The sequence below is a fragment of the Roseiflexus sp. RS-1 genome, assembly GCF_000016665.1.
GTDB lineage: Bacteria > Chloroflexota > Chloroflexia > Chloroflexales > Roseiflexaceae > Roseiflexus.
The window spans coordinates 5,712,029-5,769,699 of sequence record NC_009523.1 but is presented as its reverse complement, the minus strand read 5'-3'; the positions used below and the strand labels follow the sequence as shown (position 1 = coordinate 5,769,699).

51 protein-coding genes, 1 tRNA gene and 1 riboswitch (1 of these 53 cut by a window edge) are annotated in these 57,671 nt (G+C 60.7%); of the genes, 18 read left to right on the top strand and 34 right to left on the bottom strand.

From position 1 onward, the window contains the following. Positions 1–89: 89 nt before the first annotated feature. The 7 genes from fabF (at position 90) to ROSERS_RS23625 (ending at position 7,969) form a co-directional block, all read left to right on the top strand. The gene (gene fabF, locus ROSERS_RS23655; RefSeq protein ID WP_011959271.1) at positions 90–1,337 is read left to right on the top strand and encodes a beta-ketoacyl-ACP synthase II; all 1,248 of its coding nucleotides are present in this window, start codon (positions 90–92) and stop codon (positions 1,335–1,337) included. Then, complete coding sequence (gene rnc, locus ROSERS_RS23650) at positions 1,321–2,034, top strand: ribonuclease III (protein WP_011959270.1); 714 nt, start codon at positions 1,321–1,323, stop codon at positions 2,032–2,034. The genes fabF and rnc overlap by 17 nt, the downstream gene beginning before the upstream one ends. A 48-nt stretch (positions 2,035–2,082) precedes the next feature. Beyond that, positions 2,083–2,931: an SDR family oxidoreductase gene (locus ROSERS_RS23645; RefSeq protein WP_011959269.1), complete on the top strand. Its 849-nt coding sequence runs from the start codon at positions 2,083–2,085 to the stop codon at positions 2,929–2,931. Between the two features lie 126 nt (positions 2,932–3,057). Continuing rightward, a complete protein-coding gene (locus tag ROSERS_RS23640; protein WP_011959268.1) occupies positions 3,058–3,702 on the top strand; it encodes a HEAT repeat domain-containing protein in 645 nt (214 codons plus the stop codon). A 304-nt stretch (positions 3,703–4,006) separates the two neighbouring features. After that, a complete protein-coding gene (locus tag ROSERS_RS23635; protein ID WP_011959267.1) occupies positions 4,007–5,872 on the top strand; it encodes a peptide ABC transporter substrate-binding protein in 1,866 nt (621 codons plus the stop codon). A 78-nt stretch (positions 5,873–5,950) separates the two neighbouring features. Further along, the gene (locus tag ROSERS_RS23630) at positions 5,951–6,910 is read left to right on the top strand and encodes an ABC transporter permease (protein WP_011959266.1); all 960 of its coding nucleotides are present in this window, start codon (positions 5,951–5,953) and stop codon (positions 6,908–6,910) included. 24 nt (positions 6,911–6,934) lie between these two features. Continuing rightward, entirely contained in the window at positions 6,935–7,969 is a 1,035-nt protein-coding gene (locus ROSERS_RS23625) for an ABC transporter permease (RefSeq protein WP_011959265.1), read from the top strand. Positions 7,970–7,980: 11 nt separating this feature from the next. Here ROSERS_RS23625 and ROSERS_RS23620 read toward each other — a convergent pair whose 3' ends face one another. Continuing rightward, entirely contained in the window at positions 7,981–10,368 is a 2,388-nt protein-coding gene (locus ROSERS_RS23620) for a serine/threonine protein kinase (RefSeq protein WP_011959264.1), read from the bottom strand. Between the two features lie 657 nt (positions 10,369–11,025). Between ROSERS_RS23620 and ROSERS_RS23615 the strand changes: the two genes are divergently transcribed. Continuing rightward, positions 11,026–12,198 carry a PQQ-dependent sugar dehydrogenase gene (locus ROSERS_RS23615; RefSeq protein WP_011959263.1) on the top strand — a complete coding sequence of 391 codons (1,173 nt, stop codon included), beginning with the start codon at positions 11,026–11,028 and terminating at the stop codon, positions 12,196–12,198. Here the strand turns inward: ROSERS_RS23615 and ROSERS_RS23610 are convergent. Together ROSERS_RS23610 and ROSERS_RS23605 are read right to left on the bottom strand one after the other, a co-directional pair. Beyond that, on the bottom strand, positions 12,188–13,498 hold the full coding sequence (locus ROSERS_RS23610; RefSeq protein ID WP_011959262.1) for an ABC transporter ATP-binding protein: 1,311 nt from the start codon (positions 13,496–13,498) through the stop codon (positions 12,188–12,190). The two genes, ROSERS_RS23615 and ROSERS_RS23610, sit on opposite strands and share 11 nt — an antisense overlap. A gap of 18 nt (positions 13,499–13,516) precedes the next feature. Further along, positions 13,517–15,262 (bottom strand): ABC transporter permease, encoded by a 1,746-nt coding sequence (locus ROSERS_RS23605; protein ID WP_011959261.1) that lies wholly within the window; start codon positions 15,260–15,262, stop codon positions 13,517–13,519. Positions 15,263–15,849: 587 nt separating this feature from the next. Between ROSERS_RS23605 and ROSERS_RS25495 the strand changes: the two genes are divergently transcribed. Further along, positions 15,850–17,724, top strand: coding sequence for a pseudouridine synthase (locus ROSERS_RS25495; protein WP_011959260.1), 1,875 nt, complete (start codon positions 15,850–15,852; stop codon positions 17,722–17,724). A 409-nt stretch (positions 17,725–18,133) separates the two neighbouring features. Here ROSERS_RS25495 and ROSERS_RS23585 read toward each other — a convergent pair whose 3' ends face one another. The 5 genes from ROSERS_RS23585 to ROSERS_RS23565 form a co-directional block, all read right to left on the bottom strand. Beyond that, positions 18,134–18,775 (bottom strand): CAP domain-containing protein, encoded by a 642-nt coding sequence (locus ROSERS_RS23585; protein ID WP_011959259.1) that lies wholly within the window; start codon positions 18,773–18,775, stop codon positions 18,134–18,136. Positions 18,776–18,919: 144 nt separating this feature from the next. Further along, positions 18,920–20,002, bottom strand: a complete 1,083-nt coding sequence (gene dprA / locus ROSERS_RS23580; RefSeq protein ID WP_011959258.1) for a DNA-processing protein DprA — start codon at positions 20,000–20,002, stop codon at positions 18,920–18,922. A 103-nt stretch (positions 20,003–20,105) separates the two neighbouring features. Further along, entirely contained in the window at positions 20,106–21,068 is a 963-nt protein-coding gene (locus tag ROSERS_RS23575) for an IS110-like element ISRfsp2 family transposase (RefSeq protein WP_011959257.1), read from the bottom strand. A gap of 157 nt (positions 21,069–21,225) precedes the next feature. Beyond that, the gene (locus ROSERS_RS23570; RefSeq protein WP_011959256.1) at positions 21,226–22,077 is read right to left on the bottom strand and encodes a fused MFS/spermidine synthase; all 852 of its coding nucleotides are present in this window, start codon (positions 22,075–22,077) and stop codon (positions 21,226–21,228) included. 67 nt (positions 22,078–22,144) lie between these two features. Continuing rightward, positions 22,145–23,791 carry an ABC1 kinase family protein gene (locus ROSERS_RS23565; protein ID WP_232282726.1) on the bottom strand — a complete coding sequence of 549 codons (1,647 nt, stop codon included), beginning with the start codon at positions 23,789–23,791 and terminating at the stop codon, positions 22,145–22,147. A 450-nt stretch (positions 23,792–24,241) separates the two neighbouring features. Between ROSERS_RS23565 and ROSERS_RS23560 the strand changes: the two genes are divergently transcribed. Next, a complete protein-coding gene (locus ROSERS_RS23560; RefSeq protein ID WP_041334432.1) occupies positions 24,242–24,880 on the top strand; it encodes a histidine phosphatase family protein in 639 nt (212 codons plus the stop codon). Positions 24,881–24,900: 20 nt separating this feature from the next. Here the strand turns inward: ROSERS_RS23560 and ROSERS_RS23555 are convergent, their stop codons facing one another. Further along, the gene (locus ROSERS_RS23555; RefSeq protein ID WP_011959253.1) at positions 24,901–25,233 is read right to left on the bottom strand and encodes a DMT family transporter; all 333 of its coding nucleotides are present in this window, start codon (positions 25,231–25,233) and stop codon (positions 24,901–24,903) included. A 32-nt stretch (positions 25,234–25,265) separates the two neighbouring features. On the opposite strand from ROSERS_RS23555, the gene cobS reads away from it, so the two are divergent. Then, entirely contained in the window at positions 25,266–26,072 is an 807-nt protein-coding gene (gene cobS, locus ROSERS_RS23550; protein ID WP_011959252.1) for an adenosylcobinamide-GDP ribazoletransferase, read from the top strand. A 4-nt stretch (positions 26,073–26,076) separates the two neighbouring features. Here cobS and ROSERS_RS23545 read toward each other — a convergent pair whose 3' ends face one another. Beyond that, entirely contained in the window at positions 26,077–26,565 is a 489-nt protein-coding gene (locus ROSERS_RS23545; protein WP_011959251.1) for a DinB family protein, read from the bottom strand. 88 nt (positions 26,566–26,653) lie between these two features. Between ROSERS_RS23545 and ROSERS_RS23540 the strand changes: the two genes are divergently transcribed. Then, complete coding sequence (locus ROSERS_RS23540) at positions 26,654–27,412, top strand: DUF5995 family protein (protein WP_011959250.1); 759 nt, start codon at positions 26,654–26,656, stop codon at positions 27,410–27,412. A gap of 30 nt (positions 27,413–27,442) precedes the next feature. On the opposite strand, the gene ROSERS_RS23535 is transcribed toward ROSERS_RS23540, so the two are convergent. The 4 genes from ROSERS_RS23535 to ROSERS_RS23520 all read right to left on the bottom strand — a co-directional run bounded on the left by ROSERS_RS23535 (position 27,443) and on the right by ROSERS_RS23520 (position 32,148). After that, positions 27,443–27,898 carry a TlpA family protein disulfide reductase gene (locus ROSERS_RS23535; protein ID WP_011959249.1) on the bottom strand — a complete coding sequence of 152 codons (456 nt, stop codon included), beginning with the start codon at positions 27,896–27,898 and terminating at the stop codon, positions 27,443–27,445. Between the two features lie 39 nt (positions 27,899–27,937). Next, the gene (locus ROSERS_RS23530) at positions 27,938–28,384 is read right to left on the bottom strand and encodes a DUF4395 domain-containing protein (protein WP_011959248.1); all 447 of its coding nucleotides are present in this window, start codon (positions 28,382–28,384) and stop codon (positions 27,938–27,940) included. Further along, positions 28,375–29,571: a glycosyltransferase family 4 protein gene (locus tag ROSERS_RS23525; RefSeq protein WP_011959247.1), complete on the bottom strand. Its 1,197-nt coding sequence runs from the start codon at positions 29,569–29,571 to the stop codon at positions 28,375–28,377. The genes ROSERS_RS23530 and ROSERS_RS23525 overlap by 10 nt, the downstream gene beginning before the upstream one ends. 114 nt (positions 29,572–29,685) lie before the next feature. Beyond that, positions 29,686–32,148: an SUMF1/EgtB/PvdO family nonheme iron enzyme gene (locus tag ROSERS_RS23520; protein ID WP_232282725.1), complete on the bottom strand. Its 2,463-nt coding sequence runs from the start codon at positions 32,146–32,148 to the stop codon at positions 29,686–29,688. A 448-nt stretch (positions 32,149–32,596) separates the two neighbouring features. On the opposite strand from ROSERS_RS23520, the gene ROSERS_RS23515 reads away from it, so the two are divergent. Then, on the top strand, positions 32,597–34,903 hold the full coding sequence (locus ROSERS_RS23515) for an ATP cone domain-containing protein (protein WP_011959245.1): 2,307 nt from the start codon (positions 32,597–32,599) through the stop codon (positions 34,901–34,903). Positions 34,904–35,058: 155 nt separating this feature from the next. On the opposite strand, the gene ROSERS_RS23510 is transcribed toward ROSERS_RS23515, so the two are convergent. The 8 genes from ROSERS_RS23510 to ROSERS_RS23475 all read right to left on the bottom strand — a co-directional run bounded on the left by ROSERS_RS23510 (position 35,059) and on the right by ROSERS_RS23475 (position 42,070). Then, a complete protein-coding gene (locus ROSERS_RS23510; protein WP_011959244.1) occupies positions 35,059–36,009 on the bottom strand; it encodes an NAD(P)/FAD-dependent oxidoreductase in 951 nt (316 codons plus the stop codon). Positions 36,010–36,082: 73 nt separating this feature from the next. Then, positions 36,083–36,721: a cyclodeaminase/cyclohydrolase family protein gene (locus ROSERS_RS23505; RefSeq protein WP_011959243.1), complete on the bottom strand. Its 639-nt coding sequence runs from the start codon at positions 36,719–36,721 to the stop codon at positions 36,083–36,085. Next, on the bottom strand, positions 36,702–38,075 hold the full coding sequence (gene hisS / locus ROSERS_RS23500; protein WP_011959242.1) for a histidine--tRNA ligase: 1,374 nt from the start codon (positions 38,073–38,075) through the stop codon (positions 36,702–36,704). The genes ROSERS_RS23505 and hisS overlap by 20 nt, the downstream gene beginning before the upstream one ends. Before the next feature lie 423 nt (positions 38,076–38,498). Further along, positions 38,499–38,840, bottom strand: coding sequence for a hypothetical protein (locus tag ROSERS_RS23495; protein ID WP_011959241.1), 342 nt, complete (start codon positions 38,838–38,840; stop codon positions 38,499–38,501). 90 nt (positions 38,841–38,930) lie between these two features. After that, complete coding sequence (locus ROSERS_RS23490; protein WP_011959240.1) at positions 38,931–39,548, bottom strand: GNAT family N-acetyltransferase; 618 nt, start codon at positions 39,546–39,548, stop codon at positions 38,931–38,933. Continuing rightward, a complete protein-coding gene (locus tag ROSERS_RS23485) occupies positions 39,545–40,369 on the bottom strand; it encodes a Uma2 family endonuclease (protein WP_011959239.1) in 825 nt (274 codons plus the stop codon). The genes ROSERS_RS23490 and ROSERS_RS23485 overlap by 4 nt, the downstream gene beginning before the upstream one ends. Positions 40,370–40,392: 23 nt before the next feature. Then, positions 40,393–41,736, bottom strand: coding sequence for an aspartate aminotransferase family protein (locus tag ROSERS_RS23480; RefSeq protein ID WP_011959238.1), 1,344 nt, complete (start codon positions 41,734–41,736; stop codon positions 40,393–40,395). A gap of 124 nt (positions 41,737–41,860) precedes the next feature. Next, positions 41,861–42,070: a hypothetical protein gene (locus ROSERS_RS23475; RefSeq protein ID WP_041334427.1), complete on the bottom strand. Its 210-nt coding sequence runs from the start codon at positions 42,068–42,070 to the stop codon at positions 41,861–41,863. Between the two features lie 221 nt (positions 42,071–42,291). Between ROSERS_RS23475 and ROSERS_RS23470 the strand changes: the two genes are divergently transcribed. From ROSERS_RS23470 to ROSERS_RS23455, 4 genes are all read left to right on the top strand, one after another. Then, positions 42,292–43,269: a carbohydrate ABC transporter permease gene (locus tag ROSERS_RS23470; protein ID WP_041336133.1), complete on the top strand. Its 978-nt coding sequence runs from the start codon at positions 42,292–42,294 to the stop codon at positions 43,267–43,269. A 205-nt stretch (positions 43,270–43,474) separates the two neighbouring features. Further along, on the top strand, positions 43,475–44,374 hold the full coding sequence (locus tag ROSERS_RS23465; RefSeq protein WP_011959235.1) for a carbohydrate ABC transporter permease: 900 nt from the start codon (positions 43,475–43,477) through the stop codon (positions 44,372–44,374). Positions 44,375–44,594: 220 nt separating this feature from the next. Further along, the gene (locus tag ROSERS_RS23460) at positions 44,595–45,956 is read left to right on the top strand and encodes an ABC transporter substrate-binding protein (protein WP_011959234.1); all 1,362 of its coding nucleotides are present in this window, start codon (positions 44,595–44,597) and stop codon (positions 45,954–45,956) included. Between the two features lie 292 nt (positions 45,957–46,248). Next, on the top strand, positions 46,249–47,007 hold the full coding sequence (locus ROSERS_RS23455; protein WP_011959233.1) for a PP2C family protein-serine/threonine phosphatase: 759 nt from the start codon (positions 46,249–46,251) through the stop codon (positions 47,005–47,007). A gap of 121 nt (positions 47,008–47,128) precedes the next feature. On the opposite strand, the gene ROSERS_RS23450 is transcribed toward ROSERS_RS23455, so the two are convergent. The 12 genes from ROSERS_RS23450 to ROSERS_RS23400 all read right to left on the bottom strand — a co-directional run bounded on the left by ROSERS_RS23450 (position 47,129) and on the right by ROSERS_RS23400 (position 56,753). Further along, a tRNA-Glu gene (locus ROSERS_RS23450) sits at positions 47,129–47,205 on the bottom strand. Between the two features lie 75 nt (positions 47,206–47,280). Next, entirely contained in the window at positions 47,281–48,123 is an 843-nt protein-coding gene (locus ROSERS_RS23445) for an MgtC/SapB family protein (protein ID WP_011959232.1), read from the bottom strand. A gap of 206 nt (positions 48,124–48,329) precedes the next feature. Beyond that, positions 48,330–48,830, bottom strand: coding sequence for an NUDIX hydrolase (locus ROSERS_RS24525; protein ID WP_011959231.1), 501 nt, complete (start codon positions 48,828–48,830; stop codon positions 48,330–48,332). A gap of 190 nt (positions 48,831–49,020) precedes the next feature. Then, on the bottom strand, positions 49,021–50,358 hold the full coding sequence (locus tag ROSERS_RS23435; protein ID WP_011959230.1) for an ABC transporter ATP-binding protein: 1,338 nt from the start codon (positions 50,356–50,358) through the stop codon (positions 49,021–49,023). Between the two features lie 79 nt (positions 50,359–50,437). Next, positions 50,438–50,767, bottom strand: coding sequence for a hypothetical protein (locus ROSERS_RS23430; protein ID WP_011959229.1), 330 nt, complete (start codon positions 50,765–50,767; stop codon positions 50,438–50,440). 82 nt (positions 50,768–50,849) lie between these two features. Further along, entirely contained in the window at positions 50,850–51,794 is a 945-nt protein-coding gene (locus ROSERS_RS23425; protein WP_011959228.1) for a magnesium transporter CorA family protein, read from the bottom strand. Next, positions 51,791–52,114 (bottom strand): hypothetical protein, encoded by a 324-nt coding sequence (locus ROSERS_RS25490; protein WP_011959227.1) that lies wholly within the window; start codon positions 52,112–52,114, stop codon positions 51,791–51,793. Before ROSERS_RS25490 ends, ROSERS_RS23425 begins: the two co-directional genes overlap by 4 nt. 35 nt (positions 52,115–52,149) lie before the next feature. Continuing rightward, positions 52,150–53,049, bottom strand: a complete 900-nt coding sequence (locus tag ROSERS_RS23420) for a CorA family divalent cation transporter (protein WP_011959226.1) — start codon at positions 53,047–53,049, stop codon at positions 52,150–52,152. Next, complete coding sequence (locus ROSERS_RS23415; protein WP_041334424.1) at positions 53,046–53,987, bottom strand: magnesium transporter CorA family protein; 942 nt, start codon at positions 53,985–53,987, stop codon at positions 53,046–53,048. The genes ROSERS_RS23420 and ROSERS_RS23415 overlap by 4 nt, the downstream gene beginning before the upstream one ends. A gap of 38 nt (positions 53,988–54,025) precedes the next feature. Continuing rightward, on the bottom strand, positions 54,026–56,038 hold the full coding sequence (locus ROSERS_RS23410) for an ABC transporter permease (protein ID WP_011959224.1): 2,013 nt from the start codon (positions 56,036–56,038) through the stop codon (positions 54,026–54,028). 95 nt (positions 56,039–56,133) lie between these two features. After that, entirely contained in the window at positions 56,134–56,511 is a 378-nt protein-coding gene (locus ROSERS_RS23405) for a hypothetical protein (RefSeq protein ID WP_011959223.1), read from the bottom strand. A 23-nt stretch (positions 56,512–56,534) separates the two neighbouring features. Further along, on the bottom strand, positions 56,535–56,753 hold the full coding sequence (locus tag ROSERS_RS23400) for a hypothetical protein (RefSeq protein WP_041334421.1): 219 nt from the start codon (positions 56,751–56,753) through the stop codon (positions 56,535–56,537). A 463-nt stretch (positions 56,754–57,216) separates the two neighbouring features. Next, positions 57,217–57,383: riboswitch (M-box (ykoK) riboswitch) on the bottom strand. 260 nt (positions 57,384–57,643) lie between these two features. On the opposite strand from ROSERS_RS23400, the gene ROSERS_RS23395 reads away from it, so the two are divergent. Continuing rightward, positions 57,644–57,671 carry the 5' end (the start) of a hypothetical protein gene (locus ROSERS_RS23395; RefSeq protein WP_011959222.1) on the top strand. It continues 578 nt past the right edge of the window, so the window shows 28 of its 606 coding nt (coding positions 1–28); it begins with the start codon at positions 57,644–57,646; the stop codon falls past the right edge of the window.

Here is a 57,671-nt window from a genome sequence, read left to right as displayed (position 1 = left end):
CCTGCGCCCAGAGGCTGATCGATAGCAACCGGGTCTCAAGGGCGTCGTCCTGCTCTTCGACAGACCAGCAGTCAAGGAGATGCAAGCCGATGTCACGGCGTGTCGTTGTTACCGGAATGGGCGCCGTCAGCCCGCTTGGGCTTGATGTCCCGGCGCTCTGGCAGGGGATCCGCGAAGCGCGGAGCGGGATCGGTCCAATAACGCTCTGTGATGCTTCGAATCTGGACTCGCGCATCGCAGGCGAGGTGCGCGGCTTCGATCCGTACAACTATATGGACCGTAAAGAGGTCCGTCGGAACGACCGTTTCATTCACCTGGCAATTGCTGCCGCGACCGAGGCGCTGCGCACTGCCGAGTTGTCCATCACGCGGGAGAACGCCGACGCGATCGGTGTCATCATCGGCAGCGGAATTGGCGGCATCACCACGCTGGCTGAAGGGGTCGTCACGTTGCAAGAGCGGGGTCCGTCGCGGATCAGCCCGTTTCTCGTGCCAGCGATGATCACGAATATGGCATCCGGTCAGGTGTCGATGATGTTTGGACTCAAAGGTCCAAACTATTGTCCGACGTCCGCCTGCGCCAGTGGTGCGCACGCGATTGGCGAGGCAGCGGAGATCATCCGGCGTGGTTGGGCGGTGGCAATGGTGGCGGGCGGAAGCGAGGCGCCGATCACGCCGATCGGTATTGCATCGTTTGCCAGCGCCAAAGCCATTTCGACCCGCAACGACGATCCGACTGGCGCGTCGCGCCCGTTTGACGCTGATCGTGATGGGTTTGTCCTGGCGGAGGGCGGTGCGGTGCTGGTGCTGGAAGACCTGGAGTTCGCTCGGTCGCGCGGAGCGCGCATTCTGGCAGAACTGGTCGGCTACGGTCTCTCAGCGGATGCCTACCACATTACGCAACCGCCGCCTGGCGGCGAAGGCGCGTTGCGTTCGATGCGCGCTGCGTTGCACCATGCCGGTCTCTCGCCCGATGACATCGATTACATCAATGCCCATGGCACCAGCACGCCAGCTGGCGATATAGCCGAGACTGAGGCGATCAAGCGCCTGCTCGGCGAGCGCGCCTATCGCGTGCCGGTCAGTTCGAGCAAGTCGCAGTTTGGTCACCTGCTCGGCGCTGCTGGCGCCATCGAAGCAATCGTCAGCATTCTGGCGATTCAGGAAGGTCTCCTCCCGCCGACGATCAACTACACCATGCCCGACCCGCAGTGCGACCTGGATTATGTGCCCAACACGCCGCGGCCTGCGCGCATCGATGTCGTGCTCAGCAATTCGTTCGGCTTCGGCGGTCATAATGTATCGCTCATCTTCCGACGCTATGAGGAAGTCGGTTGACGAACTCAGTGCGCGTCTCGGCGTCACGTTTTCTGATCAACGTCTGCTCGAGCAGGCGCTGACCCATAGTTCTTTCCTCAATGAGCATGTCGAAGAGCGCATGCACCTGGACAGCAACGAACGCCTGGAGTTTCTCGGTGATGCGATCATCAATTTTCTGGCAGCCAGGCTGGTATTTGAACGCTTTCCTGACGCTGGCGAGGGAGAGTTGACCGCCTGGCGCACAGCGTTGATCCGCACCGAGACGCTTGCCGGTTTTGCACAGCGCTACAATCTTGGTGCATATGTGCTGCTGGCGCGTGGCGAGGAATCAAGTGGCGCACGTCAGCGCCAGGCGCTCCTGGCAGATACGTTCGAGGCAGTTATTGCAGCTCTCTTCCTCGATCAGGGTCTCAATGCTGTGCGGACCTTTCTTCTACCACTCTTCGAGGCGGAGCTTGCGTCGTTGCCGGATCGCACACTGCCGGTCGATTACAAGAGCAGGCTTCAGGCGCGCATCCAGGCAGAGCGTCGCGTGACCCCGCGTTATCACGAGATTGATCGAAGCGGACCGGAGCATCGTCCCGAATTCACCGTCGAGGTGCGCGCAGGCGAAGAGCGCCTCGGAACCGGAAAAGGTCCCAGCAAACAGGCGGCGGAACAGGCGGCGGCGCGCGCAGCGCTCGATGCGCTTGAGGGTGGGACGGATGGGCGTTGAACGTTCAACGTTCAACGTTCAACGTTCAACTAACATTGAGGGTGGGCATTGAAGAACGAACCAGGCAGATTGCTGATCACCGGCGGCAGTGGATTTCTGGGCGCGAGACTGGTGGAACTGGCGCTCGCGCAAGGTTGGGACGTTGTTGCAACCTGTCACTCGCGCAGACCGCAAACTCCAGGTGTGCGCTGGGAGACGCTGGATCTGCGCAACGCAGCGGCAACCCGGAGATTGGTTGAGCAGGTGACGCCCGATGTTGTCATTCACACCGCCTACCGGCAGGAAGGACCGGACATGATGGCGATCATCGGTGAAGGATCAGCGGCTGTCGCGCAGGGTGCTTTCGCGGTACAGGCGCGTCTGATCCATCTGTCGAGCGATGTTGTTTTCGACGGAGAACGGATCGGCAGATACACCGAAACGGATGAACCGCAACCGGTCACGACATACGGCGCCGCCAAAGCGCTGTCCGAACGCCTGGTCGCCGCAGCCCATCCCGGAGCGCTGATTGTCCGCACATCGCTGATCTACGGTGGTCCGGATCGCCCCGGCAGGCATGAGCGATTCGTGCTCGATGTGCTCGATGGGCGCGCAGAGGCGGTCTTTTTCACCGATGAACTGCGCTGCCCGATCGAAGTCGGCGATCTGGCAGCGGCGTTGCTGGAACTCGCTACCATCGACAGGAGCGGCATTGTGCATGTCGCCGGATCGGACGTGGTCAGTCGTTACGAATTCGCCTGTCTGGTGGCGCGTGCATTTGGGCGCGATCCTTCTGGCTTGTGCGGCGGTCTTAGCCCGGCAGCGCCCCGCCGACCGCGGAACTGCGCGCTGGATAGCCAGGTCGCGCAGCGCATGTTGACAACGCGCCTGCGAGGAGTTCGGGAGGTGCTGGGATGAGCAGGACACGGGTGCGCGCATAAGGTTGGGAGGAATTTGTTGTAACGCGATGCGTTATGATCTGGTCAACGTTACGGCATGGATGCCGTGCTTCTATGTCCTGACCGATGAAAGCGAGGCGCCGATATGAAGCGAACGCCCGAATCGATCACCCGGTTGGTGGAAGAACTTCAGCACGGCGACGAATTCACCCGCGCCCAGGCGTCGTTTGCGCTGGGAATGTTGGGCGAAGCTGCCGTTGCGCCGCTGATCGACCTGCTCTACCACAACGACCGGGAGGTGCGCATGCGCGCCGCGTGGGCGTTGGGGGTTATCGGGCAGCCTGCTCTTCCTGCACTGCTGGAACTGGCGGAAGGCGATGATCCGGTCGTGCGGATCGAAGCCATCCGCATCCTGGGGGTGATTGGTGAAGGACGTTCACTCAACGCGCTGTTCCACGCGCTTACCGACCCCGACCCGCGTGTTGCGCAACGGGCTGCCATTGCTCTTGGGCGCATCGGCGACACGCGCGCTTTCCATCCGTTGCTCATCGCACTGCACCATCCTGCGCCTGATGTGCGCTTCGCCGCCTGCAACGCCCTGGCGCACATGAATGTGGCTGAAGCGATCCCTGCGCTGCGTCAACGCGCTGAAGAAGACCCGGCACGCACCTCCTGGGGGGCATCGGTCGCCGATGCAGCGCGACGCGCCATCCAGGAGATCGAAGCGTCCAACCCCAACGTCTCGACCGATCAGTTTGCGCGCGTGCGTGACATTTTACAGCGTTCATGAACCACAGTAGTGTTGCGCAATTGCGAACATCACATCTCCGTTGACGTTCCTTAACCTTCATGGTATGATACGCTAACTCTCGTTACCCGCCCTTCGCACCCGTGCGGCAATGGATGCGTGCCTGTTTTCTGCGATGCTGTGCAGAGCGCCAACGTCAGGCGCGGGCATTGCCATACAGTGCATGGCGGGTGTGACCGTATTCAGCATCATACGGGAGGTGATGCAACAGACGAACGCACGGAATGCTCTCTACGCCCGAAGTTTTGGCAGATTCCTCAATGTTAGTGAAAGGATCGATACCACTATGCGTTCGATGCGTAACGTGTGGCGGAAGAGCGGTGCGCTGGCGCTGCTCCTCATCCTGATCGTCCCGGTTCTGGCAGCGTGTGGCGGGCAGCCAGCCACAGCACCGACCACGGCGCCAGCGGCGCAACCGACGACTGCACCCACTGAGGCGCCAGCGGCGCAACCGACGACTGCGCCCACTGAGGCGCCAGCGGCGCAACCGACGACTGCGCCGACCACTCCGCCAGCGGCGCAGCGCGGCGGTCGCCTGAAGATCCTGTACTGGCAGGCGGTGACGACCCTCAACCCTCACCTGGCGACAGGTACGAAGGACTTCGATGGCGCAACGGTTATCCTCGAACCGCTGGCGCGCTACAACGAGAAGGATGAACTGGTGCCCTTCCTGGCGGCGGAGATTCCAACGATCGAGAACGGCGGCGTCGCTCCTGATGGAACCAGCGTCACGTGGAAGCTCAAACCAGGGCTGAAGTGGTCGGATGGCAGCGATTTCACGGTTGACGACATTATCTTCACCTGGCAGTACTGCGCCGATCCTGCGACTGCCTGCACCACCAAGGCGGTCTTCGACCCGATCGAGAAGGTCGAGAAGGTCGATGATACCACTGTCAAGATCATCTGGAAGGAGCCGAACGCCAACCCGTACATCTCGTTCGTCGGTCCGAACGGCATGATCCTGCAGAAGAAGCAGTTCGAGAAGTGCATCGGCGCGGCAGCCAGCACCGATGCGGCGTGCCAGGCGGCGAACCTCGCGCCGATCGGTACAAATGCCTGGAAGTTGAAGGAGTTCAAGCCGGGCGATGTGGTGATCTACGAACGCAACCCCTTCTTCCGCGATGCCGATAATGTCTTCTTCGACGAAGTGGAGATCAAGGGCGGCGGTGATGCTGCGTCAGCAGCGCGCGCCGTGTGTGAGACGGAAGAGGTCGATTTCGCCTGGAATCTCCAGATCCCGAAAGCGGTTCTCGAGCCGATCCTTGCTTCCGGTAAGTGCGACCCGATCGCCGGCGGTTCGTCCGGAGTTGAGCGCATTGTGGTCAACTTCTCGAACCCCGACCCGGCACTGGGCGACAAGCGCAGCGAGCCGGATCAACCCCACCCCTTCCTGACCGACCCTGCAGTGCGCAAGGCGATCTCGCTGGCGATTGATCGCAAGGCAATCGCCGAGCAGTTGTACGGTCCTACCGGCGAACCTACCTGCAACGTGCTGGTGGTGCCGACTGCGGTCAATTCGCCAAACCTGACATGCAACCGCGATGTCGAAGCAGCGAAGAAGTTGCTCGAAGATGCGGGCTGGAAGTTGAAAGGCTCGGTGCGGGAGAAGGAGATCGGGGGGAAAACGGTCAGACTGGTCGTCAGTTTCCAGACCTCGATCAATCCGCTGCGCCAGAGCACCCAGGCGATCATCAAGTCGAACCTGGCGGAGATCGGTATTCAGGTGAACGTCAAAGCCATTGATGCCAGCGTCTTCTTCAGTGGCGATCCAGGCAACCCGGATACCCTGAACAAGTTTTACGCCGACCTCCAGATGTACACCAACGGTCCGAACAACGCCGATCCACAGCAGTACCTCCAGGGCTGGACCTGCGAAGAGCGCGCTTCGGTCGCCAATCAGTGGAACGGCAACAATGACGGTCGCTACTGCAACCCGGAGTACGACAAGCTTTTCGAGGAGTTGAAGAAGGAACTTGACCCGAAGAAGCGCGTCGAACTGGCGATCAAGATGAACGATCTGCTGGTGACCGATGGTGCGGTGATTCCGCTGATCAACCGCCAGACGCCGAATGCGAAGGTGAAGGCACTCAAGGGACCCACCTTCAACACGTTCGACTCCGACATCTGGAATATTGCCTCCTGGAGCAAGTAAACACAGGTGTGTTGTGCAGGGGACAGGAAAACGCCTGTCCCCTGCATTGTCATACTCAATTGGTAAAAGGGACGTGGCATGGCTCAGTATATTGTGCGACGGATACTTATTGCCATTCCAACCTTGTTGATTATCAGTTTTGTGATTTTTGCCATTCTGGCGCTGGCGCCTGGCGATCCGCTGGCGCAGTTTGCGCTCAATCCGGCAATTCCTGAATCGACGCGTGAGTTGATCCGTATTCAGTTTGGTCTCGATCAGCCATGGTATGTGCGCTACGTGAAGTGGCTGACCGCGCTGGCGCGCGGTGATTGGGGGTTTTCATTCGGAACGCGTGGTCCGGTGATCGATCTGATCTGGCAGCGCCTGCCGCAGACGTTGATTGTGGTGGGGACGGCGTATCTGATTGCGGTGCTGATCGCCATTCCTATCGGCGTGATCTCGGCAGTGAAGCAGTACTCCTGGTTCGATCAGGTAGCAACGTTCATTGCGTTCATCGGCTTTTCGGTGCCGTCGTTCTTCACCGGTCTGGCATTGATGCTGGTGTTTGCGATCAACCTGAAGTGGTTCCCGATCGTCTATAATTCAACCCTTAATCTGGCAGGTTGGGACGGAATCACCGAACAGATCCGCCAGATGACATTGCCGGTGACGGTGCTGGTGGTGCAACAGACGGCGGCGTTGACTCGCTTTATGCGCTCATCGATGCTCGATAACCTTCCGCTCGATTATGTGCGCACCGCGCGCGCCAAAGGTCTGGCTGACCGGATGGTGATCATCCGCCATGTGCTGCGCAATAGCATGATTCCGGTCGTGACGCTGATTGCGCTTGGTATTCCGACCATTTTCGCCGGCGCGATTATTACCGAGAACCTCTTTCGCGTGAATGGCATCGGTCAGTTGTTGATCACGTCGATCCAGAACTCTGATACGCCGGTCGTGATGGCAATCACGTTTATTTTTGCCTGTCTCACCGTCTTTTTCAATTTGATCGCCGATATACTCTACGGCGTGCTCGATCCCCGTGTGCGTTACAGTTAGTTCGTTACGTCAAACGAGGCGCCCATGTCTGAAGCGAACCAGACCATCAATACGTCTTCCGTGTCCGATCCGGCTGCTGCGATTCGTCAGTTGCAACTTGGCGTGTCGGCGAAGCCGCGCACGCTGCTGGGAGATGCCTGGCGGCGTTTCCGTAAGCATACGCTTGCCATGATCGGCGCTGGCATTCTGATCTTTTTGACCCTGGCGGTGACGGTCGGCGCCTGGTGGTATGAACGCTACCTGGTCGATCAACTGGCGCAATCGGGCATGCCGGTGACGGCAGAGAACCCTGATATTCGCGTCCTGATCGATCATCTCGATTTTCTGGCGCTCCTTTCGCCGCCGACCCATGTGCATCCGTTCGGCACCGACGACCTGGGGCGTGATCTGCTGGCGCGCTGCATCTATGGCGGGCGCGTCTCGCTGGCAGTGGGTTTTGTGGCGATGCTGATCGCCATTTCGCTGGGGACGATCATTGGCGCTGCGGCTGGATTCTTCGGCGGTGTGGTCGATCAGACGTTGATGCGTCTGACCGATCTGTTCCTGTCGCTTCCCTCGGTGCCGCTCATCCTGCTGACGGTCTATCTGTTCCGCGAACCGGTTATCCAGGCAATGGGGTCGCCAGAGGCGGGTATCTTCGTAATTGTGGTGACGGTGATCGGCGCGCTGGCGTGGATGCAGACGGCGCGCGTCGTGCGCGCGACGTTCCTTTCGCTCAAGGAGAAAGAGTTTGTCGAAGCGGCGCGCTGTCTGGGCATCTCTCAGACGGCGATCATGTTCCGCCATATTCTGCCGAATGCCATCAGTCCGATCATCGTCGCCGCCACTCTGGAGATCGGGAGCGCGATCATTGCTGAATCGACCCTCTCGTTCCTCGGTGTCGGCTTCCCGCCTGATACCCCAACGTGGGGACGCCTGGTGACCGATGGCAGTCAGTATCTTCAGGCAGCGCCATGGCTGGCGCTCATTCCGGGCGCTCTGATCTTTCTGACCGTGCTGAGCATCAATTTTATGGGTGATGGGTTGCGTGATGCGCTTGACCCACGGTCCCGACTGTAACAGTCAACCCATCACGGTGCGCGCGCCAGGAAATTATCCACAATCATCGTTGCTGGTTGCGTCAGGCTGCTGAACGATGACGCAGCAACCCCCGCACGCCCCCCTGGTGAAACACCCGGTGACACCGTGGCAACATGTTTGCTGTTGATCCAGAGTTGAATCTCGTTGGGCGTGCGCATAACCCACAGCGTATTTGTGCCATTACCATCAACGATGATGTCTTCGGGGATGAGTTGTGTGCTGCGTTCTGGAACAAACTCACCATTCACGAACGTACTGAATTGCCAGCGTTTATCGTTGGTGATCTCAAAGAGGAGCACACTATTGGCGTCCGGTTGCACATCGAAGGCGATGCCGACCGCTGCTGGCGCGCCGACGGTCTGAAACGCAACACTCAGTTCGATATTGTAGGTATTCCCCAGATCGCGATCCCAGGTATACCAGGTGGAGAGGTCTGGTACTTTGACCGTCAGATAGTAGAGGTTGTCGCGCAACGCTGCGCGTCGTCGTTCATCATTCACCTGTGCCCAAATTGCTTTTGTGCGTTCGCCCCGGTCGAACGTTTCAAACAGGAGTCGCCGCAAACCGCGCGTCTGCGCCTGATAATCGGCCAGCGAGAGCACGCCCGGTTGCGGCTGGAGGAATTGTGGCGTGGGTGTGGCAGTTGGCACAGCGGCTGTCTGGGTCGCCGCTGCAATGGCAGCGGCGGTCTGTTGCGCCGCCGCAGCGACCGTCTGCCGCGCAATTGCGGTTGCAGTTTGCACTTCGATTGCCTGACCCGCCTGGGCTGTTGCCGTCTGCCCATTGACGCGCGCCGTCGCCGTCGCCTGCTGGGCTGCGGCGATGGCGGTTGCCGTAGCGTTCTGCCGCGCTTCGGCAGTCGCGGCGCTCCCCCCGCTTGCCGGTGTGCGTGCATCTACCGGTGACGCAGGCACTGGCGATACGCCAGAGATGGCGGTTGCTGCCGGGATCAGCCCGCTTGCCTGCAGTACGAAGTAGCCGCCGCCCAGACAGGCTGCCAGGAGCACCACCGCAGCGACGATTCCGCCGATCAACCGCCCGCGTCGCCGTTGCGCGTCGCCAACCGGCGCTCCCGATCCGGTTGCCTCCGGGAGGGGGGCGGGGGGGGGCAGCGGCGCTGCGCCCGCACTGGAGGGGGCGCTAGAGGGCGGGGTGGTGATGGTGGGGGCGTCGGGCAGAGGCAGCGGTGCGTCGGGGCGCAGCGGCGCTGCGCCCGTACTGGCGTCGGGGGCGCTGGAGGGCGGGGTGGTGATGGTGGGGGCGTCGGGCGGAGGCAGCGGCGCGTCGGGGCGCAGCGGCGCTGCGCCCGTACTGGTGTGGGGGATGGGGGGCGGGGTGGTGATGGTGGGAGCGTCAGCGGAAGGCAGCGGCGCGTCGGGGCGCAGCGCCGCTGCGCCCGCACTGGAGGGGGCGCTGGAGGGCGGGGTGGTGATGGTGGGAGCGTCAGCGGAAGGCAGCGGCGCGTCGGGGCGCAGCGGCGCTGCGCCCGCACTGGCGTCGGGGGGGTGAGCTGGCAGGCGCTCGATCAGCGCGCGAATTGCGCTGCGCGGATCGGATGCGGGAAGCGGTGCGCCGCAGGCTCGGCAGAACCGCGCGCTGGCGCGATTCGTCGTCGAACAGCGCGTACAGGTCACATCAGGGGCGGCCTGGATCAGATCGCGGCTTGCGTCGGCGGCGGAAGCATACTGGTGCGCCGGATCGAGCGACAATAATCGCTGGATAACCTGCGCCAGGTCGTTTGAGAGGTCGGGACGAAGCCGTTGTACTGGCGGCAACGGATCGCGCTGGAGACGCTCGTTGGGCGCGGGCGGAATGCTGCCGGTCAGGAGCGTGTAGAGCGTCGCACCGATGCCGTACAGATCGGTGCGCGGATCATCTGCGGCAAAGGGCGTGCCTGGACGTCCGGCAATGCCGGGATTCGTGAGGTAGACCTGCCCCGCAGGTGTGACCCGGATATTCGGCGGGCGCACGTCGCGGTGGATCAGGCGGGGCGTGTGCTGATGGAGCCGGTTGAGCGCGTCGAGCACGGGTTGGATCAGGCGAATTGCGGCATCGGCGCTGAGTCGCCCCTGTGCGTGGCGCGTGCGGATGTCTTCCAGGGTCAGACCGGGAATATGGTCGAAGACAAGAAAGCGCCCATCGACCGTCGCAAACATATCGACCACTGCCGGGAGCGCCGCGTGGCGCACAGCGGCGAACGCAGCCGCCTCACGGGCGAACAGCGTATCGGTATCCGGCTCGATATGGGTGATTGCCTTGACATCGACGTCCTGTTTCGTGCGTTGGTCACGCGCCAGGTAGAGATCACCGAAAGGACTGCGATCAAGGAGGCGCTCGATGAGATAGCGATCCTGGAGAGTTGTTCCGGGTGTTGCCACATGAACCTCGTTCGATGCAGAAATGGCAGAAATCGGACGTCAACCGCCGATGTAGCGCAGAAGCAATCAATACTGTCTGGTAGCACGTGTACCTCATTGTACGTCTCAATCAGGTGTGCGTCAATTATTGCGTCGCATTGCGCCTGTTCACACACGGGGTAAAACACGCGCCCGAGAGCGAGAGCGTCCCGCGATCTTCGCGTCTACGAAGGCAAGATGCCCTTCGCTCCCAGGAGCAATGTGAACACGTATGTCGCATTCGTTCTCATCCCCTGCTCCATGATGTAAATCGAGCAGGCGCAACATGTGCACCGCAGACTCAGGCAGGACATCCGCCACTCCCCCGTTGTCCTGGAGATGGCCCGGTGTCTGGAGAGGTGCGGTGCGGGCTGCATCCACTGCAAAAAACAGGACTATTGTCCTGCTGCGAGGGATGTGCTGGCAGCCGGGGATGTGCAAGAATAGCGATGCAGCCCTGCGTCTCGACAGTTTTGCTTTTGTGACTTCACTGCAAAAACGCACCGCAGAGACGCCAGGATCGCAGCGTTTTCCATTAATCGCGCTCTGCGTCTTTTGCGTCTCTGCGGTGAAACGACCTTTCTTTTTGCAGGAAACCCGCTTGTTGCATCGCTCCGTCCGTTTGAGAGGGAAATTCGCATGACTCGCTATCTGATCTGGATCCTGCTGCTGTCGGTTGCAGCGTTTGCATCGGTGATCGGGATCGCGGTCACCCGCGCCGCGCCGTCGTTTGAGATCGAAGTGGTCAAGACAGGACTCGACCGCCCATGGAGCATTAACTTCGCTCCTGATGGACGCCTGTTCTTCACTGCGCGCAACAGTGGGCGCCTGTACGCCTTAAGTATCGCAACCGGCGCGGTGCAGACCTTCAGCGGCTTGCCGCCATCCCGGTTTCGTGCCGAGAGCGAGGCGGGCATGCTGGGGATGGAACTCGACCCGGATTTTGCAGGCAACGGTTGGGCGTACATCTGCTACAGTTACTTCGATACGAATAACAATCGCAAGAACCGTCTCTCGCGCTTCACCGTCGATCCCGGCGCTGGCGTGGTTCGTGATGAGGCTATCCTGATCGATAACATGGTCGGCGCTACCCATCACGATGGCTGTCGTGTCATCGTCTCACCCGACAACCGTTACCTGTTTGTCTCGATGGGCGACGCGCTCGACCCGCCGCTGGCGCAGAACTTCAACAGCACCGGCGGCAAGACCTTCCGCATCTTCAAGGACGGCAGCATCCCGCCTGACAACCCGTTCTATGCTGCGGGTCAGTCGCCACGCTCACTGATCTGGACGCTGGGACATCGCAACCACCAGGGACTGGCGTTTCATCCGGCGACCGGCGACTTCTGGAGCACGGAGCATGGTCCAGATATTATGGACGAACTCAACATTCTGATCGCCGGGCACAACTATGGCTGGGGGTGGGGCAATCCGCCCCGGTACTGCCTGGGAACGGTGAACTGCGATGGCGTTCCCAATTTCATGGCGCCGGTTGCAGTGTTCAATACCGACAGCACCGTTGCAACTTCGGATATGATGTTTTACACTGGCAGCGCTTTTCCTGAGTGGAACGGCGACCTGTTCTTCGTGACACTGAAAACCGGCAGGCTCTATCGCCTGAAGATCAACAATCGAACGATTGTTGAGCAGGAGATGCTGATCAACGGTCAATATGGTCGCCTGCGCGATGTGACGGTGGGACCGGACGGGTTCATCTATATCTCGACTGACGCAACCAGTGCGACGTTGCTGCGCATCCGCCCGGTAATTGGTCGTCCCTATCGCGTGAGTCTGCCCTTCATCATACGGTGACAGCCACATCTTCCAGGAAAAAGCGTCCCTGGGCGTCGTCATAGCCGAACAATTCGGCATAGCGTCCCCATTTGCTGGCGATGTCGAGTTGCAGTTCCGCCTCGTCGGGAGGGAAGTCGCGTTCCAGGGCGGTGAGGAGCACTTCGCGGCGCAGCGACCGTTCTCCCGACGCTTCCAGCATGCGCAGCATCCAGCGGAAGAAGGGCAGGCGCCGCAGGCGCGATGCAAAGATTTCTTTGCGCGTCAGAATGCTGGCGTCGGCGAACGTTTCTCCCAACGGTGTAATGATCAGGTCGCCGGTTTCGACACGGGCGAATCCGAGTAGTTCCGCCGCTTCGACCAGCGCCAGCAGATTGTTGAAATCCAGCCCTAACTCCTCCGCCAGTTGATAGATATCATCACGCTCAGCGGGGGTGCTGTTCACATGTTCAAGCAAACCGGCGAGTTCGGTCACTTCGGCGTTGGGCAATGCGCGGGTGCGTCCAGCCTGCCCTGGTTCGGTGCCGAACTCGACATGCTCTGGTTGCGTCTGCCCCATGAGAATGCCGTAGACACGGTCGGTCAGGGTGACGAACGCTTCCGATTTACGGTCGCGCGGGTGCGGCAGCGTAACCGGCACTTCGGCAATGATCCGTCCCGGACCTTTATCCATTACCACGATCCGGTCTGCCATGAAGATCGCTTCTTCGATGTTGTGGCTTACCATCAACACTGCGCGAATCTGGAGTTGACCGCCGGTCCAGAGTTCAAGCACTTCGCCGCGCAACGTCTCGGCGCTCAGCACGTCGAGGGCGCTGAACGGCTCGTCGAGGCAGAGCAGTTCGGGGTTTGCCGCGAGGGCGCGGGCAATCCCGACCTTCTGGCGCATACCGCCCGACAGTTCACGCGGGTATGCCTGCTCGAAGCCGTCGAGTCCGACCATATCGATCAACTCGATCGCCCGGGCGTGCGCCTGTTCCGCAGGTATGCCGCGCGCACGCATCGCAATAGCCACATTTGCCTCAACGGTCAACCACGGGAAAAGCGCAAACGACTGGAACACAATCGTTGCATACGGGTTGACGCCGCGCAACGGCGCGCCACGGTAGCGAACCTCGCCGTCACTCGGTTGGTTCAACCCGGTAATGATGCGCAGCAGCGTGCTCTTGCCACACCCCGACGGACCGAGCAGCGCGACAAATTCCCCTTCACGGATGGTCAGATTGATATGCTCGATGGCGGTGAAGCGCTTCTCGCCGCGCCCGTAGCGCTGTGCGACATTGCGCAGTTCAACCAGCACCGCGCCGTTCAGCGTCGCCATACATTCACCCCTGCATCGCTATTCCATACGATACACAGTTTCAGCAAGTCGATAGAGGCGTCGCCAGACGAGGCGATTGATCGCCACGACGGTTATCACCATAGCCAGCGTGGCTGCCAGCAGGCGTGGATAGTCGCCATCGGCGGTGGCGGACGTGATCTGGGCGCCGACGCCGGTACTCTGGTACGTTTGCCCGCCGAAGACCACAAATTCTGCAACAATGCTGGCATTCCATGCGCCGCCGCTGGCGGTGATCATCCCGGTGATCAGGTAGGGAAACAGAGCGGGCAGGATAAGCGTGCGCCAGCGTTGCCATCCGCTCAATTGCAACAGATCGGTCGTATAACGCAGATCCTGCGGGATGGCTGATGCGCCGGCAATCACATTGAACAGCACATACCACTGAGTGCCGAGCAGCATGAGCAAGACCGCGGCGATGTTGAGTCCTCCGGGAATGCTCAGCAGCGCCAACACCAGAACGGGAAACAGCGCCGTAGCCGGAACGGACGCAACGATCTGAATGATCGGTTGCAGTACAGCCGCAGCGCGCGGTTGCATGCCGATATAGACGCCCAGCGGCACAGTCCAGATCAGCGCAATCGCCAGCGCCGCCACGACGCGCAGGAAAGTTGCGCCGAGTCCAATGCCGATGCCGAGCCACTGTTCGGGCGAAACCTGGATCAGCATCCGCCCGCCGAGCAGCGTCCCTGCCACTGCCGCCGCGCCGATGAGCGCCAGAAACAGCCATCCGATCCGGAAGCCGCTGTTCGTGTCGCCGCTCGTGGCGCGGGGCAATGGGAGCAATCGGTCGAACAGCGCATCCAGTGTGCGACCAACCGGTGCAACAACCCCGCCGATCACATCTTTCAGCGTTGCGTGTTGCAACAGATCGTAGAACCACGATTGCGGCGGATTATCGCTTTCAACCATTTCGAGTTTGAACCGATCCGCCCAGACCAGCAGCGGACGCCAGATGAGTTGATCGAGCAGGACAATAACGACGATCAGGGTCGCAATGCCGTAGCCAATGGCTGGCAGGTTCTCTGCATTTGCCGCTGTTTGCAGGTACGCCCCCAGCCCCGGCAGGCGAAAATCACGTGCACCGAGGGTAAAAATCTCGGCTGCCATCAGGAAGAACCATCCGCCAGCCCAACTCATCATACTGTTCCAGATCAGGGCAAGCGCACCAAACGGCAGTTCCAGCGTTGTCAGGCGGCGCCAGCGGGTGAAACGAAAAATACTGCTTGCTTCGCGCAGTTCGCGCGGTACGGTGGTAAGCGACTGATACCATGCGAAGGTCATGTTCCAGACCTGACTGGTGAAGATCAGCACAATCGAGGCGAGTTCGACGGCGATGCCTTCCGGCAGGATAGCGGTAAAACTCAGGAGCACGACCGGCAGGAACGAAAGGATCGGCACACTCTGCAACACATCGAGCAACGGCATCAGCACCCGCTCGGCGCGCGGATTGTAGGCGGCGACGTAGCCGTAGATCAGGGTGAAGCCAAGTGATAGCGCATACGCAGCAGCCATTCGACCCACCGAATGGAATGCGTAGAATGGCAGCGCTGTAATCGACAGACTTATCTCCGGTCCACGCACCTCTGCCGGCGCTGCTTCCGCCAGCCAGATGCCGAGCGCCAGCAACCCGACGATGATCAGCACGATGATGCTATCCGCAGCGGTAATGGTCTTTGAAGAAATAATCCGGTATAGCCCGCGCAGGCGGGCTTTGCCCTGGTTAGCCGAGGGCTTCAGCCCCACGGCTAGCGCAGTATAGCGGATTTAATTTTCAATCTCCATAACCGCGGCCGATCAGGCGGAGTCGGTGTAAAAACGCGACGGGTCGTCGTTGCCATACAGGCTCCAACAAGCAGGGGCAGTGAAAGACACTCGATCGCCGTGCAGCGTTGCAAGGAAAACCGGCGGCATACGGCGCCGCCAGCGCAGCGCGCCAATTGTACCACCAATGTGGCATATCCGTGGGCAAAGCGGGCGGGACTCCTCTGCGTTGTGCAGCAATACGTGCATGCTGAATCTATGGTATAATAGAGCGAGTCCACACTTCATTACTCCTCGTTGGGATGAAGGAGCGAGACCTGCCAGTCGTCCCCCGGCGCGGAGCCGCAGGGAAACCAGCAACACCACAGAGCGTGCGCGTCCGTTTACAGGCAGACAGTGTGATGGCTTGAAATGTGAGCCTTTTGAGATCTTCCGGCGCTTCCTCCCGACACCCCATCGTGCCGGAATACGGAAAGCGAAAGCCCGCATATTGAAAGAGCAGGGCGCAGAGAAACCGGCGAACGCCGGAATGTCGTGACAGCCCGCATATTGAGGAGACAGGTTCAACATTGAGTGCAGAACGATTACAGAAGGTGCTGGCAAGCGCCGGCATTGCGTCGCGGCGTGATTGCGAAGAGTATATCGCCGCAGGGCGTGTCATGGTCAACGGGAAGGTGGTTCGCATTCCTGGTACGCGCGTTGACCCGGAACACGATGAGATACTGGTCGATGGCAGACCGATTGGGAAAATTCATCACCGCACCTATGTGATGCTCCACAAACCTGCTGGCGTGGTCTCCACAACCGACGATCCGCAGGGTCGTCCAACTGTCATCGATCTGGTCAATCTGGAACAACGATTGTTTCCGGTAGGTCGGCTGGATTATGACTCGGAAGGGTTGCTCCTGTTGACCGATGATGGTGAACTGACCCAGAAATTGACCCATCCGAGTTACCAGGTCGAAAAAGAGTACCGTGTGCTCTTGAACGAGGCGCCTTCACCGGCTGCGCTGCGTGCCTGGCGCACCGGTGTCGAACTTGACGGGGTGAAAACTGCGCCTGCGTGGGTCGAGCTGATCGAACGCACGCCCGATGGCGCCTGGGTGCGCGTCATCCTGCACGAGGGGCGCAAGCGCCAGATTCGTGAAGTGGCGCGCGTTTTGGGGTATGAGGTGCGGCGGTTGATCCGTGTACGCGAAGGTCCGCTGACATTGGGCGACCTTCCGAGCGGTACATGGCGTTTTCTTACTGATGAAGAGGTTGATATGTTGCGAGAACACGCCGAACGAAACGCGGCGGTCGCCGAAGCGGAACAGCCGCGTCGGCGTGAACAGGGTGAGACGCAGGTCTCTGGCGGGCGCCGGTTGCGACGCATTACTCCGTCGGCGCGATTGTTGCAGAAGGGCGATCAGGTGACGGACACGACTCTCCCTGATCTCGATGAGGCGGTTGAAAGCGTTCAGCCGCCGCCGGTCGTCGATGAGAGGCGCAGTTCACGGGATAACGAGCGAATCCGCCATGATGAACGTCCGCCACGCGATGTTCGCCATTCCGGGCGGGATGGGTATGGCCGTGAGCAGCGCGACAGGCGCGGTTCAGGCGATGGACGTGGCGATCGGCGGGACGAGCGGGGCGGCGGGTACCGGGAGCGGCGCGATGAGCGGGGCGGCGGATACCGGGAGCGGCGGGAGGAGCGGGGGACGAGTGGACCGCGCGACTTCCGGCGGGATGAGCGGGGCGGCGGGTACCGGGAGCGGCGGGAGGAGCGAGGGGGGAATGGACCGCGCGACTTCCGGCGGGATGAGCGGGGCGGCGGGTACCGGGAGCGGCGGGAGGAGCGAGGGGGGAATGGACCGCGCGACTTCCGGCGGGATGAGCGGGGCGGCGGGTACCGGGAGCGGCGGGAGGAGCGAGGGGGGAATGGACCACGCGACTTCCGGCGGGACGAGCGAAGCGGCGGGTACCGGGAGCGGCGGGAAGAGCGGGGGGCGAATGGACCGCGTGACTTCCGGCGGGATGAGCGAGGCGGCGGGTACCGGGAGCGGCGGGAAGAGCGGGGGGCGAATGGACCGCGTGACTTCCGACGGGACGAGCGAAGCGGCGGGTACCGGGAGCGGCGGGAGGAGCGGGGGGCGAATGGACCGCGTGACTTCCGGCGGGACGAGCGAGGCGGCGGGTACCGGGAGCGGCGGGAAGAGCGGGGGGCGAATGGACCGCGTGATTTCCGACGGAATGAGCGGGGCGGCGGGTACCGGGAGCGGCGGGAAGAGCGGGGGGCGAATGGACCGCGTGATTTCCGACGGGATGAGCGGGGCGGCGGGTACCGGGAGCGGCGAGACGAGCGGAGCGGGTATCGTGGAGAACGACGCAATGATCGCGGCTCGCGGGGGTTTTCGGGCAATGATCGCCCTGCGCCACGTTCTCTCGAGGAAGAAGAGGAGTAAGCGCGACGCCTCGCGCTGAAATGGCGCAGCTGGCTGAATAAAAAGCGCCGGGTGCGGCATTGCCGCACCCGGTTTGCTATGCGGGCGCGACGTCCTTGAACCCCAGATAGGGGGCATCGGCATGCGGGCGCGACGCCCGCGCTCTCAGGAAGTAGGGGGCATCGGCAAGCGGGCACGATGCCCGCGCTCTCAGGAGGTGACTCACAGGGGTGGGTTTTTTGGAAGCCCCTGCGTGTTATCTTCCGTTCCAGGCATCAGGACGTCCAGAATCCCCCTTCTCCCCTTGTGGGAGAAGGGGGCAGGGGGATGAGGGGCACAAGCGCACGGGAATGCAGAAAATCACTCATCTCTCCCAAGAAATCCACCCTTGAGGTTGAACTACACGTCCACCTGCGCCATCGTGGACGTGCTAGCGTGGAGTTGCGAATACCTGCGTCCAGTATCTTCCATACGATCCGCCATCGGCATAGGCGACCCCAATTTCGCGCAGATCACAGTTCAGCATATTTTGTCGATGTCCGGGGCTGCTATACCATCCCTGCACCACATCCCCGGCAGTGCGGTAACCGGCGGCGATGTTCTCAGCCGCACTCCGGTAGGAATACCCGGTTCGCCTGATTCGATCCCAGGGTGTGGAACCGTCTGAGCCGGTGTGGCTGAAGAAGTTGTTCTGCGCCATATCCTGGCTGTGAGCTGCCGCTGCCGCAGTGAGTTGCGGCGACACTGCGAGCGGCGCGCATCCTGCTGCAACACGGTACGCATTGGTGAGATCGACCACCTGCTGCGCCAGCGGCGGCAGAACGCTCGAGTTGCTGCTATCCGTTGTCCCTGGTTTGAGCACGAGCGGCAGATACGCTGTGTGGCTCGCCATGGGCGCATTGCTCGTCTCTGAGTGGATGGAGCTCAGCGTATCATCAGTTGTGGCCGGTTCACCAATGCTGGAGGGGAAATCGGTCGTCGTCTGGGCGAAGAGCGTCGGCGTTGTCAGCGCCAGCACAGCGATAAGCAGCAGAAGGGTAATACGAAGAGCGTAGGGTAAAGAACAATGCATGGAAGCGCTCCCTGAGACGTCCTGGTACAATGCACGTGTTGCACCTCTTTACCTGAATTTTACGGTATGCTTCTTCTCCTGCAAATAGCCCGATAGTCCCCGCTGCCCATAGCTCCTGGTACGCCGGTTGGATAGGTCTGCTGGTTAATGCGCCAGAACGTAGCACATTGGTGCACATTGACGCACAAAGCCCTTGAGTTCGAGCACCGTCAGTGTTGCAGACACTTCGTGGACTGGCATGGATGTGCGTCGTTGCAGATCATCAATATGGAGCGGCTCGTACCCGACCAGCGCCAGCACTGCCGCCTCGACGGGATCGTCGGGCAGAGCGGCACGCACCTCTTGCTGGCTCGCCGCCGTGCTCATGTCGAGCGCTTCGAGAATATCCCCGGCGCACGTCACCAGCCCTGCGCCGTTGCGGATGAGGCGATTGGTTCCTTCAGATCGCGGGCTGAAGATCGGTCCGGGCACGGCGAAGACATCGCGCCCCTGTTCGAGTGCATAATCGACGGTGATCAGCGCACCGCTTTTGACACCGGCTTCCACCACCAGCACGCCGCGCGCCAGTCCGCTGATCAGGCGGTTGCGCACCGGGAACAGTTGGGGTGTCGGTCGTGTGCCGGGCGGGAACTCTGAGATCAGTGCGCCGTGGTCGGTAATACGGCGCGCCAGGGTGTCGTGCCGTTCGGGGTAGACCAGATCGATGCCGCATGGCAGTACCGCCAGCGTTCGACCGCCAGCGTCGAGCGCCGTCGTGTGGGCGATGCTGTCGATGCCCAACGCCAGACCGCTGATGATTGTCACGCCGGCTTCAACCAGTCCGGTCGTCAGGCGGCGGGTCGCCTCGCGCCCGTATGCCGTCGGCTGGCGGGTGCCCACCACGGCGACGCTCCAGGAATCGACGTCGGAGAGAGCGCCACGCACGTAGAGCAACGGCGGCGGGGACGGGACATGGCGCAGCGCGGCGGGGTACGCGGGACTCTCACGATCAATGAGAGCAACTCCGGCGCGCTGGAGACGTTCCATTTCCCGGTCGAGGTCGAGGGTGCGCCGGGTTTCGATCAGCGCCTCGATCAGTTTGGATTCCAACCCAATCGCCATCAGTTCGGTAGCAGAGGCATGCCAGGCTGCTTCGATCGAGCCGCACTGTTCGATCAGGCGATCCAGTCGCACCGGACCAATGCCATTCACGTAGTTGAAACCGAGATAGTAGCGCGTGTTGTCCATGACGCCCCCGATGTTTCTGCAAACGCAACCGATGGCAGCGCTCGCCTGCCGACCGTGTGTAGTATATCGCTTCGACATTACCACAGAGTAACTGTGTTGCTTGTCAAGGGGCGCTCGTATGCACAGCCGGATCCCAGGGCTTTTGCTGACGCAATATTGCGCCGAGAATAGTCAGCAGCTTGCGCATCGCAGCGACGATGGCGACCTTGCGCGGCTTGCCAGCTTGACACAGGCGCTGATCGAAGGCGCGCCTGACCAGACGGCGCCGCGTGGCCGCCAGGGTCGCCATGTACAACACGCTGCGCACATCCCTCCTGCCGCCGGAGATATGCCGGGGTTTGTGCTGTGCGCCGCTCTGATTGGCATACGGCGCAACGCCCACAAAGGCCGCCGCTTCCGTGCGCTTGATGGTCCCCAGTTCGGGCAGGCGGAGCAGCAGGTTCAGTGCGGTGATCGCGCCGATGCCGGGCACGCTTTCGCGCAGCTCCCGTTTCCGGCGCACCTCGTCGGTGCGCTCCGCCTCGTTGTCGCGTTCCTGCTCAAGCGCACGGATCTCCTGATCCAGCCAATCAATATGCTGCTGGATGCCCGGGCGGAGGTTCGGCGCGGCAGCCGTCAACCGATTGATCTCAGCCGTCCGCATCTGAATCACCTGCTCCCGCCGGACCAGCAGGTCGCGCAAGGATGCGCGCTGCTCGTCCGTCGCTTGGTGGTGCGGCGGGCGCACCCGTTCGGCAAAGCGGGCGAGCAACCGGGCATCCAGGCGGTCGGTCTTCGCCTGGCGTCCTTCCGCGTGCGCCAGGGCGCGCACGCGGCGTGGCTGCACCCGCGCCGTCGGCAAGCCAGCCTGGAGCAGTTGGGCGAACACCATGCGCTCCAGCCCGCCGGTCGCCTCCAGCACAATCAGGGTCGGCTGCAGGCGCTGGAGTCGCGTGACCAGGAGCTGGACACCTTCGTCGGTAGACGGTATCGTCTCGCGTGGCGCGTGCGGGTCGGCGCCAAACGCCACATCCAGCGTCTGTTTGGAGACATCAATGCCGATAAAGAGCGACTCACGGGAAGCCATACACAGAACCTCCTGAGGAAAACGGCGCCAGCCTTGCTAGCATATGCGGGTTTGAGGGCCCAGATAACTGTTCGGCTTGGTCGCGTTGAAGGACACGGCTACCCAACACTCCGCGGCGATCTCGTGAACCTGGCGCAGAACGGTATACCGTGTCCCGTTAGATTATACTATCGCGCAGAGGGCGCAGGGTTGCGGCAATGTCGGTCAGATCGGCGTCGAAGCCATACCGTAACGCCAGGTCGTGCGCGCGCTCCCTGAGGGTTGTTACCGGCGCTGGCATACGACCGGCGCCGAACAGCACCAGCGAATGGCGCAGCGGCGCTGCCAGTGTTGTGCGGAAGGACGTGCGGAACACGTGCGCTTTCGCAGCAAAGCGTGGGTCGCTGCGGAGCAGATTGATACCGATAACGCCGCCGGGCAGCAGGCGCTTCTGACAGAGGGCATAGAACTCAGCCGTTGCCAGGTGATCCAGATGGTCGCGCGCATCGCTGAATGCATCCATGAAGATGATGTCGTAGCGGTGCGGCGATTGCCGGAGGTACTCCTGTGCATCGGCGATGTGGAGACGCTGCCGCTCATCGAAGGTCACTCCGAAGTACGTGGCGGCAACCATCTCAAACGCCGGATCGATATCGACATTATCGATAATGACGTTGGGGAGATGCGCGTGGAGCGCCAGTGAGATGCGCCCTCCGCCGAAACCCAGCATGCACACACGGCGCGGTGATGGACGCCAGAGGAGGGTGAGCAGAAGTGCGCGATTGTACGGCGCAAGGAGGTGGAGCGGACGCTCAATGTCGATCCGCGACATCGGTCCATCGAGCGCGCCGCTCGCCGGGTTCAGAAAGAAGAGGCTGATAAAGGTCCCTTCCTTAATGACCCACAGACGCACCTGCGGCAACGAGCGATCGCAAAGAACGCCGTCAGGGAGTGCGCGAAGCCGATCCAGGCGTTCGGCGAGCGCAGCAGTGTACGATGCCAGGCGAGATTGTGCGCTTTCCAAAGCCATGGATGATCCTCCGCGAGACACCCGCTCTGCACACGCGCAGTCGTCAGGACGCGGATACAGACCGTGCTCACCGCTCGCTGCGGGGCCAGATCGTCCACAACGTAGCGCCAGCAGCCGCAACCCACGACCAGAACGCCTCGTCGGCAAAGCCGTTGATCCGCAGCAAGACGCCGCCGATGAACAGCGCCGCTGCGATGATGCCGCCGGAGAGTCGATTGGTCGCCCGCTCGACGCGCTTCATACCGCGTTCGAGACGCGACAGATCGACACGCATTTGCAGTTCACCGCGGTTGGCCGCCTTGTAGTACGCATCCATCTGACGCGGCAGTGTCGCTGCAACCTGGCTGAGCGCTGTCACTTCGCGCCGGATCTCCTCCAGCCAATCGCCATTTTTTCGTTCACGATCAAGCATTGCCTGTGCGAATGGTTGCGTCTCCTCGAACAGGTTAATATCGGGATGTAGCCCGGTCACGATCCCGCTCACCAGACTGATCGCCCGTCCCAGGTAGATCAGGTCTTGTGGTATCTGAAAAGGCAGATCACGCACGAGATGCTCGGTTTCATCGAACAATTTTTCAACGTCGATGTTTGTCAGTTCTCGCTGCGTGCGCGCATAGGTATGACGCAGCACAATCTGCAACGCCTGCACGATCGGGCGTCGGTCGGCGCCCGGCAGGATCATTCCCAGACGGTCGAGAGCGTCGACGATCCGCTCTGGATCGTTGGTCGCCAGTCCAATCACACCGCTCCGCATGATTTCCATGGTCGTCGGCGGCAGATAACCGACCATGCCGCAGTCGAGCAGGATGAGGGTGAAGGGTGCGCCCGGTTTGACGCCATTGGTCTGAGGCGGCGGCGGACCTTCGACGCGCACGAAGATATTACCGGGGTGGGGATCGGCATGGAAGAAGCCATCGAGGAAGAATTGTTTCAGGTAAGCGCGATTGAGCCGGGTTGCGACTTCGGTGCGATCCACGCCGGCGCGCTCGAGCGCAGCGTAATCGCTAATTTTGATGCCGCTGATCCGTTCCATGATCAGCACGCGCCGGGTTGAGAGTTCGGGGTACGGTTTGGGAAAGTAAACCCCTGGCGTATCGGCGAAATTGATCCGAAACCGCAGCGCGTGCTGCGCCTCGCGCTCATAGTCGAGTTCCTCGCGCAGCACACGCGCGAATTCTTCGAATAACAGTTCCAGGTCTGCCCGCCGCCGGATCAACGGGTAGTTCTTGACGATGCGCACCGCCCACAGTACGGCGCTCAGGTCGATCTCGACAATCTCATCGATGCGTGGGCGCTGAATCTTGACGGCAACCGATCGCCCATCGCAGAGTTCACCGTAGTAGACCTGACCGAGCGATGCTGCCGCTACAGGGGTTGGATCGAAACGGGCAAAGATGTCCGCCAGCGGTCTACGGAGTTCGGTGATGAGGGTTTGCAGCACATACGGAAGCGGCGCTGGCGGCACCTCATCCTGCAGGCCGGCCAGTTCATCGGTGATGACTGCAGGGAGGACATCGGCGCGCGCGCTGAGGAACTGACCGAGTTTGATCAGCACGCCTCCCATTCGCACTGCCAGGCGGCGGAAATCGCGTGCGATGCGCTGGTAGCGCCTGATTCCGGTGCGCTGCGCGTACCAGCGCGTCAGCCGGTAGCGGTTGAACAGAATGTCGAAAATGAAGACATGAACGATAACGCGGAAAAAGAACCAGGACACACGAAGAAACCGCCGCCGCCTGGGTACGGGAAAAGGGCGAAGATCGGGCGGCAGCGGCGGAAGGGCAGATATGGCGCCGGTGCTGGAACCGGTCGTTGTCGGCTTTGTGACCGTTTGCACATGTCGTATTATAGCATCACAGAAACCCTCAGCAACGCAGCACGTCTGCGCGAACCAGATACTCATCTCGCACAGCCTCAGGGATCCAGATAGCGCCGTAGAGCTGTGGCAAAAGATCAAGTAACCCGACTCCAGCCAGCTTGATTAATGGGCTTGTATTGCAGACAACTCTGTCATACTCCGCTATAAGGCAGGTAATCTGGCACCGTGCGCTCAGTTCATTATAAACTTAGGGATGACCTCCAGCTTCACAGCGAACGGGACGCCCGTGGTACAATCCCGCTGTACCTTGCCAGAGAAGATGACCTGAATGTTTGGGGTATTCAGAACATGCGCACCAGCGTCTGGCTCGTTCGCCACGGGCAGACCACGCTCAACAAACAACGCCGCTACCAGGGGATCGCCGATAGCCCGCTCACATCGTTTGGCATGCAACAGGCGGAAGCGCTGGCGCGCCGTCTCCGGCGCATTCCCTTCACCGTTGCGTTCGTCAGCCCGACCGGGCGCACGCGCGCCACGGCAACGGTTGTGCTGCGGGGTCGGACGACGACGGTCATCGAAGACGCGCGCTGGAGCGAAACGAACCATGGTCGCTGGGAAGGGTTGACCTACGCTGAGGTGCGTGCGCGCTTCCCCGACGAGGCGGTTGCGCGCTTCGCCGACCCGCTGCATGGACGGGCGCAGGGTGGTGAAAGCCTGGCTGAAGTCAGTGACCGCATCCTGGAGGCATGGCATGCCCTGCTGCGCGACCATCGCGGCGGTCGCATCCTCGTGGTGACCCATGCAACCCCTATCCAGCTCATCCTGTGCCACGTCACCGGTCTGTCGCCGACCGATCACTGGCGCTGGCGCGTCGATCCGGGCAGTCTGACAGCACTCGATGTCTACAACAGCGACGCGATCATTATGCGCGTGGTCAATGAAACGCCGCGCCTGAGGCAGCAGGGGAGCGGTGAGGAACACGATTGAGGGCGACACCCCTGCGCGGTTTACTGTTCACCGCCGAACATATTCAGCAGTATCACACCGATAATGATCAGCACAATGCCGATGACTCCCGCCGTATTCAACTGCTCGCGCCACACGATCACCCCGATGACCGCGATAGCCGCCGTGCCCAGACCCGACCAGATGGCATAGGCGATGCCGAGCGGAATGGTGCGCAGACTGAGCGACATGAGGTAGAATGATGCTCCGTACCCGGCAATGACCAGGAGGGTTGGCAGCAGACGTGTGAAGCCGTCGGTTGCTTTAAGGGCGCTCGTTCCAATAAGTTCGCATACGATTGCGCCGAAGAGGAGCGCCAGCCCGCGAGGATCCATATCACCCCCTTATTGAGACAAGAGTACGCATCGTGTCATCCGAGGATACCACATCACAGCGTGCGCCGCGCAACTGGTGGGGACCGTTCGCTCCCATCGGCGAGGCGCTGCGTTTTCTTACCATTCTTCCCGTTCCGGGTTTGCCGCCAATGAGCGAGGAAGCGATCCCGCAATCAATCCGCTATTTCCCGATTGCCGGTCTGGTGATCGGAGGCATACTCGCTGCGGTTGGTTGGGGCGCTGGCGTGCTATGGAACGAAACGGTACGCGCGGTTGTCCTGGTGGTCGCCTGGGGGGTGTTGACGGCGGGAATGCACCTTGACGGCTTGAGCGACACCTTTGATGGGGTGATGAGCTGGCGTTCGCGTGAACGCAAACTGGAGATCATGCGCGACAGTCGGATAGGGGTGATGGGGGCGCTGGCGCTGGCGGCGGTGCTGGGATTGAAAGCGGCGTTTCTGGCAGGCGCCGGGGACGCCTGGCTCACGGCGGTCGTGCTGGCGCCGGTGCTTGGGCGCTGGGCGGACGTGTACGGCATTGTGCGCTTTCCGCCGGCGCGCGAAGGGGGACTGGGACGCACCTTTCAGTCGTATCTGCGTCCCGGTGATTTTGCTGGCGCCAGCGTCGCAACGCTGGCACTGGCGCTGATTGTGGGCGGCGTTGGCGGCCTGATCGCGCTGGCGCTGGTCTGGATGGTCACCCACCTGCTGGGGCGCTGGTGGACACGCGATCTGGGCGGGTTGACCGGCGACACCTATGGGGCGCTGTGCGAGATCGCCGAAGTCGTGGCCCTGGCAACCCTGACGTTGAGCGCGCCGATGCGTCTGCTGGCGACGTGATGCACTACTCTGGGGGCCACAGGTTCATCACGCTGCGCATGATCGCCAGTTCGCCGATGTGGTACGAATTGTGGGTCGCAATAATGTTAATCTCGCGCAGGATCGTGTGTCGGTATTCGCCGCTATTCGGCAATGGCGCAAACAGATCGACATCGGGATCGTTGATAATAGCCACCAGTTGCTTCTGGTCGGCAAGAAACTGTTCAATCGTGCGGTTCCAGCCGACGAGATCGGTCGTCGCCGATTGGTCGGGCCAGAGATCGTCGGGGAACGTGGGCCAGGTGTAATGGTCGGATCGGATGTACTCCAGAATGTCGCGCTGACAGATGCGCAGATGTTCGAGCAGATGCCAGAAGGTATACGGGCAGTTCGGCAGTCGGGCGTTGATATGCGTTTCAGGAAAACCGGCGACGGCGTCCTCGAAGATCATGTGCGCCTGGCGTTCGGTCAGCATGCGGGTCAGTTGGGTTCGCAATTCTGCACCGGCATCCATTGAGAGGCTCCTTTCACGAGAGATCCGATATTTCGCTGCGCGATCCGCTGCCGGTAAACCGACGCTGATCGTCTGAAAAGGGGGTGGCATGACACATCACGCGCTGCTCGATCGTATGAAGACAAGTATCGATACGTGGGAGACGAATGGTGATCGGAGAGCGATCTTTCTGGCGTGCTACGCCCTGATGACGCGCAACATGCTTGATGGCATTGATGCAGGTCGGTTTGATGACAATAGTTGGGTACACCTGCTCGTGCACAATTTTGCTGAGTACTATTTTATCGCACTGGAAGCGTATGAGCACAACGTTGGATGGTTGCCCGAAGTCTGGAGACAGGCGCATGATCTGACCCGTGTGCCGGAGATGCCGCCGCTGGTGCACCTTTTGCTTGGCGTCAACGCGCACATCAACTGCGATCTGGTGCTGGCGCTCGATGATATGCTGCACGACGAATGGGACGATCTGACGCTCCAGGTGCGCCAATCCAGGCTCGACGATTATCTGCTGGTGAACACGATCATCGGAGAAACTATCGATAGTGTACAGGATCATGTGCTGAAACGCTACTCCCCCGCGATGGGTGTCGTAGACGTCGCATGTGGTCGGCTCGATGAGTGGTGCACTGCCCGCCTGATCCGCAACTGGCGTCGTGATGTCTGGGATCAGGCAGTGACGCTGATACAGACAAAGGATGCGCAGATGCGCGCGGCATTACGACGCCAGGCGGATCTCCAGGCGCTCGGACGTATGCGCCTGGTCGTCGCGGGTGGCGCGTTTGGGGCACGGGTCTTCGGGTATTCACAGCGCTGGTTGCGTCGTCTGCGGATGATGCCGGATCAATAATGCGCGCGGGGGTCGCCTGTGGCAGGAACGCTACCCCCGGCACGCGACTGTCTGAGGATCGGGGTTGCTCTGAACCGGATGGGCAATACTGTTCACCTGGGTGGCCAGTTTCTCTGCGTCGGCGAATCCCAGGTTCACGAAGCGCACCACTCCTGTTGCGTCGATAACCACGGTCGCGGGAGCGGTCAGGATGCCGAGCTGGTCGACCAGGAGCGGATACTCCGACACTGGCAGGGTGCGCACCGTCGCCTGATCGCCCAGATTGGCGCTCAGGCGCGCCAGTGCCGGCGCCTGACGGGTGCGACACTCAACGCAGCCAGGGGTCGAAAAGCCAACCACGGCGGGCTTACCCGGCGGAATGATCCCCGCGAATGGCGTCCTGCGGGCAAGAGAGCGCAAGTGGTGTGAGCGCCATGCACGGATCGCCATCCACGCCAGCGCAATCATCCCAGCAACAGCGACAATGATCAGTAGTCGTTCAATCATCTTTCAGAAGCGCATTCGACACAAGGTGAAACAGTCCGGCTACCGGCTGTGCGCCAGGCGCTGAATCTGGAAGAAAATGAAGCATCCGACGCAGAAGCCGAACACCAGGTTGATCGCCGCAAGCGCAACGACCAGCAGCGCCAGCGCCCATCCAACCGTCGGTGCACCGAGAAACAACGCAAGACTTGCCAGAATGAGCACCGTCGCCCCCATCCCCTGTGCAAAACGGTGCGGCGCCGCATCTTCCTGATGAATATCGGGTCGCAGCAATCCGGCAGGGCGCAACACATCCCGGTAGAGACGCTGGAACAGCGCCAGTGAAGGTGAGATCGCACCAAGCGCCATGATGATTGCTGTTGTTGCTGCCAGCCATGGCATATTGGCGACGAATGCTGCAAGCAAGAGGACGATCATCGCTGCCTGATTGACCCGTAGCGCAGTGCGGTCGAATCCAGGCAGGGTCACGTGATTCTGGTTTACGGACATACCTGCGTTCCTTGAGTGACTTTGACAGATTTCCTGGTATAATCATAGGCAACTTTATCTACTTTGTCAAGTTCTCTCGAGTCGCCCTGCCCGGCTGGATGCGCCGCAGTTCCACCAACGAACGGCTCGACCTGCTCGATGAACCGGTCGGCGACCACGTTCCAGTCATACCCTTCGACCTGCATTCGACCGAAGGCGCCATACGCTGCGCGCTGATCCGGGTTGCGCAGCAGTTCGATCAGCGCTTCCGCCAGTGCGCCGACGTCGCCTGGCGGCACGAGCAATCCGGCGCGGCGATGCGGCACGACTTCGGGGATTGCTGCGGCAGTGGTTGCAACGATCGGCAAACCGCTGGCCATGGCTTCGAGAAAGACGATGCCGAACCCTTCCTGCACGCTCGGCAGGCAGAACACGTCGGCCTGGAAGTACATCTGCGCCACCACGTCGTCATCAGGAATGGCGCCGACCAGGTTCACCGCTGCGCCGAGGCGCAGTTCAGCGGCAAGCGCGCGCAGGCGGGCGTGTTCCGGTCCATCGCCGACAATCACCGCACGCGCTGCGGGAACAGCCGCACGAACCAGTGGCATGGCGCGTAACAGGTCTGCAATATGCTTGCGCGGGTACTGGCGCGCCACACAGAGGATCGTTGCGCCGTCGCTGCGGCGGGGCGTCGCCTGCGCAATGCGTTGCCAGCGCGCCAGATCGATCCCTTCAGGAACTAGCTGCACCCGTTGATGCGCTACGCCGTAGTGTCGCCGGATCGCTTCCCGGCAGTATGCCGAGGTCGTAATGACGCCATCGGCATTGCGCGCGTTGATCCTTTCGAGCCGTGATAGCGACCAGAGCAGGCGCCGCACGAAGCCCCGTTCCTGGCGCGCTTCTTCCGCCAGAACCCCCTTGATGCTCACCAGATACGGGGTGCGTCGTGCGCGCTTCGACCAGAGAAAACCATCGATGTCGAAGCCAACGACAAGATCGTACCGCAGGCGATTGAGGAGCGCTGGCACATACAGGTTGAACAACAGTCGGCGCACTGTCAGGTTGCGGGGCCAGGGCTGGATGGGCGTCAGGCGCGTGACCTGGACGCCGCGCTGCTGGAGTGTGCGTTGCAGTCCGCCGATTGCAACGGCGGTGCCGCTCCCTTCTGCACTTGATTGAACCCACGAATCGATGAAAGCGATGTTCACGATAGCTCTTCCTCCGGTATGATCTCTGGCGATGAGCGAAGCGCTCTGCCGCACAGTTGTACGTTATAGCGGAAGTGGGCGGATGTCTGCGCGGAGGCGGGACATCTGGCGGCGCTAGTCGGCGATCGGTCGGGCGATGACGATGCGGAAGCCGATGTTGTAGCGCCAGTAGTCCGGTGGAAGGTGGCTGCCGCGATACGTGGCGCGTGCGTGGGCGGTGGTGGAGTTGAACGACGATCCGCGCAGAATGTAGTGCCGTCGCTTTTCCGATCCGGTTGCGCTGGACGGGTCGCCGTGGAGTCGTTCCGAGAGCGTGGTTCGCGCTCCGCCCGCCATGTCGCTTCGTCGTGGCGGAGCGTCGATGCTGCTCGCTGTCCATTCCCAGACATTCCCGATCAAATCGTGAACGCCGTAGGGACTGACACTGCCGGGGAAGCATCCCACCGGCGTCGTCGCCCAGCGCGATCGTCCATCCGGTCCGGCGCGGGTCTCGGCGACATTCGCAATTCCGGCGATCCAGTGGTCGCCCCAGGGAAAGCGACGTTTCGCACGCGCGCGGGGTCCCCAGGTCGCCGCCTTCTCCCACTCGGTTTCGAGCGGCAGGCGAACGACCATGCCTGCCGGGAGACGCCCCTCGGCTGCCAGGGTGCGGGTCAGCCATGCGGCATACGCCACGGCGTCATGCCACGTCACCCCAACCACAGGCTGAGCAGGATTGTTGAAGCGCGGATCGTACCAGTAGTGCGGTTTGGGATGTCCAGGGCGCGCCGCCAGGAAACGCGCGTACTCCGCATTGGTGACCGGGTAGACGCCGATCTGATACGAGGGCAGATCGATCCGCTGCGCCGGTCGTTCTTCGTCGTAGGGTGCATCATTGGCGCCAAACACGAAAACGCCAGCGTCAATCTGCGCCAGCGGCGGCAGTGGATCGGCAAATCGCGGGTCGCCCAGGCGACCGAGCATCAGTCCAGCACGCACCCGATCCTCAACCGCAACGGTCAGATCGGCGATCATCGTCAACAGGCGCTGCTGAACCTCACGCAGCACGTCCGGGTAACGCTGCGGGTCGATTGCTTCCAGGCAGGAGGCTGCCAGGAGCGCCGCCTGTTCAGGACGCGCGGTTGAAGCGCCGGCGCCGGGTCGGAGGGCATGGCGCGCAGGTTTTGCCGATTGCCGTGACGGTTTCTTCTTTGCAGCGCCTGCATCTCCTGCGTCCCGGTTGCGGTCTGGTCGTCCGATCAGATGCCACAGCGTCGCAGCGCCGGCGTCTTCCTCCTTCTCAGTGTGGCGGGAAGGCTGCAACGAGGGATCGCTGGTGCGCAGCCACAGCGCGAGTGTCAGCGTTTCGTGCCAGGTCGGGGTATCAACATAGGGCGCAATCGTCGCCTCAAAGTCGGCGGCGCGCGCCAGGGCATGCGCCGCCAGAAACATGCGCAGCGCGCGCTGCGGCATCGTGTATGCCTGCGGAGGCGTATCGCGTTCGGGATCGACGAGCAACCCGACATCAAGCGCACGCTCGATAATCGCCGCTACCTGCGCATCATCGGCGTCCGGCGCGCCATCGCGCACCAGTCGCTCGACGATCGGGCGGGTCAGCGTCGCCGGATGCGCATCATCGTCGGTCGCACGTTGCAGCGCCAGCGCCAGTGGAGCAAGCGCGGCGACGGGCGGCGCTGCTTCGCCCCACAGCGCAGCCAGCGCGCGCTGGTAGACCACGGCGCGCGCTGCCGGGAGCGTCTGTCCGTCCGCGTCGGCAACAACCGCAATCGCCAGCGCGAGCGGCTCGAAGGTCAACGCGCGCAACCCGTCGTCGATCAGCAGTCGCCCCTGAAGATCGGCGATCTGTTCGGCAATCGACCCGCCCCGCTGCGGCGCCGTTGGCGCGCCGACCTGCACGGCCTGATCGCGCACAACCCGGCGTCGGCTGAGTGCGGTCAACAGGCGGGCGACCATCTCATCGACATGGGCGCGCTCAAGGGGTGCGAAATGCACCAACTGGAACCCATGAGCGTGCAGCAGACGCCCCGGCGGCAGGTCGGCAGTCGCATACGGGCGACAGGCGCACACATAGCGGTTGGCAGGAAAAGCGGCGACGATCTGCGTGACGACCGGCGCGTTGTATGGCGTCACGCCATCGATAACCACCAGCGCCTCGCCAGCGTGGAGCGCCTGCAGCACCATTCCTGCGTGCGTCGCAAGATCGTTTACGTGCAACTGCGCTTCAATCAGCGACCGGGGATCGGCGCCCGGATCGATCTGCGACGGCATCTCGATCACGACGGGCAGCGGAATCGGCAGCGACCAATCGACGAGCGGAGTTGCGGCGCCCTCCGGTTCTCCCGTGACTGCCGCGGCGCATGCCAGCGCCAGGCGACGCACCGCCATGCTCTTCCCGCTGCCAGCGCCCCCTTCGAGCGCCAGGCGCGCGCGCGGTATGCGCGCAAGATCGGCGAGTGTCTGGGGAGAACCTGCACTGTCGCGCACAGGAACAACCGCCCGCTCGACATAGATTTCCGTCAGCGGGAGATGACCAATGCCAAATGCTGCGAGACCGGCAATCGGGGCCGAACGAAGCAACTGGCCCGCAATGGCTCGATGGCACTTCAACGCAGTGCTGTGATACAGGCAAACCGGACAGATCGCCCCCAGGCGCCGTTTGGGACAGATGCGCACAGGTTCGAGATATTATACCGCTTTTTCTACAGTACATCGTAAGTTTTTGTGCAGTTCGCCGTATCTACTATCAGGTGTAAAGATTTTCTTTCGTTTGCCTTGCACCTTGACACGCGCGCCTGTCTGTGCTATTCTTGCCGCGCTATATTTAGGAAGCGCTTCCGGTTAACCAATACAATATGTGGATAACTTCTGTGAAACCATTGCCTCTTGCTCCCCGTTAGGAACGAGAGACCGTTTCACCCGGCTTTACAATAACTGAATTGCTTTCCGTAGCGACAGACGGTGCACAGTATCGGCGCACCCGATGCATGCACCGTTGGGTGTGATCTGTCTCAGGAGGTCAGGCAAGATGACGCAGTCGAACACAGAATTTAACGGAACACGCAGCAACGGATCGACCGACACTCTTCACCCGGATGTTGTCGTTCCGACGATGATCATCAAGCGGGATGGGCGTGTGGTTCCGTTTGACGTCTCGCGGATCGAGAATGCGATGGCGCGCTGCTTTGCCAGTTTTGGGCGCATACCCGACACGCCCATCCCCGAACTGGCGCAGCGGGTCGTCAATATCGTCGCCGCCAGGTTGCAGGGCCGGCCGCCGACCGTCGAGGGCGTGCAGGACATCGTCGAGATGGTGTTGCAGGCGGCGGGTGAGTTCGAGGCTGCCAAGCGCTATATTCTGTACCGCGCCGAGCGCGCCAGGGAGCGTGAGCGTCGTCCTGTTCCCGACCATGTGCGGCGTGCGTTCGATGAAGCGCGGGTGTATTTCCCGACTGCATTGCAGCAGTTTCAGTTTTTCGACAAGTACTCGCGCTTCAATTACGAGTTAGGGCGGCGCGAAACCTGGATCGAAACCGTTGATCGGGCGGTCGATTATCTCTACGAACTGGCAGGTGATCGTCTCCCGCGCGAAACATACGAACGCATCCGGCGCAACATTCTCGAAATGCGCTCGATGCCGTCGATGCGCCTGCTGGCGATGGCCGGTCCTGCCGCTCGTCGCAATGCGGTGGCGATCTACAACTGTAGTTATCAACCTGTCGAGAGCATCGATTCGTTCGTCGAGGCGTTGATCATTTCGATGGCAGGATGTGGTGTTGGCTTTTCGGTCGAGAGCCGGTACGTCGAGAACTTCCCGCGTATCAAACGTCAGACAGGGAAGCCGCCGGTCACCTTTGTCGTCGAAGATTCGGCGGAAGGATGGGCCGATGCGCTGCGCTACGGGCTGGAGACCTGGTTTGAGGGCGGCGATGTGCATTTCGACCTGTCGCACCTGCGACCGGCAGGGGCGCCATTGCGCACCAAAGGCGGGCGTGCTTCCGGTCCCGAACCGTTCCGCGCCATGCTCGATTTCGTGCGCAACCGCATTTTTGCCCGGCAGGGGAGTTTCCTGCGTCCGATCGACGCCCACGACATCATGTGCGCGGTCGGCAATGCGGCAGTGAGCGGCGGCGTGCGGCGTACAGCGATGATCTCCCTTTTCGACTACGATGACGATGAGATGCGCCTGGCGAAGGCAGGTGATTTCGAGCGCGAGAACAGCCAGCGCTGGAATGCCAATAACTCGGCGGTCTGGCCCCGCGGCGGGTTGACACAGCGCGAGTTCATTCGCCATTTTATGGAAATGATCGAGTCGCAGCGCGGCGAACCAGGTATTTTCAACCGTGAGGCCGCCAACCTGATGAAACCGGCGCGACGCAAGGAGGCAGATTTCGGAACCAACCCCTGCGGTGAAATTGTGTTGCGCCCGTGGCAGTTCTGCAACCTGAGCGCTGCCGTCGCCCGCGTTGATGACACCTTCGAGACGCTCCGCGACAAAGTCGAGGTGGCAACGATCATCGGCACGATCCAGTCGCTGGCGACCCACTTCCCCGGCTTGCGCCCGATGTGGAAGCAGAATTGCGAGGAGGAGCGTCTGCTCGGCGTCGATATTACGGGGCAGATGGATAGTCCTGTCGCACAGGATGCGCAGGTCAAGCGGCGCCTGAAGGAGATTGCCATCGAGGTCAACCGGCAGACTGCGCTCAGCCTGGGCATTAACCCGTCAGCGGCGATCACATGCGTGAAACCGAGCGGCAACTCATCGCAACTGCTCGACTGCTCTTCCGGTCTGCATGCCCGCTGGGCGCCGTACTACATCCGCAATGTGCGCGTCTCGGCGCACTCGCCGCTGTTCAAGGTGTTGCGCGACGCTGGCGTGCCGATGGACCCGGAGAACGGTCAGACGCGCGAAGATGCCACGACCTGGGTCATCCACTTCCCGGTCAAATCACCGGATGGCGCAATTACGCGCAACCAGCGTTCAGCCATCGAGCAGTGCGAATACTGGTTGCAGAATAAACTGTACTGGACCGAGCATAATCCGTCGTGCACCGTCACCTACAAGCCAGACGAGGTGATCGATCTGATGAAGTGGGTATGGGATCACCGCGATATGATCGGCGGGCTGACCTTCCTGCCATCGTTCGATGCACAGTATGCGCAAATGCCTTACGTTGAGATCACGAAGGAAGAGTACGAGCGGCTGGCGGCGGAGTTCCCGGAGATCGATTTCAGCAAGATCTGGCGCTATGAGGAAGAAGACCTGACGACCGCCGCGCAGGAACTGGCGTGCATGGCTGGCGTGTGCGAGGTTGAGGTTCCGCCTTCGGCGTAAAACACCCGAGAATCGATCAGGGGCGCAGCGTGTGCTGCGCCCCTGATTCTTCGTGAGATGCACCTTTACCGGAACAGGCAGGAACGTCCTGGCTCAATCGAGGACATACACCTCCGTGATCGCTCTGACTTCTGGAAGGCAGTGTCCTGCCAACGCTATCCACGCGCCAGAAGGTAGTCATGCGCTGCCAGCGCGGCGCGCGCCCCTTCACCGATCGCTATCAGGGTGTGTTCGCCGTACACCGTCGTCACATCACCAGCGGCGAACAAACCAGGCAGCGATGTGGCATTCCGTTTGTCCACAATAATGAACCCATCCGCATCGGTTTCGACCAGTCCCTTGACCATCGCCGAATTCGGCGTCAACCCGACATCGGCGAAGGCGGCATCGACCGGGAGCCGACGCACCTTTTCTTCGTGCTCGACCACCACCGTATCAACCGACGAATTGCCGGTCACTTCCTTGACCGTAAACCCTTCGAGAATCTCGACATTCGGGCGTTTCCGCAGAACGGCAACGATCGGGTCGTCGGCAGGAAATGCGGGTGCCACCAGGTACAGTCGGGCGACCGTCCGGGCAAGCTCAGCAGCGCCGCGCAGCGCACGCTGGGTGCATCCGATGACAACCGCAGTCTTCCCGGCGAGTGCGCGGGCGAACGTTACCGGCGTATAACCGATGCCGTGGTTGATGAATTCGCGTCCCGGCGCTTCGATCTGCTTTGGTACGGCGCCAGACGCGACAATCACTGCCGCTGCGTGCAGTGTTCCAGAACGCTCCGTCTCGATCTTGAAGATATCGCCCTCCTTCGAGACCTGACGCACGCGGTCGAACAGGGCGCGTCCACGTTGTGTCGTCACCTGACGCTCAAATGCCTCCACCGTTTCTGCACCCAGACGGGTAATCTCTTCCGGTGTCGTTTCGGGCGTATCGAGGTGTACGAGAATATGCCCCACCAGAAAATCGGTGTCGGCGTGGATGGTGAACTTCTGATTAATCTTTCCGCCCAAATTTTCGTAGATGACCATGACATCGAGTTGTTTGTCGAGGGCGTAGGCCGCTGCCGCCAGGCCGGCGGCGCCACCGCCGACGATAATCAGGTCGTGCATGCTCCCCCTCCTTGGTTTTGTCCATCTGCTGCAAACCGGCATCAAAGCCGGGAACGACCGACAGGCATCGTACTTATCCTTTGAGACGAGTTCGCGTCAGCGTCAACACCCCCTCTACCTCTTCTTCGAGGCCAATCAGCAGATCTTCCGCCTGAGCGCGCGCTTCTCGCGCAAAGATCTGGTCTTCGATCACCGTCAGGTTGCTTTCGACATTGATCAATGCTGCCGGAACTGCCGCACGGATCAGGAGCGCAGCCGCAGCGACATCCGTCACTGCCGTGCGGTTGCCGTAGCGGGCAAGGGGAGCGCACAGCGGCAGCAGTGCAGATGCAGCGCGCGCGGTACGCAGCGGGATCTCGGTCGCCTGGCGCATCACCCTCTGGATCGCAGCCCGGCGGCTCGCTGCGTCCGCTTCGGTGGTGCGCGGAAGTTTGTAGACTGCCGAGAGTTGATTGAACACATCAATATCAGCCTGCGCCAGTTGTTGCAGTTCAGCGCGATACGCCTCTGCGCGCTCACGGATGGTTTTGGCTTCCGCCTCGAAATCGGCGTACTGCTTCTTTCCGATCGTCAGGTCGCACACCATCGTGATCAACCCCGCCGCCATCGCGCCGGTCAGCGCCGCCACACTGCCGCCGCCCGGCGTTGGCGCGCTGCTGGCAAGACGATCAAGAAACTGACCAATAGTGGTCTCAAGAAGTTTGTCGCTCATGCGTGCCTCCCTGGTCATACGCTGTTCGTGGAGTGCGCCGGGCGTCAGCCGCTGATCGCAGCTGGCTGGCGACGGCGCTGCGTACAACGCTCTGCTGTGCGCCGCTGCGCAAATCTTTCACAACGACTTCCCCGCGCGCCAGTTCGTCGGGACCGATCACCAGCGCATACGGGATGCCGCGCCGATCAGCATACTGAAGTTGTTTGCCAAGTTTTTCGGAAGGATCGAGCGCTGTCTCGACCAACAGACCTGCCCGACGCAACTCCTGTGCCAGGCGCAGACTCTCCGCAGCCATATCGGGGTTGAAAAGCGTTACAAACGCCGTCGCAATCGTGCGCGACGCCGGTCCCATGCCCAACTCCTCCATCACATCGTGCAACCGTTCGATGCCAAACGCCAGCCCGACTGTCGGGATCGAGCGCCCGGCGAACATGCCGATCAACTCATCGTAGCGCCCGCCGCCAAGCAGCGATCCCATCGGCGGATTTTGAACAATCGACTCAAAGACGGCGCCGGTGTAGTACGACAACCCGCGCGCCAGGCGCGGCGCAATGACGATCCGTTCTTCAGGAACCCCCATCGCGCGTGCATAGCCGATAATCGCCCGCACATTGTCGATTGCCTGGAGCGCCCGTTCGTCTCCCTGCAATTGCTGCGCCAGGGCGTTCAGCACCTCATCAGCATCGCCCTGCAGGTCGATCAGCGCCAGGATACGTTCGGCAGCGGCAGTACTTACGCCGCTCTGGAGCAGGTCGTTTCGCACCCCATCGATGCCGATCTTATCGAGTTTATCGATGGCGCGGTAAACGTCGCCCGCCGCAGCATCGTCAAGACCGGAAACGCGCGCAATGCCGCCAAGGATCTGGCGATGGCTGATCAATGTCGTAAAACCGGTGAATCCAAGCGCTGTCAGCGCATCGGTCAATACAGCGAGGATTTCTGCATCGGCGAGCGGCGACGCCGAACCGACGATATCGATATCCGCCTGCCACAACTCACGGTAGCGACCACGACCGGGGCGTTCGCCGCGGTAACTCTGCCCGATCGCGTAGCGCCGCCAGGGGAACAGCAGTTGACCCTGATACTGCGCCACAACCCGCGCCAGCGGCACGGTCTGATCGTAGCGCAACGCCACTTTGCGCCCACCGTGATCCTCAAAGCGATAGATCAATTTCTCATCGTCGCCGATTTTGCCATCGAGCGTTTCAGCATATTCGACGACAGGCGTTTGCAACGGCTCGAAGCCATACCGCTCGAAGACGGACGTCAGCGTATCGATGATATACTGCCGCAGGATCATCGCCGATGGCAGATGATCACGCATGCCTCGAATGTTCTGAACCCGGTTGGACATGGAACCTCATTGTTGTGTGGTGTCGTGCGTGGTTGTACGCTCATGCGGTGCAAGAAACACGAAGCCCTGCTTTGCCGCTGCCTGCAGGATCATGATACCACAACCGGATACAGTCAGACGCGAAAATAAGGCGGGAAGCGGGAAGGGTGCGAGTGGAAAAGCGGCAGGTTCTGCGGTGCACGAGGAATGGCGAGAAGGTGAACGGTGAAATGTAGCAGGCAGGAAGGGAAATCCGTTGGCACCTGACCCCCAGGCCGTTTTCTCAATGGCAAGTCAAGAAGGTGAACGGTGAGACGCAGCAACCACGAAGGGAAGAATTCTTGCACGCAACCTGACTTTTACTCCCTTCCTGGTTCTCAGTTCTCGGCTCTCAGTTCTCGGTTCCTGGTTCTCAGTTCTCGGTTCCTGGTTCTCAGCAGCAGATCACCAGGCCAGCGCCCGGGTAACGGCGCGTTCGGTTGCGACGATGGCGGGCAACACGATCCGGCGGGTGCGTCCATACTCTGTCGTCAGGCGCCATCCAAGCGACCGCAGATGCGGCTGTCGGCTGCGGCGCATCCAGCGCAGCGCGTAGCGCATGGCAAGATGACTCAGGCGCACCAGGCGGTGACGCCGACCAAGCAGCGCCACGCCGGGAATGATCAGCGACCATCCCGGCAGCACCGGCAGCAGTAAACCAAGAATGCCAGCAATCAATAAAAGAATGCCCGTCACTCTGCGGGCAATAGCAAGTGGTCTGGCAAGCAATGGAAATACCCGTTTCATTTTCCAACCCCAATCACGTTGTCGTCTTCGTTGGTCCCATGACGAATGTACCGCATCTGGAAGCAGGGCGCCAGGGAAGAATTCCTCTGTCTACTCCCGATATTCCCATACAATCAGCGTTGAGTCGTTGCCAAGTTCACCCGCCTCGATGTAGTTGAGCAGAATCCCGCGCAACTCAAAGCCTGCGCGCAGTTGCGGCGTCAGAGTGGGATCGGTCAGGACGCCAGCAGCGACCGCCTGCGCATACTCCAGCGGACTCATCCGGTCGCGGTAGCGCACATAGCCGGGAATCATCCCGCCGCCGACCATGCCGCGCAGCCCCAGACGGCGCACCAGGTCTTTGCGGGCATTGTAGAGCAGACGGGAAATGCCGCGCCCCCGGTAGTCGGGATGCACGCTCATATCGGCGCCATAGAGCCATTCGCCCTGCGGATCGTGGTTGGTGAAGAAATTTCCGGCGACGATCCAGTGGTACGTGTGGGGTGCGAATGCCACTGCGCTGCTGATGCGAAAGGTGCTGCTCTGCCCGACAACCCGCTCTCCGTCCAGCGCGACGTGCTGACCTTCGGGAAAGATGCGCAACTGCGACTCGAAGTGCTCGCGCTGCATGAGTTCGTGATCGGCGAGCGTCGGGAAGCAGATGCGCTGGTGGTGCACCAGTTGATCGATATGCTCCGGGCGCGTGTTGACGATCACAATCTCACTCATACATCACCACGCAGTCGTTGCAATTCGGCGCGCAACCGTTCAATCTCCGCTTCGGCGCGGCGTCGGGCGTCGGCTTCCCGCTGCGCCTGTTCTTCAGCACGGCGTCGGGCGTCGGCTTCCCGCTGCGCCTGTTCTGCGGCGAGACGCGCCTGTTCTGCGGCGAGACGCGCCTGTTCTGCGGTGAGACGCGCCTGCTCTTCCGCCTGTTGCACTCTGGCGAGGGTCTGCTGCAGCACATCGCTCAGGTCTTCGGTGCGCACGACTTCCCGCCCGCTCGCCAGGTCGAACAGGCGAAGCACGGTCTCATCACGGTACAGTTTCAGCCCCAACTCACGGCTGATAATCCCGCCATCGCTCTCGAACGGCAGCGCCGCATACTCGCCATCGACCAGGGTAAACCCTTGCAGGGGCGGCTTCAGGTATTCCCCCAGCGGGTCGAACAGAAAGTACTCGCGTACGCCGAGCAGCGCGTACAGGGCGCGTTTGTTGCCCTTGTCCTCCAGGCGGGTCGAGCGCGAGGTCATCTCGATCACGACGCAGGGGGCGACGCCTTCTTCCCACAATTTGTAGGTGCGCCGCAGCCCCTTGCGCACTCCCTTGACCACGAACACGTCCGGCGAGACGACGGCCGCGGGGTTGCCTTCTTCGTAGTAGAACATCAGGTTGCCGCTGACATAGATATCCGGCGCATCACGAAAATGGCGCTCCAGCGTTTCGATGGTGTGCAGGATTTCACGGCGATGGACATCAGTCTCACCCACGGGTTTGCCGTCGCTTTCCGGGTACTCAATGATCGGGGACGCAATCACTGCGTCTGTCATGCCCTTCCTCCTTCCGCTGCACCTCAGCGCAGCGCCACAAAACGCAGCGCTTCGTCCAGCACATCCAGCCCTTCGTGCAATTGATCGTCGGTGATGACCAGCGGCATCAGCAGGCGAATGCAATTGGCGTACAGACCGGAGCGCATGGTGAGCACGCCATGTTCGGCGCAGTACCGTACCACCTCCAGCACCTCGTCGGCAGCCGGTTCGCGCGTCGTGCGGTCTTTCACCAGTTCGATCGCCATCATCGCCCCCATGCCACGCACATCGCCGACCAGCGGTATCTCGCGTTGCCAGATCGCCCCCCGTTCATGCACAATTGCGCCGATCCGATGCGCCCGGCGCAGCAGTTCACCATCATTGAACATCTTCAGCACTTCGAGCGCAGCAACGCACGCCAGCGGGTTGCCGCCATAGGTGCCGCCAATACCGCCGATATGCGCCTTATCCATAATTGCAGCGCGTCCGGTTGTAGCTGCCAGCGGCATTCCAGCGGCAATCGACTTGGCGCTGACCAGGATGTCCGGCTCGACCCGCATCTGCTCCATCGCAAACAGTGTACCGGTGCGCCCAAAGCCGCACTGTACCTCGTCGGCGATCAGCACGCTGCCATTGCGGTTGCAGAAGTCGCGCAGGCGTCGCATGAACGCGCGCGGCGTCGGGATAAACCCTCCTTCGCCCTGCACCGGTTCGATGATGACGGCGGCGATTGCTTCCGGACCGACATGCGCCACCAGCATGCGCTCGAAGGCGTCCCAGCACCGTGTGACCGCCTCTTCTTCGCTCAGCCCCATTCGATAGGCGGCAGGGAACGGTGCGCGGTACACTTCGGGCGCAAACGGTCCGAACGTCTTTTTGAACGAATACTTGCTGGTGAGTGTGAGCGTCAGCAGCGTGCGCCCGTGGTACGCCCCCTCGAACGCAATGATCGCCTGGCGTCCGGTTGCGGCGCGGGCGATCTTGATCGCATTTTCGACCCCTTCTGCGCCGCTGTTGGACAGAATGGTCTTGCAGGGACCGCTGATCGGCACGACTGCATTGAGATGTTCACACAGCGCGACATACGGCTCATACGTCCCAACGAGCGCTGAGAAATGGATCAGTTTTGCTGCCTGATCCTGAATGGCAGCCACCACGGACGGCGGGCAGTGCCCCGCATTCAGCACCCCAATGCCGCCGACGAAATCGATGAATGTATTACCGTCAACATCGGTCACCAGCGCACCCGATGCACTTTCGATGGCGATCTGATGCGCCTTGTAAAGACCATTCGGCACAGCCGCTTCGCGTCGCGCCAGCAGTTCGCGCGAGCGCGGACCTGGAATGTTCGTGCGGAGATTAATGCTGCGCGTTGGCGCGGTGGTCATAGCGACTCCTTTCTGTGGCGGCGGAAGGAACAGTACGCCAGCAGTCGGTGACTGCCTCTGCACTGATCACTGACTCTGCGGAGACAGTTCTGACTATAGCACAGGTTTCGGGCATCAGCAAGGGTTACTCGACTTCGTACCCGCTTGCGTCTTCGATGATGACTTCATAGCCATCGTCACGGCGACGGAAGCGGATGTGTCGGGCGCCTTCGATGCCGCGCCGCCGCAACTCGTCGGTGACCTGCTCGCGGATGCGAGACCATAATCCCCCTTCGCCGCCATAGTACCGTTGTAGCAGAACGTTCAGTTCATCGTCAGCCTTCCAGCGAATCATATGCTCCTCCCCTTTCGCCTTTATGTGCAAACTTGTTTTCTTAATGGTCTATTAAGTCGAACTTAATGAACCATTCGCTATGGGTTAATACAGGTGCGGTACCAATAGAAATGCTGTGCTGACACGAATCATACCCACGCATGATGGCGCATCTGTGCATCCTCACAGCCGACGAGACATGGATGCCAGTTGCACCGTTGTCGTGGTTGCCTGAGCTGTTCATGAAAACAACATTGCCGCTTTTGCGCCGTCCCACTGGCATGCGTGAATGGCGCGAAAGGTTATTGTTCCTGCTGCTGATCACTCCAAACATGCTGCTCCTGGCGGCATTTACCTTCTGGCCCATGATCTACAACGCCTATCTGAGCGTGATCAGTTGGAACTTTCTCAGTCCGGTCCGGCGCTTTGTCGGCCTGCGCAACTATGAGACCGTCCTGACGAGCGATATTTTTCGGATTGTTCTGATCAACACGGCAGTCTTTACTATCGTATCGGTCGCAGTCACGATGGCGCTGGGTCTGGGTCTGGCATTGCTGCTGAACCAACCGTTGCGCTGGCGCAACGGCGCGCGTGCAGTGCTCTTCACGCCGACGGTGCTGTCGGGCGCAGCGATCGCAATTATCTGGATCTACATGTTCGATCCACGGTTCGGACCTCTGGCGCAGATCATCAACTGGTTTGGTTCACTGGCGCAGTTGCTGCCAGCGCGCTTTTCCGAGTCTGCACTGGTGGAATGGCTTGCTGGCGTCCGATCGCCGCAGTGGCTCTCTGACCCCAACTGGGCGATGAGTGCGCTTATTATTGTCTACGTCTGGAAGAACCTGGGGTATGCTGTTGTGATCTACCTTGCCGGTCTACAGACGATAGATCGCACCCTGTATGAAGCCGCCCGGATCGATGGCGCTGGCGCGTGGGCGCAGTTCTGGCATGTGACCCTCCCTGGTCTCTCGCCGATCATGTTCTTTCTGCTGGTCACCAGTGTTCTGGCGTGCTTCCAGGCATTCGACATTATCCGGGTGATGACCGATGGCGGTCCGGTGAATGCCACGAATATGCTGGTCTATCACCTGTATGAACGTGGCTTTATCCAGTCGCAGGCTGGTCCGGCGGGCGTCGTGGCGATGGTGATGTTTGTGCTGATGCTGATCCTGACCGTCCTGCAACTACGGTTCATCGAGCGGCGGGTGCATTACAGTTGAAGGCGGGAAGGTTGAAGATTGAGGGTTGAAGGCGGGAAGGTTGAAGGTTGAAGGCGGGAAGGTTGAAGGTTGAAGGTTGAACGTAAGAACGTGGTGCGCGGTGCGAGAGGTGTGAGGCGAGGGGCAAGAGGGAGGGGCGAGAGGCGTGAGGCGTGAGGCGAGGGACGAGGGGTAAGAGGCGAGGGACATCCTCCTAACCATATCTATGGAACAGCAGGCAGAATTGCGACAACAGACAGCAACGAGGCAACGAGAGCGTCATCAGCGCGCATTTGCTTTGCAGCAGCGTTGGCTCTGGCGCATCCTGGGATATGCAGCAATCGTGCTGTCGGTGATCGTGATTGGCTTGCCGATCTACTGGATGCTGATCGCATCCTTCAAGACCAGTCGCGAGATCTACACCGTCCCGCCAACCTGGATCCCGCTCAACCCCACGCTGGACAACTACCCCGCCGCCTGGCAAGCGGCGCCGTTTGCCCGCTACTACCTCAACAGCATCATCGTCACTCTGGTAACGACTGTTTCGAAGATGACCCTGGCGGTGCTGACGGCGTATGCGCTGGTGTTCCTGCGCTTCCCTGGCAAGAATATCGTCTTCCTGATCGTGCTCGCGGCGCTCATGGTGCCAGCGCAGATCACGATTGTGCCAAACTTCCTGACAATGGGCGATCTTGGGCTGGTCAATACATACTGGGGGTTGATCCTGCCTGGTGCGGCGACGGCGTTCGGCACCTTCCTGATGCGCCAGTATTTTATGACATTGCCGCGCGAAGTGTTTGAGGCAGCCGAGATCGATGGCGCAGGTCATATGCGGCGTCTGTGGGCGATTGCGATACCACTGGCGATGCCGGCGCTGGTCACAACCGGTCTGTTCGCAGTCGTCAACGAGTGGAACGAATTTCTCTGGCCCCTGATCATCACCAGCACGGAAGACATGCGCACCCTGCCGATCGGCGTGGCGCGCCTGCTCGATCAGGAAGGACTGGCGCGCTGGGGTGTGGTAATGGCAGGTACGATGTTCGTTGTACTGCCGGTTGTGCTGTTGTTCGTCTGGGCGCAACGCTACATCGTCGAAGGTATCGCAGCCGGAGCAGTGAAGGGGTAGCGGTGAGCGGGGTTGCACGTTGCACGTTGCACGGGCAAAGGTGGAAGGTTGCAGGTGGGAAAAGTTGCGCCGTTGCATCGCAACCTCTCCCACGGGCGATGGCACATTGCAGGTGGAGGGATTGAGGGTTGAGATGACCGGTGCAGCCGTGCGTCGATTGCACCGGTCGTATCAGGCGTCAATCCCGAACACAGATGCTGACGAGAGGAGAGAGGAGTCCATGGCAACGATCAACCGACGACAATTCCTGCGCGGTGTGGCGGCTGGCGCCGGTGCGCTGACGCTGGCAGCCTGCGGCGGCGGCACGACGACCGAACCCACAGCGGCGCCAGCGCAACCCACAGCGGCGCCACCCACTGCAATGCCCCAGGGCGCAATGGGTTCAACGGTCGAAATCACCTACTGGGGGTCATTCAGCGGCGTACTCGGTGAGGCGGAGCAGGCGACTGTCGAAGCCTTCAACAGCATGCAGCAGGATGTCAAAGTCAACTACCAGTTCCAGGGCAACTACGAAGAGACGGCGCAGAAGTTGACCGCTGCGGTTCAGGCGCGCCAGACGCCGGACGTCAGCCTGCTCTCGGATGTCTGGTGGTTCTCGTTCTATATCAACGGTCAGTTGCAGCCGCTCGACGATCTGATGGCAGCCGAAGGCGTCAAGCGCGAAGCCTACGTGGATGTGCTGCTCAACGAAGGCATCCGCAAGAATACCGTCTACTGGATCCCGTTCGCACGCTCGACGCCGCTGTTCTACTACAACAAGGATGCCTGGGCGGAGGCAGGGCTTGAGGATCGTGCGCCGAAGACCTGGGACGAATTCATGGAGTGGGCGCCGAAACTCAACAAAGAGGGACGCGCCGCATTTGCCCACCCCGGCGCTGCAAGTTACATCGCCTGGCTCTTCCAGGGTGTGATCTGGCAGTTTGGCGGACGCTACAGCGACCCCGACTTCACCATCCGCATCCACGAAGAGGGCGGCATCAAAGCTGGCAACTTCTACCGTGACACGACCCAGACCTACAAGTGGGCAACCACGCCGAAGGACGTGACCCAGGACTTCGTCACCGGTCAGTCAGCCAGCGCGATGTTGAGCACTGCTGCGCTGGCAGGCGTCGAGAAGAATGCGCAGTTCCCGGTCGGCACCGGCTTTCTGCCGGAAGGACCGGCTGGCTTCGGGTGCTGCACCGGCGGCGCGGGTATGGCCATCCTGGCGGGCCTGCCTGCTGAGAAGCAGCAGGCGGCGATGAAGTGGATCGCCTTTGCCACCGGTGAGGAGTGGACAATTAACTGGGCGCAGCGCACAGGATATATGCCGGTGCGCAAGGCAGCGGTGCAGTCGGAGAGTATGCAGAAATATTTTACCGAGCGCCCCAACTTCCGCACGGCGGTCGAACAGTTGCCGAAGACCCGTCCGCAGGACTCGGCGCGCGTCTATGTACGCGGCGGCGATCAGATCATCGGCAAGGGGTTGGAGCGCATTACGGTTGCGGGCGAAGACCCGGCGAAGGTCTGGATGGACGTCAAGAAAGAACTCGAAGAGGCTGCCGCGCCAACCGTCGAACTGTTGAAGACGGTTGAGGGTTAGGGATCGACATCTGTCACCGGCAACCTGTCATCTTTCGTGTGTTGTGGAGCCGTTGCACTGCAACGGCTCTCTCTTTCTTATGCACCGTGCAATGTTCTGTGTGCCGCTCTCCTCGCTTGCGGCAACATAGTCAGCGTTCTACAATGTAAAGGAACATAACTGCAAACCGCCGGGACGCCGGGAGCGCGCAGGTTTCTATCCATCGCTCGCTGCGTCCGCTGCGTCTCTGCGGTGAAATGACCTTTTCGCAGAAGACCTTTCGTCTCGTCATCATACCCATGTGAGTGCAACTATGATCCACATCGACATCGCCGTTGCCAAAGTGCCGCGTTACGGCGCCTCTGAGAGCGGCGACACGCTCGAAGTCATCGAACGACCCGGAGGCGGTTTATCGGTCGTGCTGGTAGACGGGCAGGGGAGCGGGCGTGGCGCCAAGACGTTGAGCAACCTGATCGCCACCCGCGCCATTACCCAACTCAAAGATGGAGCACGGGACGGGGTCGTGGCGCGCGCTGTCCACGACTATCTGTACACCTACCGCATGGGGCAGGCGTCTGCGACGCTCAATATTCTCTCGATCGATTTTGCCAGCGGCAGTCTGCGCGTCTCGCGCAACAATCCGGCGCCCTTCTTCGTTCTGGATGCTTCGGGCGAGGTGCAGATGCACAATGAGCCATCGACTCCGATAGGGTTGCATCCGCTGACGAAGCCGGTGATCAGCGAAATACCGCTGCGCTCCGGGGTGCAGATTGTTATGTTCACCGACGGGTTGCTGAAGGTTGGCGAGCGCTACGGTGTTGATATGGAACTCGGCAACTACCTTGCCGGATGGTGCACATACGCAGATCAACCGGCTACGGCGCTGGCAGAGGCGCTCCTCAATCGTGCGCTCGAACTCGATCGGAACGAACCGACCGACGACATCAGCATCGTTGTTGCGGCAGTTGTCGAGCGCGCGAGCGCCAACCGCGCGCGGCGTATGACGGTCAGCGTCCCTGTTGAGCGCAGCGTTGAGCGTCACGAGGAAGCGTTAAGCGATACCGACGATTGAGACTTCTTCGGATAACCGCCGAACGCGGGGCATACGCGTCGAGATCAATGCTCAGCGGATCGCGTCGGAGAGCGGGCGGGAGAGGTACAGGTGCATCTCCGGCGACAGGAAGATGCGACCGTGGCGCCCCCGACGGGATTCGAACCCGTGATCTCCACCTTGAAAGGGTGGCGTCCTTGGCCTCTAGACGACGGGGGCGCGCCATTGCCATTATACCAGAGATTCTCCGCCGGGCAAACGCCGCAGGTGCGTTGCGTTCGCCTGGAGAGGGCTTCAGGCGCGTGGCGCCGGAGTTTTCTCCTTCTCGTCCTGATCGTTGAGATCACGCAGAAGATCGTCGTCGCTCAGGTTGAGTGGCACAACCTTCTCATCCTGCGCTTCCGCCGGCTCCTCGTCATCTGCGGGTTCATCCAGCGGTGCGACGGTTGTATCGACCTGCGCGACGTACTTTTTGAGCGTCAGCAACTGCTTTGCCAGGAGCGGCGCCTGATCCGCAGTGAGCGCCCGTGTGAGTTCGACATCGAGCAGCGCCGAGGTTCCGGCGCCGGGCAGGACGGTGGCGCGTTTGACCGGCGCGCCGAGACGTGCGAGCGCATCGAGCGCCTTGCCGACAGCGCGGTTGTCGTCGTATAGATGGATGCGCAGGCGACTTACCGGTCCGCCAAAATTCAGGCGCGCCTCGACCCACTCAAGGATCGTCAATGTAAAGAGAAACAACAGGGTGCCGAAGATAGCTAACCATCCCAGACCGGTCGCCACTGTGACTCCTATTCCGGCGCACCCCCACAGGGTCGCTGCCGTCGTCAAACCGCGCACCGTTGTGCCATGACGCAGGATTGCGCCAGCGCCCATGAACCCTATCCCCGACACCACATAACTTGCCACACGCAACGCATCACGCTCTCCTGTCAACTCGGCAAAGCCGTAAGCGCCTGCCATGGTTACCAGGCATGCTCCTAATCCGACCAGAATATGGGGACGAAAGCCACTCGCGCGCTCGTGCCCAGAACGTTCGATCCCGATCAATCCGCACAACACCATCGTCAGTAACAACCGTCCCATCGTCACAGGGTCGATAGGTCCTATCAGTCGCATCACATCCAGACCAATGTTCATCTGGCGCCTTTCTCCTCTCTGCATGGTGAGATCGCTGCACAACTATCTTAGCGCAAAGTCGCCATGATGCCGCTCGTGTATCGTCGTATGATACCGTTGCTCATGCAATGGCATTGTTCCCCTCAAGCGATTCCGGTCGGCGCCTGTTTCATAAACCGTCAGGACGTTCGCCTGAACCGTTTCCGGCTCATAGCGTCCTCATCTGTTCAGGGTCGATAGAGGTTGCCCGGATGTCCAGCTTCCATCGCATCGCTTGCCAGACGCTCCGCTGCGGCGAGCACCGCCACCCGATGGTGGGACTGACGGAGCAGGCGGAGTGCGGCGATCAGCGTGCACCAGCGCAGCATCGTGATACGCTCGTTGAATTGAGGGCGCTCCGTTCCATCTACGACGCGGACCAGAAAGTATATGAGTTGCTTGTGGATGACCTGCCCGCCCTTGACAACGGGATAGAGCGTCCGCAGCAGTTCGCCGTGCAAAACGCCGCGCAATCCCGTCTCTTCGGCCACCTCGCGCAGCGCCGCTACGTCGGCCGGTTCGCCTTCCAGGAGTTGTCCCTTCGGCAGGGTCCAGTCACCGCGTTTCTTGATCAGTAAGAACTCAACGAACGCATTGGTTGTCCAGCGATACACGACGCCGCACGCGGCAAACTGCGTCGCCACAGCGAACGGGCGCGTTTGACAGGTTTGAACATATGAGGTTGTCATCGGTTGCTCCTCTTCTGATCCATCCTCAACATCACGCGCTCCTCTCTCGCTATGCAGCTTGAGGGCGGACAGAGCGCATGCGTGATCCGTGCTGCCGATGGAGAGCAGGCGAAGGCGCACCCTTCGCCTGCCCCATCCGCCGTTCTATCCCCGGAGCGGAGCGTGAGAGGGTAAGATGCCGATGTGAGCGTCAACCGCCGTTCTCTGGCAGGCGCAGACGCCCCTCACGCGCATCATACTCGAACAGTTCGGCATAGCGCCCCCATTCAATCGCTGTATCGAGCGTGCTGGCAGCCTCTTCGGCGCCCATAAAATCTTCCAGCTCCGTGAGAAATCGCTCACGCGGCGCGCGGTGATCGGGGCGCGTGGAGAGGACGCGCCGGATGTGCGCCACCAGCGGAACGCGATTCATCAGATGTTCGGCAAAGATCACTTTGCGTTCCTGAATGTCGCTCCGGGCCAGTTTCACCCCTTCCGGCAACAGGTTGATATCCCCCTCGCGGGTCTGCGCAAAACCCAGCAACTCGGCTGCATCGATCAGCGGAAACAGGTCGTCTGCATCGAGTTGCATGCCAGCAGCCAGTTCCGGAAGATCGCCGCGCCCCTGTTCCGACCCTGCTTCCACCTGCTCGATCAGCCCGATGATCTGCGCTACTTCCGCTTCCGGCAGACGCATCCCCAGGCTGGTGCGATCGCTCTCAACATCGACAGCGCCGACAAATGCCGCTGCTGGCGTCGTCATTGCCCGATAGATCGTCTCGACCCTGGCGAGAAATGCGGGATCGTTGCGATCACGCGGTCGAGGCAGATCGATCGGTTCGTTGCTGATGATCCGTCCGGGGTTGGAACTGAGAATGAGCACCCGGTCAGCCATCAGAACCGCTTCTTCAATGTTATGCGTCACCATCAGAATTGCCTGCGTCGGAATGCGCCGCGCTTCCCAGAGATCAAGCAGCTCGGTGCGCAGATTTTCCGCCGTCAGCACGTCGAGTGCTGAGAACGGCTCGTCCATCAGCAAGACGTCGGGGTTCGTCACCAGCGCGCGGGCGAAGCCGACCCGCTGGCGCATGCCGCCCGACAGTTCTTTCGGGTAGGCGCTTTCAAACCCATCGAGACCGATCAGGTCGATTGCGGCCAGCGCCCGCCGACGGCGCTCCCCCTCTGGCACTCCCATCGTTTCCAGTCCCAATTCAACGTTCTCCAGCACCGTCAGCCACGGGAAGAGCGCAAAGGACTGGAACACCATCGCCATCCCGGGCATCGGACCGGTCACCGGTCGATTGCGGTAGCGCACCTCCCCGCTCGACGGCGAAATCAGCCCGATGAGACAACGGAGCAGTGTTGATTTACCAGATCCGGAGCGTCCCAGCAGAGCGACAATTTCACCTTCCGCCAGGTCCAGATTGATGTTGTCGAGCACCAGCAGATCGTTGCCTTCGGGCGTTTTGAAGAGTTTACGCAGATTGCGGACGCTCAGGATCGTTTTCCCGACGCCAGCTGTCGTCTTCGGTATCAGGGTCATCGCCATATGCCGCTCCTTTCAGCTAAGGCGTTGGCGGCCTCAGCCAGAATCGATGCCATACACGCACGTCACCACCGCTGGTCCATCACCTTTCTGCCGGTTCAATCTGACTCGACCCGTTTTCGGTGGTCTCGACCTGCTGCACCGGCGCCGCTATCGTATACCTGCCATACAGGTGCAGCCCTGCAAAACTGCCCAGGATCAGCAAGTACAACACAATGACGGCCTGAATGATCTCCCGCTCGAGTTGCGCAATGCGGGGACGATTGGCGCGGGCCCGTGCTATGGCTTCGCGCCGCCGCTGCGCAGCCCCGGCAATGTCGTCCTGAAGCGTCAGGTCAGCGTTCCAAACAAGTCCGAAGCTGGCTGTGCCGTTAAACGTCTCATCCATCGTTTCATACGAGAGCTTCTTCATGATCAGCGCCTCCTTGTGCGAGGGGTTAGCACCGGTGTTCTAAGGCGTTTGCAGACCACCGGTAAAAACTTGCGTCATTCAATTACCGTAGCAACCCGCGCTGTTTGACGTAAATCAGTGGCAGCAGCGCCAGCAACGCCGTCAGGGCGATAACCATCGGCTCGCCGTACTGCCACTCCAGGATAGGCATATAGGCGAAATTCATGCTGTAGTACGTCGAAATGAGTAGAGCGGGCAGAAACACTGCGGTGAGCACCGAAAACACCTTGACAATCTGATTCTGCTTGACGCTCAGCGCCAGGTTATTGGACGTTTGTAAGAGACGTACACGGTCATGGACGAAATGCACGTGCTCCTCGACCCCTTCGATGTCATCAATGAGGGTGTGGTAACGTTGCCTGAGATGGGAAAACTCCTGCGGAAGACGCGCCAGCGTTTGTCTCGCCACCAGGGCGAGTTGCAGTTGGGTCTGGATGCACTCCGAAAGCAAATCCTCGACTACGCCCAACTCAACCTGGGTCGATACGACATCGCTGACCCCGAAGTCACGCTCGCGTGATTCGAGGCTATTGAGAACGGCATTCGTCTGCACCAGCGCCTCGCCGAGATCCTCGTTCAACGAGTCGAGCAGTTCGTCGGTGGCATCGTTGATCGACTGCAAGACAATAGCGAAGGCTTCGAATGCATCGTTATCACGTCCGTCACGCTGCATCCGTGATACCGCGACGCCGAGCGGTTTTGGAGCAGGCTCTGGCTCCAGGGAGACAAGAATCTCCCGCCCAACTATAAAGATCACCTTGCTGATTATCTTCTTGTTCCCCTCGACGCTCAGAAACGTCAGAGGGTAAATCAGGAATTCCCCTACCTGGCTGATACCGCTTGTCACAGTCTGGATAAGGTCGATGCCCAGGCGTTGCTTGATCACTGCGAGTGCATCGGTCTGGGCAGCGCTGACACGCAGCCACCGGTTAACCGGGGGCGTCTGATTGATAGTAACTGGAACCGAAAACGCTTCGTTCTGGCTCATCGAGATCCTCCTTCACCTTCGGACGAGTTATCGGGAATGACGTTCTTCTCAAGATAAAACTCCCTGTGCGTACCCGATGTGGAAGACGTGCGCGTCTCCAGATGGTAGTTGCCAAAATGCAGCGCCGTCACGATCGCAATCGTGATACCCCAGGCGAGACCCATCATGACGAATGACAATTTTTCGTAGCGGGTCCAGCGCGTTGATGGTTTGTATCGAGACGTCTGGCTCTGCGCACGGTCTATAGTTCGTGTCCAGACGAGAGGTTCTGTGGGAGTGTCAACCCCACCAGACCATCTGCCGTAAGTAAACTGTTGCATTGTTGGACCTCCCTCCGCTCATCTGTTGTGTATCGTTATCTGAGCGCCCCCGCTTGTCTGATGATGATCACGGGCACTGCTGTCACTAATAGCACGCCCAGCATTTGTACCCACGAGGAGGCAAACCACGACAACTCCGGCATGAACCGAAAGTTCTGCCCATACCAGTTGATCAAGGCGGTACCCGGTACAAATATGGCCCATAGCACTGTGAACACCTTGACCACATTCAGGTCGCTCATTGCGACGGTTTCTTGCGCTGCCAGTTGATGAAATCGCTGTCTCTCCTGCATGAAGCATGCACGTCGCTGCACGCTTTCAATCTCGGCGACCAATTCATCAACGCGCTCAACCGTCAACCATGACCGTTGAAGAACAGCGCGGCGCAGCTGGCGCCCGGCCCGTTCCAGGTCGTATAACGATTGCAACACGAAAGACAGCGGGGCAGGCAGGGTCGATAGGTAAGCATCTAAGTTTGCTACATCCTCAACTCCGCCAGCCTCATCAGTGCCAACATTCGTCAGGAGGCGAGCATTAACGTGCCCGGCTACGCTCAACCCATCATCGATCGCGTCGAGCACTTTTGCCGTCTGGACCACTAACTGGTGCAAGAGAACCAGCGCCGTCGCGTGGGAACTTTCAAACGGAAGCCCCTGAGCCTGCATCCACTCGCGCGCCTGACCGGGCCATAGCTCACCGTGAACTGTCTCCACCGTGTAGAGGGGAGTCTGATCGTCACGTTGGAACCACAGCATATCGGTCACTAACAGGCGCAACCCTTCGAGTCTTGTACAGCGAATGCGCAGGACGCCTTCAGGTCGAACCATGGTCTCGGTCGTCAGGGGCAGCCCATACATTCGGGCTACATCTTCAAGCTCCTGCTGGTTGCTTACCTGCAGGCGAACCCAGGCAGGTAGTTCGTTGACCTTTTTCATCGCATCCACCCCTTCTTTCTGATGTAAAACAATGGCAGAATGGCGCTCAAGCCCGTAAGAACGATGACCGCCCATTCTCCCCATGGCAGAAACAGTTCGGGCATCTCAGCAAAGTTTTGTCCGTAAAAGGCGGCGACCAGGGTCGGCGGCGTGAAGACCGCAGTCACGATGGTGAACACTTTGATCACATTGTTTTGCTTGAGATCGAGCGTGGTCATCAGCGATTGCTGCAGGTTGCGGATCTTGCCGTGCTGAAAGTGCGCGTAGCGCCGCAGGCTATGGATGTCCGACAACAGCGTGGGCAGCGCCTGACCAAACTGCGTATGACCCGCAACACGCCGCAGCCAGCGGACGGCTCGGGCAAGCATCAACTGGCTCTCGACTGTCTTCGCAACCAGTTCTTCGGCTTCAGCCAGTGTGACTACCGTATCGGCGATGTCTGCGACACCGACCTGGCGCCCAGTTATCTGGTAGCCGCCCCCTGCAGTGGCTACAGACTCGCCAAGTTCGTCGAGACGCTCGGAGATCTCCCGGATGGTCGCATGAGCTGCGTCGTTGAGCGATTGCAGAATGAGAAACAGGACAGAAGCAGGATCATGGGTCTTGCCAGCCTGAACTTCTTCGAGCACGATTCGGCTTGCCACATCCAACGCGCCAAGACGCGCATCGTGCTCGACACTGATCAGCACGGAGTTGCCGAGGGCGAACACAACGTTTGTCTCCCGGTATTCATGATGCTGGTAAACGATCAGGTCGACCGGGATGATCACAAAGCCGTACTCCTCAACTGCCGCGCGTCCGACCCTTGCCGACAGATCGATGCCATACATGTGTTTCACCTCCGCCAGCCGATCACCTTGCTGCCGGTCCAGCCTCATCCAACCCGCTTGAAGCAGACGCTCACGAGCCGATGCAGAAGTGATGTCACTCGTTGTCATTGTGTGTCTCCAGTCTTTTCTAGAGGTCATAACACTCCCTAATCCAGACGGAAACGGGTTTCAGCCAGCGCATAGAGTCGGCGCCAGAACAGGCGGTTGAATCCCAGAACGAGCAATCCCATTACGAGCATGCCCAAACCGACGTGCGGGTTAAACTCGCCAGTGCTCCAGTAGGCGATGTAGGCGCCCAGACCGGTCAGGGTGAGGGTCGTTGCGCCCCACGACACGACCTCAGAGACGATGGACGCATTCCAGGAACCGCCCGAAGCCGTAATCCCGCCGGTGACGAACGCTGGAAAGATTGCCGGAATAATCAGTTTGCGCCACCATGCCCACCCTCGCAGACCAAGCACCCGGGCAGCCTCTTTCAGATCGTTTGGAATGCTGATCGTGCCAGCGATCACGTTGAACAGGATGTACCACTGCGCTCCCAGAATCATCAGTGGCGCCTGAAACAGGTTCTGCGGCAGCGCATAGGTAGCGATGAGCACCACTGCAATCGGAAAGAGCAGGTTAGCGGGGAAAGCAGCAGCAAACTGCGCCAGCGGCTGCACAAACTGGGCGACCCGCGGGCGCAATCCGATCCAGACCCCAATCGGAGTCCAGACCAGTGTCGAGATGCCGATCCAGATCACCACTCGCATAGTCGTGAGCAGTCCAAGCCACAGGCACTCCAGTACCTCTGACCAGGATACTTTGCCTGCAGGTACCATGGGTGTAGCGCAGGCGGCGGCCAGATCACCCGGCGCGCCGACGCGCTCGTCACGCAGCACTTCCGCCATCTCTGCACCGACTCTCGTCCCGTCTGCGGTCACTGCGCACACAGCCGACAGCCAGACTGTATGATCGGGGTTGACCGTGACTCCGACGGCAGCAAAACGGCGGGCAATCTCCGGGTTGAGATCGGTATTGACATTTGGATTTGCCGCCAGAATCCGACCATTATCGAAACCCAGCCCCGGACCGAACATATACGTCGCCAGGAACCATACCGCCCACAGCGCCGCTGCGATCACGAGCGCATACCAGATCCGGTCAATCGCACGATCAATCGGTCGCAGCGATGGTTGCGGTTCGACGCGCGGACCAGGATGATCACCCGTCAGCCGAACCGGAATGCTCTGGCGGATCGCGGCGCCAAGCGCACCCAGGCTGCTGGCGATCCCCGACCGCTGCAACAAACGCAGCATCCACGATTGTGCAACTTCCTGCGCCTCAGACTGCTCGAACTTGAATTTTTCAGACCAGGCGACGATAGGGCGGAAAATCAACTGGTCGTAGATCAGAATGATTATCAGTAACGTCAGACCGGCATACACCATCGCCGCAACATCCGCCTGCTCAATCGCCAGCCCGACATACGAGCCGACTCCAGGCAGATACTGATCATTGTCGCGCCCGACCACCGAGATGACCTCAGAGGCGACCACAAAGAACCACCCGCCCGATACTGACATCATTGTGTTCCAGATGAGACCGGGCATTGCGAAAGGAACTTCCAGCTTCCAGAACTTTTTCCACGGCGAGAGCCGTAACACGGCAGCAGCCTCTTGTAGCTCCCTGGGCGTGGTGATCAACGAGTGATAGAAGCTAAAGGCCATATTCCACACCTGCGAGGTAAAGATTGCAAAGATACTGGCCGCCTCCAGACCGAGCAGGCTGCCGCGGAACATGCCGAGAAAAATCGCCGTTGTCACCGTCAGGAACCCCAGGATTGGCAGTGACTGGAGGAAATCCAGCGCTGGAATGATAACGATCTCAGCGCGCCGCGACTTGGCTGCCAGGGTCGCCACGGTGAACGTGAACAGCAGGCTCAGCAGCACAGCAAGGAACATGCGGAACACCGTCCGCAACCCGTAATAGGGCAGGTTGGCAGGATTTAGAGAAACAGTTAGATCAGGCGTCGTCTCATCGAATGGCTGCGACGCGCCCTGAAACGCGACCGTCAGCAACAGGATCGCCACGATCACCAGCGGGACGACCACAAGGTCCCAGGGCGTCAGCTTGAAGCGCGGGCGCAGCACGCCCGCGTCAGGAAACGTCACGCGCATACGTGTCCTCCTGAGATGGTCAAGGCTTTGGTAACGAGATTCCAACATCGAACGCAACGTCGTCGTTGTCAGGAGGCTTCTCACAGCCGGTATGGTCACCGAAAGGCGCGCAGGAGCAGCGCCGCATCCAGAATCGCTCGCGTATCGCGCTGCTCGATCCACTCAGCCCAGCGCAGTGCAACGTCCGAACCGCAGCGTGGCAGGAGCCACAGCCAGACGCGGTCAAAAGAGTCGAGACCTTCGGACGGCAGAGCATGCAGTCGAGTCAACATCCGCTCATAGCGCTGCTGGTGGAAGCGTTCCTGTTCCGCCATCCGGATCAACAGGATCTCGTGCCGCTCATCGGGCGCTCGATCTGCCAGACGCCGATAGAGTGACACGATCACCTGGTGGCGACGCCAGGCGCGCTGGATGGCTTCGATCAGCAACCAGCGCAGCGTCGCCTGGCGATAGAGGTGTGTGGTTGCCAGCATAAGCAGTTCCTCCGAATGTGCGCTTATTCGACTCCGACGACCTGATACATCGGCTCTGGTTCCGGCGCTCGCTCGCCTGTCGCTGCGCGCTGCAGCGTCGTGGCGGTCTGAGTCCGGCGATTGCGGATCACCAGTGTTTGTGGCATGTCGGTGGTCTGCGAGAGCGGGCGCACCTTCTTCGGGCGCACGAATGTCGCGGTCAGGCGCCCATCTTTGTCCATCGTCCAGCGGATCGTCAGCATCGCGGGTTCCTCCTTTCGCCTTCAAGCCAAAAGTTTCCATCTGTGCGGCGGTTGCAGGGCGCAACAAACCATGCGCGCGATCCGACGATCGGCGCCGACCGACATGCACGCACAACGGAGAGCAAGCGCTCCCTGACCGCCTGCCAGCAAGGGACAGACGGTTGTAGCGTGCAATCACAAATTGTTGTCAGAGACCTGGAAGACAGCAGCGCAACGCCGTGGATGGGAGATGCGCGCCGGGGGTGCGCACATCGGGCTTGCGCTCAACAAACAACCCTGGCGCACCTTTCTCGCCAGGGTGTCAAGAAGGAACGTAGCCAGAACTACGCGACACTGACGAGAAGGAGATGCGTCTGGAGTGCTGTTGCGGCGTTGCGCCGCCGACTACAATGACCGCCTTCGTCCATATCTGCCTCAAATAGAAATCCCCCTGGCATTGCCAGAGGGATCGAACGCTCTTGCGAACGCTCCCCCTCCGGTTGATCTTAAGCTTTCACACAACGTAACGGTTGAACCGTAGTTACCTTGGCAAAGCCCTTAAGCCGAGCCTGCTGTGCGCCCCTGAGCGTCTTTCGACGGGCCGGAGCAGTAACCTGTGTTTGTGTGAAGCCGCGCCTACCAGGGAGCAACTTCTCAGTGACCGGCGATATAATATCTCACAAGATCAGGGTTGTCAAGAGGGAATCTTCCTGTCTTTCCGGCGCGATCGGTCGCTACAGCGCATCTGTGGCGCTGTATCCAACCTGTAACTGTCCCGACTACCCTCATAAACAGAAATGGTTGCGCAGAGCGCGTCTTTTTTATCCCCTCTGAGAACCTGCGCTTGAGCCGCAACCGGACCCCAGCATACAATCCGCCCTTGTCGGGCGCACCTGTCGAAGGAGACGCGAATGGGCCAGAAAAACGGCTTTGATCCGA

What these genes read in the sequence shown, in the direction of transcription:
- ROSERS_RS24525 (WP_011959231.1), bottom strand. Translation starts at nt 48,830, where the DNA reads ATGACAACCTCATATGTTCAAACCTGTCAAACGCGCCCGTTCGCTGTG.
- ROSERS_RS23430 (WP_011959229.1), bottom strand. Translation starts at nt 50,767, where the DNA reads ATGAAGAAGCTCTCGTATGAAACGATGGATGAGACGTTTAACGGCACA.
- ROSERS_RS23420 (WP_011959226.1), bottom strand. Translation starts at nt 53,049, where the DNA reads ATGAAAAAGGTCAACGAACTACCTGCCTGGGTTCGCCTGCAGGTAAGC.
- ROSERS_RS23510 (WP_011959244.1), bottom strand. Translation starts at nt 36,009, where the DNA reads ATGCACGACCTGATTATCGTCGGCGGTGGCGCCGCCGGCCTGGCGGCA.
- ROSERS_RS23415 (WP_041334424.1), bottom strand. Translation starts at nt 53,987, where the DNA reads ATGACAACGAGTGACATCACTTCTGCATCGGCTCGTGAGCGTCTGCTT.
- ROSERS_RS23615 (WP_011959263.1), top strand. Translation starts at nt 11,026, where the DNA reads ATGACTCGCTATCTGATCTGGATCCTGCTGCTGTCGGTTGCAGCGTTT.
- ROSERS_RS23490 (WP_011959240.1), bottom strand. Translation starts at nt 39,548, where the DNA reads ATGAGTGAGATTGTGATCGTCAACACGCGCCCGGAGCATATCGATCAA.
- ROSERS_RS23545 (WP_011959251.1), bottom strand. Translation starts at nt 26,565, where the DNA reads ATGGATGCCGGTGCAGAATTGCGAACCCAACTGACCCGCATGCTGACC.
- ROSERS_RS25490 (WP_011959227.1), bottom strand. Translation starts at nt 52,114, where the DNA reads ATGCAACAGTTTACTTACGGCAGATGGTCTGGTGGGGTTGACACTCCC.
- ROSERS_RS23570 (WP_011959256.1), bottom strand. Translation starts at nt 22,077, where the DNA reads ATGGCTTTGGAAAGCGCACAATCTCGCCTGGCATCGTACACTGCTGCG.
- rnc (WP_011959270.1), top strand. Translation starts at nt 1,321, where the DNA reads ATGAGGAAGTCGGTTGACGAACTCAGTGCGCGTCTCGGCGTCACGTTT.
- ROSERS_RS23530 (WP_011959248.1), bottom strand. Translation starts at nt 28,384, where the DNA reads ATGTCCGTAAACCAGAATCACGTGACCCTGCCTGGATTCGACCGCACT.
- ROSERS_RS23405 (WP_011959223.1), bottom strand. Translation starts at nt 56,511, where the DNA reads ATGCTGGCAACCACACACCTCTATCGCCAGGCGACGCTGCGCTGGTTG.
- ROSERS_RS23410 (WP_011959224.1), bottom strand. Translation starts at nt 56,038, where the DNA reads ATGCGCGTGACGTTTCCTGACGCGGGCGTGCTGCGCCCGCGCTTCAAG.
- ROSERS_RS23400 (WP_041334421.1), bottom strand. Translation starts at nt 56,753, where the DNA reads ATGCTGACGATCCGCTGGACGATGGACAAAGATGGGCGCCTGACCGCG.
- ROSERS_RS23445 (WP_011959232.1), bottom strand. Translation starts at nt 48,123, where the DNA reads ATGAACATTGGTCTGGATGTGATGCGACTGATAGGACCTATCGACCCT.
- ROSERS_RS23480 (WP_011959238.1), bottom strand. Translation starts at nt 41,736, where the DNA reads ATGACCACCGCGCCAACGCGCAGCATTAATCTCCGCACGAACATTCCA.
- ROSERS_RS23635 (WP_011959267.1), top strand. Translation starts at nt 4,007, where the DNA reads ATGCGTTCGATGCGTAACGTGTGGCGGAAGAGCGGTGCGCTGGCGCTG.
- ROSERS_RS23475 (WP_041334427.1), bottom strand. Translation starts at nt 42,070, where the DNA reads ATGATTCGCTGGAAGGCTGACGATGAACTGAACGTTCTGCTACAACGG.
- ROSERS_RS23610 (WP_011959262.1), bottom strand. Translation starts at nt 13,498, where the DNA reads ATGGCGACGCTGAACGGCGCGGTGCTGGTTGAACTGCGCAATGTCGCA.
- ROSERS_RS23460 (WP_011959234.1), top strand. Translation starts at nt 44,595, where the DNA reads ATGGCAACGATCAACCGACGACAATTCCTGCGCGGTGTGGCGGCTGGC.
- ROSERS_RS23535 (WP_011959249.1), bottom strand. Translation starts at nt 27,898, where the DNA reads ATGATTGAACGACTACTGATCATTGTCGCTGTTGCTGGGATGATTGCG.
- ROSERS_RS23625 (WP_011959265.1), top strand. Translation starts at nt 6,935, where the DNA reads ATGTCTGAAGCGAACCAGACCATCAATACGTCTTCCGTGTCCGATCCG.
- ROSERS_RS23485 (WP_011959239.1), bottom strand. Translation starts at nt 40,369, where the DNA reads ATGACAGACGCAGTGATTGCGTCCCCGATCATTGAGTACCCGGAAAGC.
- ROSERS_RS23630 (WP_011959266.1), top strand. Translation starts at nt 5,951, where the DNA reads ATGGCTCAGTATATTGTGCGACGGATACTTATTGCCATTCCAACCTTG.
- ROSERS_RS23435 (WP_011959230.1), bottom strand. Translation starts at nt 50,358, where the DNA reads ATGGCGATGACCCTGATACCGAAGACGACAGCTGGCGTCGGGAAAACG.
- fabF (WP_011959271.1), top strand. Translation starts at nt 90, where the DNA reads ATGTCACGGCGTGTCGTTGTTACCGGAATGGGCGCCGTCAGCCCGCTT.
- ROSERS_RS23470 (WP_041336133.1), top strand. Translation starts at nt 42,292, where the DNA reads ATGAAAACAACATTGCCGCTTTTGCGCCGTCCCACTGGCATGCGTGAA.
- ROSERS_RS23425 (WP_011959228.1), bottom strand. Translation starts at nt 51,794, where the DNA reads ATGAGCCAGAACGAAGCGTTTTCGGTTCCAGTTACTATCAATCAGACG.
- ROSERS_RS23465 (WP_011959235.1), top strand. Translation starts at nt 43,475, where the DNA reads ATGGAACAGCAGGCAGAATTGCGACAACAGACAGCAACGAGGCAACGA.
- hisS (WP_011959242.1), bottom strand. Translation starts at nt 38,075, where the DNA reads ATGTCCAACCGGGTTCAGAACATTCGAGGCATGCGTGATCATCTGCCA.
- ROSERS_RS23505 (WP_011959243.1), bottom strand. Translation starts at nt 36,721, where the DNA reads ATGAGCGACAAACTTCTTGAGACCACTATTGGTCAGTTTCTTGATCGT.
- ROSERS_RS23575 (WP_011959257.1), bottom strand. Translation starts at nt 21,068, where the DNA reads ATGGCTTCCCGTGAGTCGCTCTTTATCGGCATTGATGTCTCCAAACAG.
- ROSERS_RS23515 (WP_011959245.1), top strand. Translation starts at nt 32,597, where the DNA reads ATGACGCAGTCGAACACAGAATTTAACGGAACACGCAGCAACGGATCG.
- ROSERS_RS23560 (WP_041334432.1), top strand. Translation starts at nt 24,242, where the DNA reads ATGCGCACCAGCGTCTGGCTCGTTCGCCACGGGCAGACCACGCTCAAC.
- ROSERS_RS23495 (WP_011959241.1), bottom strand. Translation starts at nt 38,840, where the DNA reads ATGAAACGGGTATTTCCATTGCTTGCCAGACCACTTGCTATTGCCCGC.
- ROSERS_RS23555 (WP_011959253.1), bottom strand. Translation starts at nt 25,233, where the DNA reads ATGGATCCTCGCGGGCTGGCGCTCCTCTTCGGCGCAATCGTATGCGAA.
- ROSERS_RS23455 (WP_011959233.1), top strand. Translation starts at nt 46,249, where the DNA reads ATGATCCACATCGACATCGCCGTTGCCAAAGTGCCGCGTTACGGCGCC.
- ROSERS_RS23585 (WP_011959259.1), bottom strand. Translation starts at nt 18,775, where the DNA reads ATGCATTGTTCTTTACCCTACGCTCTTCGTATTACCCTTCTGCTGCTT.
- ROSERS_RS23640 (WP_011959268.1), top strand. Translation starts at nt 3,058, where the DNA reads ATGAAGCGAACGCCCGAATCGATCACCCGGTTGGTGGAAGAACTTCAG.
- dprA (WP_011959258.1), bottom strand. Translation starts at nt 20,002, where the DNA reads ATGGACAACACGCGCTACTATCTCGGTTTCAACTACGTGAATGGCATT.
- ROSERS_RS23540 (WP_011959250.1), top strand. Translation starts at nt 26,654, where the DNA reads ATGACACATCACGCGCTGCTCGATCGTATGAAGACAAGTATCGATACG.